The sequence below is a fragment of the Pseudomonas sp. genome (genome assembly GCF_048265905.1).
Taxonomy (GTDB): Bacteria; Pseudomonadota; Gammaproteobacteria; order Pseudomonadales; family Pseudomonadaceae; genus Aquipseudomonas.
This window is the reverse complement of sequence record NZ_JBLXAP010000020.1, coordinates 1-46792: the sequence shown is the minus strand read 5'-3', so window position 1 is coordinate 46792 and position 46792 is coordinate 1. Positions and strand designations below refer to the sequence as shown.

At 53.5% G+C, this 46792-nt stretch carries 41 protein-coding genes; 16 read left to right on the top strand and 25 right to left on the bottom strand.

What is annotated here, in order from left to right; translation table 11 throughout:
* Positions 1-97: 97 nt before the first annotated feature.
* The gene (locus ACN0UH_RS18705) at positions 98-1447 is read right to left on the bottom strand and encodes a DEAD/DEAH box helicase (RefSeq protein WP_417663474.1); all 1350 of its coding nucleotides are present in this window, start codon (positions 1445-1447) and stop codon (positions 98-100) included.
* Positions 1448-1620: 173 nt separating this feature from the next.
* Between ACN0UH_RS18705 and ACN0UH_RS18700 the strand changes: the two genes are divergently transcribed.
* On the top strand, positions 1621-2037 hold the full coding sequence (locus tag ACN0UH_RS18700; protein ID WP_417663473.1) for an anti-virulence regulator CigR family protein: 417 nt from the start codon (positions 1621-1623) through the stop codon (positions 2035-2037).
* Here the strand turns inward: ACN0UH_RS18700 and ACN0UH_RS18695 are convergent.
* The 5 genes from ACN0UH_RS18695 to ACN0UH_RS18675 all read right to left on the bottom strand — a co-directional run bounded on the left by ACN0UH_RS18695 (position 2007) and on the right by ACN0UH_RS18675 (position 5734).
* The gene (locus ACN0UH_RS18695) at positions 2007-2705 is read right to left on the bottom strand and encodes a cupin domain-containing protein (protein WP_417663472.1); all 699 of its coding nucleotides are present in this window, start codon (positions 2703-2705) and stop codon (positions 2007-2009) included. The two genes, ACN0UH_RS18700 and ACN0UH_RS18695, sit on opposite strands and share 31 nt — an antisense overlap.
* Before the next feature lie 29 nt (positions 2706-2734).
* Positions 2735-3631 (bottom strand): EamA family transporter RarD, encoded by an 897-nt coding sequence (rarD, locus tag ACN0UH_RS18690; protein ID WP_417663471.1) that lies wholly within the window; start codon positions 3629-3631, stop codon positions 2735-2737.
* Complete coding sequence (locus ACN0UH_RS18685; RefSeq protein ID WP_417663470.1) at positions 3631-4524, bottom strand: carboxylate/amino acid/amine transporter; 894 nt, start codon at positions 4522-4524, stop codon at positions 3631-3633. The genes rarD and ACN0UH_RS18685 overlap by 1 nt, the downstream gene beginning before the upstream one ends.
* A gap of 138 nt (positions 4525-4662) precedes the next feature.
* Positions 4663-5262, bottom strand: a complete 600-nt coding sequence (locus tag ACN0UH_RS18680) for an FMN-dependent NADH-azoreductase (RefSeq protein ID WP_417663469.1) — start codon at positions 5260-5262, stop codon at positions 4663-4665.
* A gap of 157 nt (positions 5263-5419) precedes the next feature.
* Positions 5420-5734, bottom strand: coding sequence for a 3-phosphoglycerate kinase (locus ACN0UH_RS18675; RefSeq protein WP_417663468.1), 315 nt, complete (start codon positions 5732-5734; stop codon positions 5420-5422).
* Between the two features lie 150 nt (positions 5735-5884).
* On the opposite strand from ACN0UH_RS18675, the gene ACN0UH_RS18670 reads away from it, so the two are divergent.
* From ACN0UH_RS18670 to ACN0UH_RS18650, 5 genes are all read left to right on the top strand, one after another.
* The gene (locus ACN0UH_RS18670) at positions 5885-6811 is read left to right on the top strand and encodes a LysR family transcriptional regulator (RefSeq protein ID WP_087517649.1); all 927 of its coding nucleotides are present in this window, start codon (positions 5885-5887) and stop codon (positions 6809-6811) included.
* 12 nt (positions 6812-6823) lie between these two features.
* Positions 6824-7627 carry an alpha/beta fold hydrolase gene (locus tag ACN0UH_RS18665; protein ID WP_417663467.1) on the top strand — a complete coding sequence of 268 codons (804 nt, stop codon included), beginning with the start codon at positions 6824-6826 and terminating at the stop codon, positions 7625-7627.
* Between the two features lie 11 nt (positions 7628-7638).
* A complete protein-coding gene (locus ACN0UH_RS18660) occupies positions 7639-8193 on the top strand; it encodes a peptidylprolyl isomerase (protein ID WP_417663466.1) in 555 nt (184 codons plus the stop codon).
* Positions 8194-8314: 121 nt separating this feature from the next.
* Positions 8315-10144, top strand: a complete 1830-nt coding sequence (locus ACN0UH_RS18655; protein WP_417663465.1) for an ABC transporter ATP-binding protein — start codon at positions 8315-8317, stop codon at positions 10142-10144.
* Between the two features lie 324 nt (positions 10145-10468).
* Positions 10469-10735: a DUF2790 domain-containing protein gene (locus ACN0UH_RS18650; RefSeq protein WP_010490294.1), complete on the top strand. Its 267-nt coding sequence runs from the start codon at positions 10469-10471 to the stop codon at positions 10733-10735.
* A gap of 42 nt (positions 10736-10777) precedes the next feature.
* On the opposite strand, the gene ACN0UH_RS18645 is transcribed toward ACN0UH_RS18650, so the two are convergent.
* From ACN0UH_RS18645 to ACN0UH_RS18625, 5 genes are all read right to left on the bottom strand, one after another.
* The gene (locus ACN0UH_RS18645) at positions 10778-11908 is read right to left on the bottom strand and encodes a GNAT family N-acetyltransferase (protein WP_417663464.1); all 1131 of its coding nucleotides are present in this window, start codon (positions 11906-11908) and stop codon (positions 10778-10780) included.
* Positions 11909-12056: 148 nt separating this feature from the next.
* Positions 12057-13370 (bottom strand): OprO/OprP family phosphate-selective porin, encoded by a 1314-nt coding sequence (locus ACN0UH_RS18640; protein ID WP_417663463.1) that lies wholly within the window; start codon positions 13368-13370, stop codon positions 12057-12059.
* A 240-nt stretch (positions 13371-13610) separates the two neighbouring features.
* A complete protein-coding gene (locus tag ACN0UH_RS18635) occupies positions 13611-13844 on the bottom strand; it encodes a zf-HC2 domain-containing protein (RefSeq protein ID WP_417663462.1) in 234 nt (77 codons plus the stop codon).
* Complete coding sequence (locus tag ACN0UH_RS18630; protein ID WP_417663461.1) at positions 13838-14449, bottom strand: RNA polymerase sigma factor; 612 nt, start codon at positions 14447-14449, stop codon at positions 13838-13840. Before ACN0UH_RS18630 ends, ACN0UH_RS18635 begins: the two co-directional genes overlap by 7 nt.
* Entirely contained in the window at positions 14449-15576 is a 1128-nt protein-coding gene (locus ACN0UH_RS18625; protein ID WP_417663460.1) for a beta-ketoacyl-ACP synthase III, read from the bottom strand. Before ACN0UH_RS18625 ends, ACN0UH_RS18630 begins: the two co-directional genes overlap by 1 nt.
* 474 nt (positions 15577-16050) lie before the next feature.
* Between ACN0UH_RS18625 and ACN0UH_RS18620 the strand changes: the two genes are divergently transcribed.
* The 4 genes from ACN0UH_RS18620 to ACN0UH_RS18605 all read left to right on the top strand — a co-directional run bounded on the left by ACN0UH_RS18620 (position 16051) and on the right by ACN0UH_RS18605 (position 20458).
* Entirely contained in the window at positions 16051-17661 is a 1611-nt protein-coding gene (locus ACN0UH_RS18620) for an FMN-binding glutamate synthase family protein (RefSeq protein ID WP_417663459.1), read from the top strand.
* A 96-nt stretch (positions 17662-17757) separates the two neighbouring features.
* Positions 17758-18369, top strand: coding sequence for a LysE family translocator (locus ACN0UH_RS18615; RefSeq protein ID WP_417663458.1), 612 nt, complete (start codon positions 17758-17760; stop codon positions 18367-18369).
* 89 nt (positions 18370-18458) lie between these two features.
* The gene (locus tag ACN0UH_RS18610) at positions 18459-19154 is read left to right on the top strand and encodes a substrate-binding periplasmic protein (protein ID WP_417663457.1); all 696 of its coding nucleotides are present in this window, start codon (positions 18459-18461) and stop codon (positions 19152-19154) included.
* A gap of 98 nt (positions 19155-19252) precedes the next feature.
* Complete coding sequence (locus ACN0UH_RS18605; protein WP_417663456.1) at positions 19253-20458, top strand: MFS transporter; 1206 nt, start codon at positions 19253-19255, stop codon at positions 20456-20458.
* Positions 20459-20541: 83 nt separating this feature from the next.
* Here ACN0UH_RS18605 and ACN0UH_RS18600 read toward each other — a convergent pair whose 3' ends face one another.
* The 7 genes from ACN0UH_RS18600 to fadD2 all read right to left on the bottom strand — a co-directional run bounded on the left by ACN0UH_RS18600 (position 20542) and on the right by fadD2 (position 32933).
* On the bottom strand, positions 20542-20844 hold the full coding sequence (locus tag ACN0UH_RS18600; RefSeq protein WP_417663455.1) for a cell division protein ZapA: 303 nt from the start codon (positions 20842-20844) through the stop codon (positions 20542-20544).
* Positions 20841-21086, bottom strand: a complete 246-nt coding sequence (locus tag ACN0UH_RS18595) for a hypothetical protein (protein ID WP_417663454.1) — start codon at positions 21084-21086, stop codon at positions 20841-20843. Before ACN0UH_RS18595 ends, ACN0UH_RS18600 begins: the two co-directional genes overlap by 4 nt.
* Positions 21087-21268: 182 nt before the next feature.
* Entirely contained in the window at positions 21269-21697 is a 429-nt protein-coding gene (locus tag ACN0UH_RS18590; protein ID WP_417663453.1) for a 3-isopropylmalate dehydratase, read from the bottom strand.
* A 150-nt stretch (positions 21698-21847) separates the two neighbouring features.
* Complete coding sequence (locus ACN0UH_RS18585) at positions 21848-24754, bottom strand: HD domain-containing phosphohydrolase (RefSeq protein ID WP_417663452.1); 2907 nt, start codon at positions 24752-24754, stop codon at positions 21848-21850.
* 276 nt (positions 24755-25030) lie between these two features.
* Complete coding sequence (hrpA, locus tag ACN0UH_RS18580) at positions 25031-29011, bottom strand: ATP-dependent RNA helicase HrpA (RefSeq protein ID WP_417663475.1); 3981 nt, start codon at positions 29009-29011, stop codon at positions 25031-25033.
* A gap of 174 nt (positions 29012-29185) precedes the next feature.
* Complete coding sequence (fadD1, locus tag ACN0UH_RS18575) at positions 29186-30874, bottom strand: long-chain-fatty-acid--CoA ligase FadD1 (protein WP_417663451.1); 1689 nt, start codon at positions 30872-30874, stop codon at positions 29186-29188.
* Between the two features lie 370 nt (positions 30875-31244).
* On the bottom strand, positions 31245-32933 hold the full coding sequence (gene fadD2 / locus ACN0UH_RS18570) for a long-chain-fatty-acid--CoA ligase FadD2 (protein ID WP_417663450.1): 1689 nt from the start codon (positions 32931-32933) through the stop codon (positions 31245-31247).
* Positions 32934-33251: 318 nt separating this feature from the next.
* Between fadD2 and ACN0UH_RS18565 the strand changes: the two genes are divergently transcribed.
* The 5 genes from ACN0UH_RS18565 to codA all read left to right on the top strand — a co-directional run bounded on the left by ACN0UH_RS18565 (position 33252) and on the right by codA (position 38723).
* Positions 33252-34211, top strand: coding sequence for a lysophospholipase (locus tag ACN0UH_RS18565; protein ID WP_417663449.1), 960 nt, complete (start codon positions 33252-33254; stop codon positions 34209-34211).
* Positions 34211-34681: a MaoC family dehydratase gene (locus ACN0UH_RS18560; RefSeq protein WP_417663448.1), complete on the top strand. Its 471-nt coding sequence runs from the start codon at positions 34211-34213 to the stop codon at positions 34679-34681. Before ACN0UH_RS18565 ends, ACN0UH_RS18560 begins: the two co-directional genes overlap by 1 nt.
* A 284-nt stretch (positions 34682-34965) precedes the next feature.
* Entirely contained in the window at positions 34966-36249 is a 1284-nt protein-coding gene (gene codB, locus ACN0UH_RS18555) for a cytosine permease (RefSeq protein WP_417663447.1), read from the top strand.
* Complete coding sequence (locus tag ACN0UH_RS18550; RefSeq protein WP_417663446.1) at positions 36250-37491, top strand: PucR family transcriptional regulator; 1242 nt, start codon at positions 36250-36252, stop codon at positions 37489-37491. It begins immediately after the preceding gene.
* Positions 37488-38723 carry a cytosine deaminase gene (gene codA / locus ACN0UH_RS18545; RefSeq protein ID WP_417663445.1) on the top strand — a complete coding sequence of 412 codons (1236 nt, stop codon included), beginning with the start codon at positions 37488-37490 and terminating at the stop codon, positions 38721-38723. The genes ACN0UH_RS18550 and codA overlap by 4 nt, the downstream gene beginning before the upstream one ends.
* A gap of 42 nt (positions 38724-38765) precedes the next feature.
* On the opposite strand, the gene ACN0UH_RS18540 is transcribed toward codA, so the two are convergent.
* The 7 genes from ACN0UH_RS18540 to ACN0UH_RS18510 all read right to left on the bottom strand — a co-directional run bounded on the left by ACN0UH_RS18540 (position 38766) and on the right by ACN0UH_RS18510 (position 43634).
* Complete coding sequence (locus ACN0UH_RS18540; RefSeq protein WP_417663444.1) at positions 38766-39626, bottom strand: efflux RND transporter periplasmic adaptor subunit; 861 nt, start codon at positions 39624-39626, stop codon at positions 38766-38768.
* 17 nt (positions 39627-39643) lie between these two features.
* Complete coding sequence (locus ACN0UH_RS18535) at positions 39644-39847, bottom strand: DUF1656 domain-containing protein (RefSeq protein WP_087517680.1); 204 nt, start codon at positions 39845-39847, stop codon at positions 39644-39646.
* Positions 39834-41822, bottom strand: a complete 1989-nt coding sequence (locus tag ACN0UH_RS18530; RefSeq protein ID WP_417663443.1) for an FUSC family protein — start codon at positions 41820-41822, stop codon at positions 39834-39836. The genes ACN0UH_RS18535 and ACN0UH_RS18530 overlap by 14 nt, the downstream gene beginning before the upstream one ends.
* A gap of 430 nt (positions 41823-42252) precedes the next feature.
* Positions 42253-42363 carry a cytochrome c oxidase subunit CcoM gene (ccoM, locus tag ACN0UH_RS18525; protein WP_417663442.1) on the bottom strand — a complete coding sequence of 37 codons (111 nt, stop codon included), beginning with the start codon at positions 42361-42363 and terminating at the stop codon, positions 42253-42255.
* A gap of 157 nt (positions 42364-42520) precedes the next feature.
* A complete protein-coding gene (locus tag ACN0UH_RS18520; RefSeq protein WP_417663441.1) occupies positions 42521-42682 on the bottom strand; it encodes a hypothetical protein in 162 nt (53 codons plus the stop codon).
* Positions 42675-43292: an alpha-ketoglutarate-dependent dioxygenase AlkB family protein gene (locus tag ACN0UH_RS18515; protein WP_417663440.1), complete on the bottom strand. Its 618-nt coding sequence runs from the start codon at positions 43290-43292 to the stop codon at positions 42675-42677. Before ACN0UH_RS18515 ends, ACN0UH_RS18520 begins: the two co-directional genes overlap by 8 nt.
* 45 nt (positions 43293-43337) lie before the next feature.
* Positions 43338-43634, bottom strand: a complete 297-nt coding sequence (locus tag ACN0UH_RS18510; protein ID WP_417663439.1) for an aspartate-semialdehyde dehydrogenase — start codon at positions 43632-43634, stop codon at positions 43338-43340.
* A 182-nt stretch (positions 43635-43816) separates the two neighbouring features.
* On the opposite strand from ACN0UH_RS18510, the gene rapA reads away from it, so the two are divergent.
* Positions 43817-46663 (top strand): RNA polymerase-associated protein RapA, encoded by a 2847-nt coding sequence (gene rapA, locus ACN0UH_RS18505; RefSeq protein WP_417663438.1) that lies wholly within the window; start codon positions 43817-43819, stop codon positions 46661-46663.
* Positions 46664-46792: the final 129 nt, after the last annotated feature.

Sequence of the window (46792 nt, the reverse complement as noted above, 5' to 3'; positions counted from 1 at the left end):
CTGAAATACAAAACGCCCGATGCGGTGCATCGGGCGTTAGGGTGAAACAGGTGTAAACCTATTTCAGGACTAGACAGCCTCAGCCCAACCGATGGACTTACTCGGCAGTCGGTGTACGACGCTTGAGCGGCGCCAAACCGTCTTGGCTAACCAATTGCGGCGCATCGCTTTTTGGCTTGTTGATAGTGTTGCGCTTGGCCTTGCCCGGCGTTTTCGCGGCGGCTTTCTTAACTACTTTTTTACCAGTCTTCGGATCAACCTTCTTCTTTTTGGTGCCAGCGGCCTTACCGGATGCCTTGAGATTTTTCGGGCCTTGGTAGATACCTTTGACATCCTTGATGTTGCGACGCTCAAAACGCTGTTTCAGGTAGCGCTCGATGCTCGACATCAGGTTCCAGTCGTTGTGACAGATCAGCGAGATGGCCAAACCTTCACCGCCAGCACGCCCGGTGCGACCGATCCGGTGAACGTACTCATCACCAGAACGCGGCATATCAAAGTTGATCACCAGATCCAGACCATCAACATCCAGGCCACGTGCAGCAACATCGGTGGCCACCATGACTTTTACTGCGCCTTGGCGCAGACGGTCAATGGCCAGCTTACGGTCCTTCTGATCCTTCTCGCCATGCAACACAAAGGCTTTGACGTCCTTGGCGACCAACTTGCCGTACAGACGATCGGCCTGGATACGGGTGTTGGTGAAGATAATCGCTTTCTGGTAGGTCTCGTTAGCCAGCAACCACTCGACCAGACGCTCTTTGTGGTAGTTGTGGTCAGCGGTGATGATCTGCTGACGCGTGCCTTCATTGAGGTCGCTGACGCTGTTGAGCTGCAAATGCACAGGCTCTTTGAGCACCTTGTTGACCATTTCACGCAAACCAGAGCCACCGCTAGTTGCGGAGAACAGCAAGGTTTGGTGCGGACCGCTGCAAGCTTCAGCCAGACGCTGGACGTCTTCAGCAAAGCCCATGTCGAGCATGCGATCGGCTTCATCAAGCACCAGCACTTCCACTTCGTCGAGCAGCAGGTTGCCGGCGTTGGCGTGTTCAATCAGCCGGCCCGGTGTACCGATCAAAATATCGACTCGGCGCAACATGGCCGCCTGGACCTTGAAATCTTCGCCGCCGGTAATCAAACCCGACTTAATGAAGGTGAACTGTGAGAAACGCTCCACCTCTTTCAGGGTTTGCTGTGCCAGTTCCCGCGTCGGCAGCAAGATCACCGCACGAATGCTCAGACGCGGCTTTGGGTCACCCATCAAGCGATTGAGCATTGGCAGCACAAATGCAGCTGTTTTACCGCTGCCGGTTTGCGCGGTTACCCGCAGGTCATGCCCTTGCAGCGCGGCTGGAATAGCCGCCACCTGCACCGGTGTAGGCTCAACAAAGTTAAGCTCAGCCACAGCTTTTAGCAGGCGTTCATGCAGGGCGAATTGGGAAAACACGGGGTAACCTCGACAAAAAATCTGGAATCAGTTGTATAGCGTAACGTTTTCCGGCGCTGGAGCCGAATGCTTTGTGCAAAAGCGCACTGAGAATTGTCATCAGCAGTTGAACATCGTGATGTTTTAGCGCTCAAATGACATGGGAAAACCACATGAAAGATATGGAGAACATCATGACTCTCGCCTCCCGCTCATTGGTCAGTTGCACTGCCTTGGCAATTATACTCGCAAGCCAAGGCAGCATAGCTGCGCCTAAACATGACAAAGGCAATCCGCACCAAAATGATTATGGTTCTGATGTTCGAATAGACCTCAACGGGCCCACGGTGGATATTGGCCGAGTACGCATTGTGCTGGGTGACAACCGTAATCTGATCGGCAATGTCAGCTCGCTGCCGCCTGGTATCCAAAAGAACCTGGCTCGCGGCAAGCCACTGCCGCCGGGTATCGCGAAAAAATTCGATAACCGTCTTATCGGCAAGTTGCCACGTTACGATGGCTACGAATGGAGACAAGCTGGCACCGACGTGGTGCTCGTGGCAATCGCAACCGGGATCGTTTACGAAGTGCTCAGAAACGTGCTGGATTGATTACCCGTGTCGGTAGCATCGAGGTGACCGACCTTTACATAGATCAGACAACCCTCGGTTGAAAACGGCTTGTGCTGCGAATTGTGCGGATTACGCAGCCAAGTACCCGCTGGATAGTCACCCAGCTCATCCTGGAAGACCCCTTCCAGCACAAGAATCTCTTCGCCACCAAAGTGACGGTGCGCCTTAAACTCTGTACCTGGAGCCCAACGCACCAATGCAGTGTGCACCGTACCAAAACTATCCAGCGGCAGTACACTCAAGCCCTCGACCTGCCCCGCCTGCCAATGACCGTCACGGGTATTGATGCGCAGCGTCGTCTGGTCATCCGGTTCTTGATAACAAAGCTTCACAAACAGCAAGCAACCCGCTGCACTCGACGGAGCATGCTGGCTACCTGGTGGATTTTTCAGCCAGTAACCTGCGGGATACTCGCCGTGCTCATCGGCAAAGACACCATCAAGCACCAGGATTTCCTCACCTTCCGGATGCAAGTGATTACGAAAGCTGGAGCCTGGCGCATACCGCACCACCGAAGTTGTGCGCCCGCTTTCGGCGGCAAAGCGCTCTAACGGCCGCCGCTCAACACCCGGTAACGGCGATGGTAGCCACTCAATCTGCCGGGTATCGACCACCACCCGCGCGGACAGGTCATCATTGACACGCATGAACTACCTCCATATAGACAAATCCTTTTTTAGCTGACGGTGCGCCATTGCTTAGTCAACAGACGCACGCTATCCCAGGCCACAAGCAGCACGGCCAGCCATATCGGCAAATAGGTAAACAGCTGGGCACTATCAAAATTTTCGCCAAGAAACACCAGCGACACAGTGAACAACAGCACCGGCTCGACGTAGCTCAAGATTCCGAATAAACCCAGTGGTAATAGTCGGCTGGAGGCAATCATCGCCGCGAATGCCAGCGCCCCGAGCATGCCCAAGCCCGGCAACAGCCACCACAATTGCGGAGCAGTGCTGAATGCAGCATCCGGGCCCCAAGCAATGATCAGGTAGATGGCGAGCGGCGACAGCACCAGCATTTCCAGAAGGAACCCAGATAAGGCATCCATTTTCATCCAGCGACGCAACATAAAATAGGGTGGATACCCCAGCACCGTGACCAAGGTTACCCAGGAAAAAGCTTGTGAACGCCATAGCTCATGCGCAACCCCGAGCATGGCGCAAAACACGGCGACCTTGAGCAAGGGCCTCAGGCGCTCGCCATAAAATATGCGCCCAGCCAAGACCATTGCTAGCGGCAAGAGGAAATAGCCCAGCGATACATCAAGCATATGTCCGGCCAGCGGCGCCCAAACAAACAGCCCCCACTGCACGCCAATCAGCACCGCTGCCAAGGGCAATGCTGCCAGCAGCAACGGCTCACGCCGCAGACGCACAAAAGCCTCACCAAGCAAACACCACTGCCGGGTAGCAACGAACAACAACACAATTGCAGGCAGCGACCACAGCACCCGCTGAGCAAAAACTTGCACCCCATCAAGCGGTGCCAACAACTGCACATAACCGGGAATGATGGAAAACAGTACCGATGCAAAGACTGAAAGCCCGACGCCTTTTCCTGACAGATTCATTACTGCGCCTTGGTTGATGCCGCGCCCGAGTCGTGTTCGCGCACAGGCAGACGTGCAAAGTGACTGATCACCAACGACAAGCCAATCACCGCCGCCCCCAAGCCCAAGCGCAACCAGTCGGCCTGATGATTCCAAAGCAGCAAGTTAACCAGCAACCCCGCAGGCACCAACAGGTTATTCATCACGGCCAATGTCGCCCCGTCGACCTTGCTGGCGCCTTTGTTCCACCAGTAAAGCCCAAGTCCGGAAGCCATAACACCCAACCACAGCAAAACACCCCACTGGGTGGCGGTGGCAGGCATATGGGCGGCGTTACCGAATATCAAGAACGCTGGTAGCGCGACAATTAAAGCTCCCAGATAGAAATAGCCAAAGCGCTGGAACGGCGCAATGGTCGAGGGATAACGCGGCAATAAGTGTTTGTAAAATACTTGCCCGGCAGCAAAGGTCGCATTGGCAACCTGCAACAACAAAAAGCCCCAGAAGAAGTCAGGGCTGATTTGATCAAAGCGAATCACCCCGGCACCGATCACCGCGACGGCCGCGGCAACCAGCGCCCAAGGGTTGAATCGACGGTTCAGCGCATCTTCAATCAGGGTTACGTGGAGCGGTGTGAGAATGGTGAACAGCAACACTTCTGGCACGCTGAGAACGCTGAAGCTCAGATACAGGCAAACGTAGGTCACGCCAAATTGCAACGCACCAATCACCAGCATCGATGCTTTGAAGCCATTGGCAACGCCGCGCCAGCGGGTAAATGGCAGAAACACCAACCCTGCGATGACAATTCGCGTCAGCACCGCAAAGTAACTATCAACCTGCCCGGCCAGGTATTCGCCAATCAAACTGAATGAAAAAGCCCACAACAGGGTTACAACAAGCAAATAGCGCATGATCACCTCAAAATCAGGCGCAGACCTTAGCCTGTCATGCCCCAATCAACAATCAGCAAAACGCACACAAGAAAAAGCCCGTGCAACTTTCGGTTGCACGGGCTCCTCAATTAGCCACAGCGCTTGACAATCAAGCCATCAAGCAACCTCGGCCAGCTTCTCTTTAGCCTGGGCCAAAGCCTTATCCTGAAAGTCGCCACCAAGGTTGAGGCCTTCGGCGTTAATAAAGCTAACATCGTGGATACCAATAAAGCCCAAGGCCTGACGCAGGTAAGGTTCCTGATGATCCATGCTACTACCGGCATAGATACCGCCCCGAGCCGTGAGCACAAAAGCCCGCTTGCCAGTGAGCAGGCCAACCGGGCCGGTATCGGTATATTTGAAGGTCACACCGGCCCGCAGTACGTGATCCAACCACGACTTCAGGGTACTTGGAATCGCGAAGTTATACATTGGCGCCGCAAGTACCAGCACATCAGCGGCCAGAACTTCATCGGTCAGTGTGTTGGATAAAGCGAGGGCTGCTTGCTCAGCTTCGCTCTGCTGTTCTGCCGGAGTCATCCAGCCGCCGAGCAGGTTCATGTCGAGGTGTGGTACCTGATCAACCGCCAAGTCACGAACACTGATCTGATCAGCCGGGTACTTCGCTTGCCAGTGGGCAATAAATTGCTCAGTCAGTTGGCGTGAGATTGAACCTTGTTTACGGGCACTGCTTTCAATTACGAGGACACGGGCCATTGAATCTGCTCCATCAATTGGTTGTTTAGCGTCGATGGATAAAGATTACGGACAGTCATACCGATTGAAAAGCGCAAAAAATAGCCTATAAACATCAATAAATTTGATTTATTAAAACTTCCACTTTAGGATCTGAGGCGGATCACAAGCCAAGTTTCTAGATCGGCTTACAGTCGACCTGCATACGCAGCTTGATAATTTTGCGTGAAAAGCGCACGGACAAATTGATGTCTTCACCCGCCTTAACAAGAGATTTACGTGTACGCGGCGCTTCCGGACCATTGCGGAATACAACCTTGCACTCGGCATCAGCCTGGCCATAGTTATACAAGCCAACGGCGCCTAAGGTGTCATCGATATCCATTGGCGTAACCGAAATTTCGGCGCCGTTAAGATGTTTTTCGGTCTCTAGCGGGTAGGCAAAGGCATAAAGTGGTAACAACGCGAACAACGCGCAACACAGCTTATTCATGCAACATATCTCCAACTGGGACTCTTAAAGGCGTCTCTATTGTGTATCAAGGTTTCCGCCCAAACAGCTTGAGGGCGCAGCTTGCACACTGCAACAAGAAAAATAACCCGGTATTCAAGCGCCGAACGGTACAGATAAACAGGACTCGACATGAAAGCCCCTCGCGTAACGCTAGACCAGTGGCGGACCTTACAAGCGGTTGTCGATAACGGCGGCTTTGCTCAGGCGGCGGAAGTGCTGCACCGCTCACAATCTTCGGTTAGCTACACCGTTGCGCGCATGCAAGAACAACTCGGTGTGCCGTTGCTGCGTATCGACGGACGCAAGGCGGTATTGACCGAGGCTGGCGACGTCTTGCTACGCCGCTCGCGGCAATTGGTTAACCAAGCCAGCCAACTCGAACACCTCGCGCATCACATGGAACAAGGCTGGGAAGCCGAAGTACGTTTGGTTGTCGATGCGGCCTACCCTAAAGCCAAGCTGGTACGCGCATTGACCGCCTTCATGCCGCAAAGCCGTGGTTGTCGAGTGCGGCTGCGCGAAGAAGTTTTGTCTGGCACTGAGGATTTACTGCGCGAAGGCACAGCCGATGTCGCCATCAGCGGGCTTAACATTTCAGGTTTTCTCGGTAGCGAACTGAGCAGTGTCGAGTTTATTGCTGTTGCCCACCCCGATCACCCATTGCACCGGCTGCAACGTGAGCTGACTTTCCTGGATTTGCAGGCGCACATGCAAGTGGTGATTCGGGACTCAGGCCGCTTGCAACCACGTGATGTAGGCTGGCTTGGAGCCGAGCACCGCTGGACAGTAGCGAGCCTGGATACTGCAGCTACCTTTGTCAGCAACGGCCTAGGTTTCGCATGGCTGCCGAGGCATATCATCGAGCGCGAATTAAAAGACGGCCAATTGCTGCCCTTACCACTTGATCAAGGCGGCACCCGCAACCCGAGTTTCTATCTGTATACCGATAAAGAAAAACCATTGGGACCAGCGACGCAGATCCTTATTGAGCTGATCAAAAACTTTGACGCAGCGCCGTTCAACCCAAGTTTTGCGGCGCCTCAGCCAATCAACTGACAGGAGTCTGGCATGGCTTATTTCGATAATGACGGCTGCCAACTGCACTACGAAGTATACGGCCACGGCAAGCCGCTGGTTTTGGTCCATGGCTTGGGTTCCAGCACCCTCGACTGGGAATATCAGATACCTGAGTTGGCTGCGCATTATCGAGTCATCGCCCTAGATGTTCGCGGTCATGGCCGCTCGGACAAACCCCATGAGCGCTATAACATGGCGACCTTTGCCGATGATGTTGCCTCGCTTATTGAACACTGTCAGCTTGGCCCGGTACATTTGGTCGGTATCTCAATGGGCGGCATGATCGGTTTTCAGCTAGCAGTAGATCGCCCAGAACTGCTCGCCAGCCTGACCATTATCAACAGTGGCCCGGAAGTCAAAGCCAAGTCAGCCAACGACTATTTGCAAATCGCCAAACGTTGGAGCTTGTCGCGCTTGCTCAGCCTTGAAACCATTGGCAAGGCATTGGGCAAGCTCCTGTTTCCGAAACCTGAACAAGCTGATCTGCGTGCCAAAATTGAACAACGCTGGCCGCAGAATGATAAACGCGCGTACCTGTCCAGCCTTGATGCAATTATTGGCTGGGGTGTACGCGAACGAATTTCACGGATCACCTGTCCTACGCTGGTGATTAGTGGCGATCGCGACTACACCACCGTCGCGCAAAAACAGGCTTACGTCGACCAGTTAAGCAATGCCCGTTTAGTGGTGATCGAAGACTCGCGCCATGCAACACCAATGGATCAACCGCAACGTTTCAACAGCTGCCTGCTTGAATTTCTCAATGAAGTCGAAACGGCCGTCACTCCCTCATAGGACCCCAAACAATGCTTAAGAAAATAATTCTCGCAGCCTGCACCCTCGTCTTTGCTTCCACGCTGTGGGCAGCCACAAATCCTAAGGTTTTGATCAGCACCACCCTGGGTGATATTGAAGTCGAGCTTAATGCAGACAAAGCACCGATCAGCGTTAAAAATTTCCTCGGCTACGTCGACAGCGGTTTTTATAAAGACACCCAATTTCACCGGGTGATTCCCGGCTTCATGGTTCAAGGCGGAGGCTTTGACGCTGACATGAAGCAAAAGCAAACTGGCGCGCCAATTCGCAATGAAGCTGACAACGGTTTGCACAACGTGCGCGGCACGCTGGCGATGGCCCGCACTCAAGTACGCGATTCAGCAACCAGCCAATTCTTCATCAACCACAAAGACAACGCATTTCTCGACAACGGCAGCCGCGACTTCGGCTATGCCGTATTTGGTAAAGTCATCAAAGGCATGAACGTGGTCGATAAGATCGCCCAAGTACCAACAGGCAACAGTGCAGGCATGCAAAATGTACCGCGTGAGCCGGTGATGATTTTGGACATTAAACGCCTATAACATCCGCTGTAAGGTTTTGGCGGACGGCAAAGCGTCGTCCGCCTTGCTCTGCTCAGAAAGCCTCGAATCAGAGCAGCATAAGCGCTAAGCTGGTCAGCCAGCTTCCGGCAGGACGCCACTTATGTTTCGCCGCTTTGAATCTCTGATCGACGTCTTCAAACCAGCTCCCAATCAAGCGCCACCCGAAGATGTACTGCGTTTCTATCTGCATTATCTAAAGCAAGCCTGGCCACTGCTCTGCGCCTTGCTGGTCGTGGGTTTCTTTGCCGCGGTGATTGAAGTCGCGCTATTCAGCTTTCTCGGCCAGTTGATCGACATGGCTCAGCAAACACCCAGCAGCGAGTTCTTTGCCAACTACAGCCAGCAACTGCTGTGGATGCTGGTCGTGGTCATGCTCATCCGCCCGCTTGTGTTCGGTCTCCACGACTTACTGGTTAACCAGGCCATATCGCCAAGCCTGACCAACCTGATCCGCTGGCAAAACCACCGTTATGTGCTCAAACAGAGTCTGAATTTCTTCAACAATGATTTCGCCGGACGCATTGCCCAGCGTGTCATGCAAACAGGTCCATCTTTAAGCCAATCAGCCATACAAGTGGTTGATGCGCTTTGGCATGTAATCGTCTATGCCGGCAGCGCCATCTACCTCTTTGCCGAGGCCGATGTGTGCCTGATCGCCCCGCTGCTGATCTGGGTTGTGACTTACAGCCTGCTGCTCAAATACTTTGTGCCACGTATCAAGCAGCGTTCTGCTGCAGTGTCCTCAGCTCGTTCCAAACTCATGGGCCGAGTCGTCGATGGCTACAGCAATATCAGCACCTTGAAGCTGTTTGCCCACACCCAGGAAGAAGAAGCCTATGCTGGCAGCGCCATGCAGCACCTGCTGGATAAAGCGCGGACCCAGACCCGAACCGTCACCGCCCTGGATGTCAGTGTTACCTGCATTAACGGCTTATTGATTGGCTCAACAGGGGCGCTGGCTCTGTGGCTCTGGAGCCAGGACCTGATCACCAGTGGCGCCATTGCCTTGTCCTTGGGCTTGGTCATCCGTATCAACAACATGGCTGAATGGATCATGTGGGTAGTCAACGGTATCTTTGAAAACATCGGCACCGTACAAGATGGCATCCGCTCGATTGTCCAGCCGGTGCAAGTGATTGATCAGCCCGATGCAGCGCCGCTGACGGTCAGTAATGGCGCAGTGAGTTTTGAGGATATCCACTTCCACTACGGCAAAGCCAGCGGCGTTATTGGCGGTCTCAGTCTGACGGTTAAAGCGGGTGAAAAAATTGGCTTGGTTGGCCCTTCCGGCGCAGGCAAGTCGACCTTGGTCAGCGTACTGCTGCGTCTGTATAACCTGCAAAGCGGGCGCATTCTAATTGATGGGCAAAACATTGCCGAAGTCAGCCAGGAAAGCCTGCGGGCGCAGATTGGCGTGGTCACTCAAGACACTGCCCTGCTGCACCGCTCAATTCGTGACAACCTGCGTTATGGCAAACCCGACGCCACTGATGCGGAATTAAATGAGGCCGTGCGCAAAGCTCGCGCAGATAGCTTTATCAACCTGCTCGACGATGGCCAGGGCGGTTTTGGTTTCGATGCTCAAGTCGGCGAGCGCGGCGTCAAGCTTTCTGGCGGTCAACGCCAACGCATTGCAATTGCCCGGGTGCTGCTCAAGGATGCGCCAATCCTGGTGCTCGACGAGGCAACCTCAGCGCTTGACTCTGAAGTAGAAGTGGCTATCCAAGAAAGCCTCGACAGCTTGATGCAAGGTAAAACCGTCATTGCCATTGCGCACCGGCTCTCAACCATTGCTCGGATGGATCGTTTGGTGGTGATTGATCAAGGCCAGATAGTCGAGACGGGCACACACGCCGAGCTGATTGCACGCGGCGGCCTGTATGCACGACTCTGGCAGCATCAGACGGGTGGTTTTGTCGGCGTTGAATAACCAGCGGCGCTCTTCGGATGGCACAGGGCAAAACGTCTTCACCAAATCTCGCCATAAAGCGCACTTCTTCGAGAAAATGGCAGACGAAAAGAGCCTCGTCCAGCCTACGACTTATAGATAGCTTGCTTCGTAATCCAATATTGAATAATCTCTGTAACAAGGTGTGACAATTGGTCACTATAGACCACACACCCTTAGCTTGAGCCTTCGGGCTTTGCTCATGCTTTTGAAACTGAGGCTTCTGGAGCAATCCATCCAGACCCACTCGATGACAATTGCGAGTTTCAGTTGATGCGTTACTTCCAGTATTGAGGAAAGACCATTATGAAAATTGCGTCAGTCGTAGCAGCGTTCATCACCAGCCTTGCACCTTCCGCGTTTGCTCAGGACATCGATCGCGAGCCGGGCTCCGGGATTCCTGCGGTGAAATACCAATACGGTATGGAAGTCGATATCAGCAAAGTGTTACACCGTACCGACAACTCCAAGAAAGTCGGTGTGGTGCCGGTCAATGTTGTCTATGAAGACAGCAAAGGCGAGATCCACAAGATCCAATTCCTTGAGTGGGGCAACGGCCCACACAACGTCTAAACAGACCGTCCAGGCCCTAAGCCCTGACTCAAGGGCTTAGGTTCAACCTTCAGTTTGCCGATAAGGCAACAAGCTCCGCGCCTCCTGCGCATAGCGACTGACGCCCTCACGCTCCTCATCAAGAAACCGCGCAACAGCATCGCGCAGGCCCGGATGGTTTAGGTAATGCCAAGACCGGGTAATAACCGGCTCAAAACCACGGATCAGCTTATGCTCTCCCTGTGCTCCCGCATCAAAATGCTGTAGACCATTGGCAATTGCGTAGTCCATACCCTGATAAAAACAGGTCTCAAAGTGCAGTCGATCATACTCGGCTAAACAGCCCCAATAACGCCCATAGAAACTATCGCCACCAATCAAGCTAAACGCCATCGCCACCGGCTGCGTGCCTTGTTTAGCGATAACAACCCGAATCGCCTGAGGCATTTTTTCAGCCAGTAAACTGAAGAAAATGCGGGTTAAATACGGTGGCCTGCCGCGAATATGATAAGTGTTGGCGTAGCAGAGGTAGACGAAATCCCACTCAGCCTCACTCAGCTGATGACCCTCGCGCCATTCAAATTCAATACCCTGCCTAGCCACTTGCTCACGTTCTTTGCGTATCTGTTTGCGCTTGCGCGAATTCAGCGCATCGAGAAAATCCTGAAAGTCGCGATACTCGCGGTTACGCCAATGATACTGACAGCCAAGACGCTCCAACCAGCCTTCGCGCCCGCGCATCTGCGCGTCGGCAGCCGCATCGGTGAAGTTGATGTGCAGGCTCGATAACCCCTGGCTGTCCAGTGCTTGAGTCAGGTTATCTAGCACCTGGCTGATTACCTGTGGCTCGCCCAATAAGCGCGGCCCGGTGACCGGTGAAAACGGAATACCCGCAAGTAGCTTCGGGTAGTAGTCAATCCCTGCTCGCTCGCAAGCATCAGCCCAACCGTGATCAAACACGTACTCGCCGAACGAGTGCGTTTTCAAGTAGGCGGGAAGAGCGGCGCTGAGCTTGCCATTGGCCTCGAACACAAGCTGATGAGCAGGCGTCCAGCCGGTGCGCGGGCCTACGCTGCCACTTAACTCAAGCGCAGAGAGAAATCCATGCTTGAGAAACGGGTTGTCCGCTGCAACCAATCGGTCCCAGTCAGTTGGATCAAGTTCAGGAAGCGAAATAGAGGTCTTTGTCTGCATCTGTGCAGTCTGGCCTTTCGCGCTGACGAAAAAAAGCCCCGCGTTAAGCGAGGCTAAACAAAGGAGTTACATTCGTACTCATTCACCAACTGGCAAACGGTTTAAGGGTTATCCCGCCCCAGCACCCAAGCCGTCAGCCCGGCTGGTTTTAGAATACGTATTGCAGGCGCATTACGAAGGCATCGCCATCATCATCGCCGTTAGCGTTGGTGATGTTGTCTGTGGTCGTCATGACGTAGTTAGCAGCAACTTTAACTGCGTCATTGGCGTACCAGTTAACGCCGATGGTGTTGATGTCGGCTTCAGTGTCGCCAACCGCACGAGTTGGAGAGGCTACAACAACGTTGTCATCCTCAACTGTGATGTGGTCGTAACGGTAAAAAACTTCCCAAGCGCCGATCTGCTTGTTCTCAGGCTTGATGATGTCGAACTTGGCGCCATCGAGCTTATAGCCACGGGATTCACCGGTCAGGGTGTAAGCCAGTTGGCCGTAGTAGCCTTCAGATTTAACGTCTTCAATGGTGCTGCGGGCAGATTTCATTGTACGGGCCAGGTACTCAGCTTGAGCTGAGAAAGGGCCTGCTGCCCAAGCGAATTCGGCACCCCATACAGAATCATCATCAAAGTCGCCAGACGCGGCATCAAAACCACCGAAGGTCGCACGGTTGCCATTATCACCCGCCGAGTTGCCACCGTTAGTGGAAACACCACGCATGGTCAAACGAGGACGAATACGGCCATCAACAGCGGCGTCTGAAAGATCGCGATAAGCGTAGTTCACGCCCATATGCAGCACGTTGCCAGCCTCAGCCATTGGCGCGAACACACCGCGCAGGTTGAACTGCTTAACGCTGTCACCGTCATCGTCGTTAACGTCCTTGGAGGAAACGCTGCCCGACATGTAAGCCATATCACCCATTACAGCGCTGGCTTGAGCACCCAGGCCGTTTTCGTGACCGTTTATCCAGTCAGCCACTTCATAAGCGGCGTTACGCTCGATAGCAGTAATCGACTTGGAACTGGTGGCTTTTTCCAGACCGAAATCCGGGTCAAAGCGACCAAAGCGCAGTTTTACCGGATCGAAACCCGTGTAGGAGATAGAGGCCTCATCAAAATAGCCATCATCAGAGCTACCGGCATTGTGTGCGAAGTCGTAGCTGATTGCGTATTTCCAATCTTTATAAGCAACACCGCTTATTTCGAGGAAAGCACGGCGGAAGTAGGCTGCGTCTGCAGTATTACCATTTTTGGTAAAGAAGCCATCGAAGCGGCTGTAGTCGGCTTGAAGACGGCCGCCCAATTTGAAACTGAATTCCTTGTCAGTTGTCGCTACTTCAAGACCGCCCTTGGTCTTAACTACAATATCAGCACCATCCGTGGTCACTGTGCCTGCGAATGCTTGAGCTGAAATGGCAAGAGCCAGCGTGCTGGCTGCGACGCCCGCGAAATGCATACGGATCATCGAAAATTCCCCTTTGGACAAATTGTCTAAAAACACCCGAGCGGTGGTGCTCGTTCGTGCTGGGGAAATCTTGGCGCTGGCAGATGTCAGCCAAATTGCTGATATATAAATATTTGATGACAGCGGAACTTTTTAAACCAATAAAGAATATGCATTTGGCGCTGATTTAACAGGCCAAGTAACCACATGATTTTAAAGGTTATTTTGAATCGAGAAAACCAGGCTCACCGTCCAAACCAATTATTGGTTTGAACGGTGAGCCTGTGCTAGTTTTTGCGCAAGGCCATCAAGCTCATCGCCCTGCTCTTGTTGCATCTTTCGATAGACCGCTTGGCTTACTTTCATCTGCTTGATGAAACGCCTGCAATTAACGCAAAGTGTCAAATGCAGGCGCACTTCGAGCCCCTTATTCAAGCTCAAGCGTTTATCGAGATAATCACTGGAATTTTCGACTAATTCCTTGCAACTCAGCATTGACCTGTTTCCTCAAAATGCTCCAGGGTGGCGAACATCTTTAGGCGTGCCCGGTGCAACAACACCCGCACATTGGAGAGCGAGATGTCTAAAAGATTACAAATTTCTTCAAGCTCCAACCCTTGACGCTCCCTCAATACCAAAACACTGCTCTGCAAGGTCGACAGGCTGCCTAGCGTTTTTTCCAGACACTCACGCAGCTCATCCTGTAAGAGCAAAGCTTCTGGGGTGTCTTGATGCCATTCATGTGGCGCAAGCAGCCAGTGACCATCATCGGCAAAGCGATCATCACCAACAGTCCCGTGGGGGCCTGGCAGATCGTCCATCAGCACTTCACGACGGTTATGTTTAAGTCGAGTCTTCGCGGTATTAGCCGTAATAGTAAGCAGCCAGGTTTTCAAGCTAGAGCGACCTTGAAACCCCTTTAAACCGTTTACTACTGCGAGCCAAGCATCCTGTACTACTTCATCAGAATTTCGGCTCCCGACAATAGCTAATGCTACTGCACGCATTGAACCTTGATAGGTCGCGACCAACTCCCTGTAAGCACTCTCATCCCCGCTTAAAAGCCGGGAGAGCAACGCACTATCTTCTGAATAATCCATTAATGTTTTCGCAAAATTACACTACCAATTGAATAACCAGCTCCAAATGAGCTAAGCACACCTAAGGAGCCACCTGCCAGGTCGTCTTGGTGTTTGTGCAACGCAATCACCGATCCAGCCGAACTGGTATTTGCATACTCATCAAGAATTACTGGTGCTTCGCTCGGCTCGGCATCCCGCCCAAGCAGTTTGCGAGCAATCAGTAGATTCATGTTGAGGTTAGCTTGATGCAACCAAAACCGCTTAACGTCAGAGACGTTAAGATTGTTTTCCTTCAGGTGAGCGGCAATCAACTCCGCTACCATCGGGCAAACATCCTTGAAGACCTTACGGCCCTCTTGCACGAACAATTTGTCGCGTGCGCCAATACCCTCTTCAGCAGCTCGATTAAGGAAGCCGAAGTTATTACGGATATTGTTGGAAAACTGAGTGAGCAGCTTGGTGCTGACAATATCGAACTGATACTTCGAGGTTGCTTGGTCAGCGCGCTCAATAACGACCGCAGTGGCTGCATCACCAAAAATGAAGTGGCTGTCGCGGTCACGAAAATTCAAGTGACCGGTGCAGATTTCCGGGTTGACCATCAGCACTGCGCGCGCTTGACCCAACTGGACACTGTTGGCGGCGGCCTGGATCCCAAAAGTAGCGGAGGAGCAGGCAACGTTCATGTCGTAGCCAAAGCCTTGAATACCGAGTGCAGCTTGAACTTCAACAGCAACCGCAGGATAGGCACGCTGCAGGTTTGAACAGGCAACAATAACCCCATCTATATCCGCAGCGGTTTTACCGGCGCGCTCTAAGGCTTCTTTAGCGGCACCAACAGCCATTTCGCAGAGTATCCCCCACTCATCATTGCTGCGTTCAGGAATGCGTGGTGCCATGCGCTGCGGATCAAGGATGCCTTCCTTGTTCATCACAAAACGGCTTTTGATGCCAGATGCTTTTTCAATGAATGCGCTGTTCGACTCGGTTAAAGCCTCAACTTCACCACGAGCAATGGCTTGTGCGTTTTCAGCATTGAATAGCTGAACGTAGCTATTGAAGGACTGGACCAATTCGTCGTTGGAAATGCTATTCACGGGGGTATAGAGGCCCGTTCCACTAATTACGACGTTATGTACGGTCATTGCTGTATGTCCTCAGCCGCATGTTGCGGTCAATTTTTGGCTGACTTGCAGCCATAGGCTACAAGTGTCAATTCGGGGCGCACTCGGAGCAATTCGCTTGGCAGTGCTGCCCAATAATAAAAGCACGGATTTTGCCACAGCTGATTGAGTTCGTCCTCAGAACCGGCAACTCTTCGACTGACGGAAAACATGAATTAACCCAGCAATTGTGCGGATATTATGCATTTATCGATGAAAATGTCATTCATTTGCCACTATCTAACGGGCGAGCGGCTTCAACCTCACCCAGTGGTATCGCAAAAGTCAGCCACTTTCGCGTATCGTTTGGCGTCTTAGACACTCATTCGTGTGTACTTACTGCAAAATTTGGAGTGGCAGAATGACCTCCGAGAGCATTTATTCTACATCCGCTAGAATCGGCTCCATCAGCATCTGCGGTCAGGCGTTGACCCATTCTCGACAAAAGGACCTTGTATGAATCTATCTCTACTCAGCCGCTACGCATTTTTTGCTTTCTGCGTCCTGTTCACACTGATCAATCTACTGTTTGTCGAGCATGAGTGGGTGTGGCCGCTAATCCTGATAGGCGCAACACTGAGCATTATCGGTGTAGTCGACTTAGTGCAAAAACCTCAGGCGGTTCGTCGCAACTACCCGATTCTCGGCAACATTCGCTACCTGGTTGAAGGGATTCGCCCCGAAATCCGTCAATATCTACTCGAGGCCGATGGCGACAAACTACCGTTCTCGCGCTCACAACGCACGTTGGTTTATGCCCGCGCCAAGAATCAAGGTGGCGATAAACCATTTGGCACCTTGATCGATGTTTATCAGGACGGTTTCGAGTTTATCGGCCACTCGATGTGCCCCGCTCCGGTCAGCGACCCTAAGAACTTCAGAGTCACGATAGGTGGTCCGCTGTGCACCCAACCTTATTCGGCCTCGGTATTTAACATCTCGGCGATGAGCTTCGGCTCGTTAAGTGGCAATGCAATTCAAGCCTTAAACAAAGGCGCCATGCTCGGCGGCTTTGCACATGATACCGGCGAAGGCAGCATCAGCCCTTATCACCGTCAACATGGCGGCGATCTGATTTGGGAACTGGGCAGTGGTTACTTTGGTTGCCGCACACCTGAGGGCAAGTTTGACCCTGAACGCTTTGCTGAACAGGCTAAATCTGAGCAGGTAAAAATGATTGAGATCAAGCTCAGTCAGGGTGCCAAGCCAGGTCACGGCGGGATTTTGCCAAAACATAAAATCTCAGAAGAAATCGCTCAAACTCGTGGTATTCCGATGGGCGTTGACTGCGTGTCACCATCAAGCCACAACGAGTTCTCAACCCCTATCGGACTGCTTCAGTTCATTGCCAGGCTTCGCGAGCTGTCGGGCGGGAAACCCGTTGGCTTCAAGTTGTGCTTGGGGCATCCATGGGAGTTTATGGGCATCGCCAAGGCCATGCACGAAACAGGCATCCTTCCGGACTTTATTGTGATTGACGGTAAAGAAGGCGGAACCGGCGCAGCGCCAGTGGAATTTACCGACCATATTGGTGCGCCGATGCGTGAAGGCTTGCTGTTTGTCCACAACACACTGGTCGGCCTTAATCTGCGCGACAAAATCAAGTTGGGTGCGAGTGGCAAAATTGTCAGCGCTTTCGATATCGCCTGCGTCCTGGCCATTGGCGCGGACTGGGCAAACTCGGCACGAGGGTTTATGTTTGCAATCGGCTGCATTCAGAGTCAGTCATGCCACACCAACAAATGCCCGACAGGGGTCGCAACCCAAGACCCGCTGCGTCAGCGCGCATTGGTGGTTGGAGACAAGGCTCAGCGCGTGCACAGTTTCCATCGCAACACGTTGCATGCACTGGCTGAAATGCTGGCTGCGGCGGGCCTCGTACACCCAAGCCAGTTAGATGCCAAGCATCTTGTGCGACGCATCTCCGCCACCGAGATCAAGCTGTTTTCTCAGCAACACGTGTTTCTAAAACCCGGCGAATTGTTGAGCGGAAAAATCGAAGGTGAGTTTTATGAACGCATGTGGGCCATGGCGCAGAGCAACAGCTTCGAAGCCAAGGTCATGTAAGGGCACAGCACGGACGCAAACTGAATCTGCGCAGGGCAATTCAAGTTCAGGCCCAAACTGAATCCAGCAAACTCAAAGAAAAAATGGACAACATTGATGGCGCTCCACACTTGGTTGCTTTATCTGATTGCCATCACCGGCTTATCACTGACGCCCGGACCTAACGGCTTGTTGGCGATGACTCATGGTGCTCTTTATGGGCATCGACGCGCACTGTGGACTGTAACGGGCGGCGTGATCGGCTTTACCCTGCTGATGGCGCTATCGATGTTCGGTATTGACAGCTTGCTAAAAGCATCAGCCAATGCTCTGACAGTGCTGAAATGGCTGGGCGGTGCTTATTTGATCTGGCTGGGTATTCAACTCTGGCGTGCACCACCGCCCAACTTGGGCAGGCTCGACGATGCTCAGTCGAAACCTGCTTCATCAATGTTCAGTCAGGGCTTGTTCGCAGCACTCTCCAACCCAAAAGTGATTTTGTTCTTTGGCGCATTCCTGCCACAGTTTCTCGATCCGAGCGGCAGTATCTGGCTGCAATTTGCAGTCATGGCGCTGACGTTTGTAGTCGTTGAAGGTGTTGTCGAATACCTCCTCGCACGCATGGCACAACGCATCCGCCCGTGGTTGCAGCGCAGTGGTAAAGGGTTTAATCGAAGTTGCGCAGTCCTGTTTATAGCCATCGGCAGCGCCTTACCCTTGTCACGATGAAACCAGCAGAGTCATCACCGGGCCCCATCAACAGCAAACAACGCTCAGTCAATGATCTTGCCACCGCGCTGGGCGTTGTAGTCAGCCTGTTGCTGTTCCCCGGCGAGGCAAGGGCCGAATCTCCAGCCCTGTCATTTTCAATATCCAGCAGTCTGAGTATGCCGCTGATTGGGTTTGACAATGGCGTGGCGAACACTGGCGTTCTGTATGAGCTGGAAACACGACTGGCTAAATACCTTAACCGCAAAATGCGACTCGTTAGCTTGCCCCGTCCGAGAATTTATAAATTGCTGGATCGCGGCAAAATTGACGTGCACTGCTACGCCAGCAAAGACTGGATAGCCAACAACACTCAATATGCCTGGAGCGTGCCGATTATGGTACAGCGTGATTTCCTTATCACACGTGCCAGCAATGCCAGGATTAAAGCACCGCCCCATGGCGCTTTGGTAGGAACGGTTAATGGCTATATCTATACAAGCCTGGCCAGTAGTTTTGCCACGGGCCAACTGGTACGTGACGACGCCCGCACCCAAGAGCAGGTCATCAATAAGCTGGAAATGCGGCGCTATGATTACGCAATTACCAATGAAATCAGTTTCAACTGGTACAAGAGAATCAACGATGCCAGAGATCAATTCCAAAAACTGCAGATGATCCAGCAATCCGAGATCCGCTGCATGGTGCGCAAAGGCCCTGAGGTTCCAACACAGGAAATACTCTCGGCAATCAAAACAATGATGACCAACGGTGAGATTGGGGAAATCATTGCCCAGTACCGTTGACTGCAAAAGTACTGATCTAGAGAGGCTTACGACTTACGCTCAGCGTTAAATCAGTCGATAATGCTCGCCCCAAGCCAAGCCGTCTGTGGAACTCCGTTGTGCCCCACTCAAACCCGCAATCCTCTGCCCCACTGACCACACGCGCCATCATATTAATTGAACTGGCGTTAGCCCTCGGCGGCTTTGCGATTGGTACCGGCGAGTTCTCGATCATGGGTTTGATGCCCAATGTGGCCCAGGATCTGGCCATTACCGAACCTCAAGTGGGCAATGTCATCAGTACTTACGCACTGGGCGTTGTGGTTGGCGCTCCGATCCTGGCTATTCTGGGCTCACGCTTGCTACGTAAACATTTGCTGCTGCTGTTGATGGGCGTATTCGCGGTTGGCAACTTTGCCAGCGCCCTCGCCCCTGACTATCACACGTTGATGATCTACCGCTTCTTTGCAGGTATGCCGCACGGCGCTTATTTTGGTGTCGCCATGCTGGTCGCGGCCTCAATGGCTCCACCGCACAAACGTGCGAAAGCTGTCAGTAGAGTACTGATGGGCTTAACCATCGCGATATTGGTCGGCAACCCGATTGCCACCTGGCTAGGCCAGTTGCTGAGTTGGCGCTATGCATTTGCTTTAGTCGGCTTGATCGCATTATTGACCGTAATAATGGTTGCGATATTCATGCCGCTGGATAAACAGCAGCCGCGTAGCAATCCATTGTCTGAAATGCGTGCATTTAACCGTCCGCAAGTGTGGCTGGCACTCGCGATCAGCTCGGTTGGCTTTGCGGGGATGTTTTGCGTATTCAGCTACATGGCGCCGACGTTGCTCGAAGTGACACAACTCAGTGCCAGTTGGATTCCTTTCGCACTGGTAGCGTTTGGCCTTGGCGGAATCCTCGGCAACCTTGCCGGAGGCTGGCTGTTCGACAAGCTGCAATTCAAGGCCGTAGCCTGGTTGCTGCTCTGGAGCGCAGCCATACTGATGATATTCCCGCTGGCTGCTCACTCGACCTGGACGGTCTTCCCGGCAATATTTGCCGTTGGCACCATGGTTGCGCTGTCACCCGCTTTGCAAACCCATTTAATGGATGTAGCGCATGGCGCCCAGACACTTGCCGCAGCGTCAAATCATGCAGCCTTCAATATCGCCAACGCGCTTGGGCCATGGCTTGGCGGCCTGGCCATCAGTGCAGGCTTTGGCTGGACATCGACCGGTTACATTGGCGCAGCCACTGCGCTGGCTGGCTTGTTGGTATTTTTCTGGGCGTGGAACGTCGGCAAACACGAAGAACAGGCCAACCCGTAATCGCCGGCATTTACTGAATGGGCAAGCGAAACGAAGCGCGGCTAGCCCTTTGTCAGGATAAGCCTAAGTGATCACCCAGGCTTTTAAGCTTCTCGAATCAAACTGTTGAGGCCAGCAACGCGTTCACTGATTTGCGTTTCCAGCTGCTCGATCTGCGCTTGGTGCTGCTGTTGCATTTCGAGTTGCTGGGCACAAAGCTTGAGCGCGGTCAGCACCAACAACTTCTCACCGACCAATGTCGGTGAGGCTTGCTTGGTTTCAGCCAAGAGCTTTTTGAGCATCAATGCAGAAGCGCTCAGTGCCTCGCTCTTGCCTTCGGGGGCTTTGATGCTGTAGTCACGACCCAGGATGCTGATGACCGAGACGTTCTCTGTGGATGCGCTCATTGATTCAATGCTGCCTCAGATGTTTGACCTGCGCTGGCCAGTTCAACCAGAGCTTGAATACGTGCCGCTGTCTGGCCCTGTAACTCTTCCTGCTCAAGTGCGCTTAATTGCAACGTTTCGTTTTCATCTTTCAACGTTTGCAGCTCTTGTGCCAGTGATTCGTTACGTTCCAGCAAGGATCTGTTGTCCTGCAAAAGAGTGCCGACAAGTTGCTCCAACTGCTTCAAATTGCTTTCTAACATAATGATTACTCAGGTCTTTTGCGCGGGGCCGCGACAATAAAGAAAATTTCATGAAGAAGCCAGACACCTGCGCCCCTTTAATACAGATGCCCTGCCCAATCTGGCATGGAGTTTTAACCAAGAGTCGCTACGACCCTCTCACCCCGGCCTGAGTTCCAAGGGTGAGAGACTGCAACGTAATATTATTCAGGGGTCTCGGCACGAATATCAAAACCACTGCTGGATTCACTGACGATACGGAAGTGCTCGTCCTGCCCTTTGGTCACAGTTACCGCCACTTCTCGATTGAGACGGCCGTTGTTGCACAGGCTCTCCCCTTCTTCATCAATCGCAATTCCGACAATATGCCGCCCTGGCGCCACTGAGAACGTTGCGGTCTCGCCAATACCAATACGGGCGGCGAGCTTGCGATCAAGCTTGAAGGCGACATAACAACCGCCGCCAATAAAGCCCATGTCTCGATTAATAATGATGTTGCCTGAGTCCTGCTCAGCCCGCTGATATTCAAACATGCGGTCTTCAGGTATCTGGGTAATTTGATCGGGATGGGTTTTGTACGATGAACAACCCGTCAACACAAGCATCGGTAGCACGGCATACATCAATCGCATTGGAGCCCTCCATGGGCGGCTGATTAGTCTTGTTGTTGAGCACCGGTTCAGTATTGGCGCTCGCGTGTAAACGCTCAAGCTGGCAAAGGCTCTCAAGCAAACTAAAGTATGCCAGCGCATTTGCACAGTCAGATACAGCGAACGCAGCAATCAACTGCTGGCTGATTTATCGCTGGCAGGTAGATACGTCAATAAATCCTGGGCATCAAGCTGATCATCATGCAGAAACCGCTGGGCATACTGCTGGCATGCCCCTGAACGAACAAAAATACTAAAGAGTTCGCAGTCCAAATGCCCACTTTCACACATCCCCCGCATAATGTGCAGTGCTTGTGAGAGTGTTTTACTTGGCTTGTAAGGGCGATCGCGAGCGGTGAGCGCTTCAAACACATCGGCAATTGCCATCATCCGCGCTTGCGGGCTTAGCTGCTCACCGATCAGCCCACAGGGATAACCTTGTCCATCCATGCGCTCGTGGTGACCACCGGCGATTTCCGGCACCTGTTGCAAGGCATTGGGAAAAGGCAATGCATTGAGCATCTTGATGGTTTGAATCACGTGCTCATTAATTTTATAGCGTTCTTCTTCGGTCAAGGTGCCGCGCCTGATGGATAGATTTTTCAGCTCGCCGCGATCATATAAGAACTCTGGAATGGCCATATTGAAACCATACTCATTGTCCTTATCAAAGGTTTCATCGGACGGACGCAAAATCTGCTGCTCTGGTCGATCGGCTATCAGGTTCTCCCACACGGGGAGCTCGACGACTGGCTGACATTCCTTACGCTGACGCTCCTCGCCCGAAATACCCAAACGGTCATCCAAGGTGCGCAACCAGCGCCGTTGAGCAATCTGCTGCAGGCGCTGCAACTGTTCATCGCCCATGTATTCCGCACCCGTATTGCAGCGCGCAACAAAGCTGAACTCATCATCAAGCAGGCGCCATTGGGCATCACGCGTGGCCAAGGCCTGAGCGCGGTCGGCACCGTCATTGATTGCTGTCAGATACTCAACCTGGGCATCGCGTTTAAGCACCTCAAAACGCAGGCGAATCTCATGAATGCGGTCGTAGATGGTTTCCAGCTTGGTGGCTTTATCAACCACATATTCCGGCGTAGTGACCTTGCCGCAGTCGTGAAGCCACGATCCTATATGCAATGCATACCAATCATCGTCACTCATGCTGAAGTCGGCGTAGGCACCTTGAGTTTCATCGCACGCGGCTTGAGCCAGTAACTTGGCGGCTTCAGGAACGCGCTCACAATGGCCCGCGGTATAAGGACTCTTGGCGTCGATGGCCGTGGCAACCAGACGTATCAGGGACTCGAATAATGCTTTCTGCTGGCCGATCAATCCGCGTGTTTCAAGGGCCAGGGCCGCAAACTTTGAAAGCACCTGAATGAAGGACACATAGTTTTCATCCAAAGACTTGTCGTTGAACAACACTAATACGCCTAGCACCTCTCCTTCTCGACTCAGCAGCGGTACACTTAAGGTCGCCGTCGCTGGCAGACCAAGCTTTGAACATTTTTTTGCATCGGCAACCTGTTTAACCGGTCGGCGTAATGCAATCGACTCAGTCACGGCAAAAAATTTCTGGGAAGGGTCAACCGCTGATATATCTATGGGTTGATGTTGCCAACGACCGCCAACAAGTTCCAAGGGCCCTTTCGGCACCAGTTGCATATACAGCAATGCACCTTCCGAGTGGCTGGCTTCACAGGTCAGGGTTAACAAGGTGGGCAAGAATTTCTCAAGATCGGGCTCGCCACTAAGGCGCGTGATGATGTCCATGAAATGCGCCATAGTCGTGCTGCTCTGGCTAAGCGCACGGCTCAGTTCGCGAACTTCACTGATAAAGCTGCTGGTGTCGATCGGCTCACTAAAGTTGAAGTTACGAATGCTGCGCGCCTTATGTGTCAGCACGCTTAGCGGTGCAGCGATAAACCCAGACGCCCATGCAGCCAGCGGCACTGCCAGCACTAATATCAACAAGGTTTGCAGCAGTATCTCGTTACGTATCAGCCTGGCAGCATTGAGGAGCTCATCACTCGGCACACTAATTCCGAGAAAAATCGACGCCGTACTCGTTGCTGGCAAACGCAATAGCTCGGTGTGCCAGAGCTGGCCGTCGACCTCAAGACTGCGCAACTCAAAACTACTACCAGCAGAGGATTTGAGCGCCTCAAGCATTGGCCCAAGCATCGCCAACGAAGGGTGCTGTAGTTCCTGCACTTCAGGTGCATCGTGTAAGATTCCGGCAAACACCTGAGGACGATCAGCGGCTAAAATTTGTCCACTTGAGTCGAGCAGGACCAGCTCACTGCTGGGTGTAAGGCGGTAGCGAACCAGCATCTCATCCAATGCATGATGACTGATATCAGCCCCGATGACCAAGCCACCATCCCTCGTATCCAACGCTACGGTTGAGCCGATCTCACCGGTTGTAAAGAACTTGTAGGGTTCTGTTCTGATCAACCCGCCTTGGTTCTTGGCTTCGCGATACCAAGGTCTGTTGCGCGGATCAAAACTTGGCGAAGCCTGCTTGATTGTCTTGCCAATTTGCTTGAGCTGACTGTCCAGATAAAAAAGACGCGCCTGGCCAGAGCCAAACCCCGAGCGCTCAACCCCGTAAACCAAATACTGGGCGATAACTGGTACGGCGGAGTCAACTTCGATAGCACGCCGGGAAACATCGGCAACCAGGAAGTAATTGCCCGCACGGTCACCGACAAAGAACGACCCCGCGCCCTTTGCCGAACGTAATTCTTCTATCATTTCCGGCACTGCTTTTTGCCATTCCTCGAAACGGCCTTTACGCAGGTGGGCGCTGAGCGCCAAACGCCTCACGCCTGCATGCACGGGCGTGAGCAAATTATCGAAATCAGTGGTTGCCTGCAGAGCAGAGTTTTGCGCAGAAACTAGCGCCTTACTGTAAATAAAGGCCGATGCACGGTTGTATGCGCCGAGGGCAATAAACGAGCCGACAATTGTCACCAGCAAAACGATAGCAACCACAATTAAAACGCGAAGCGTTACTGTCCGGCCGCCTTTCATGATTATTCCTTAATCGCTAACCGCAACACCTAACCCACTCTTCGGCGGTGCCTATGGCTGCGCTGAACATTGCCAGCGCACGGTGATTTAACCCACGGCCCACACCCACGCATCTTATTGAAATCACGCCCTATCATTTGCAGAAAGCCTATTTGAAAGGTAGCAAGCCAAGTCAGTGACAGATGCAGAAAACTATAGCTAGCTTCTCGCAAAAAGCTCACAAACCAGCCCTGTCAGCTAGCGTCTAAAACTGTTTGCCAGGTTACGCCTGCTCTCTTATGCCTCGGTTTGCGACCATTGCTTGCTCAGGCGCTTATCTGACACCGGCATTTTGGTGCCCAGTTGCTGAGCAAAAAGCGAGACGCGGTACTCTTCAAGCATCCAGCGATACAGCTGCAACTCTGCATCACGCTTGCCTTCTTTGGCATGCTTGGCGTAGCGGGCCTGATACTGTTCCCAATAACCTGCCAACTCGCCGCTCCAGACACGGTCTCGTTGCACCTGGCTGCCAATTTTATCCAGCCGTTGCTCAATCGCCTTGAGGTAGCGAGGCAGCTCTTTGATCCATTGCGCGGGAGTCTCGCGGACAAACCCTGGGTACACCAAATGGCTAAGCTGCTGCTTGATATCGTTGAGAGCGATGGCCTGGGCCAAATCGATTTTGCCTTTGAAACGCTTTTGCAAACCATGCCAGAGCTTGAGAATTTCCAAGGTCAGCCGCGCCAGGCGCTCAGCGTGGTTAAACCAATCGCCACGTTTGGCCTCGGCAAGGGCAGCCAATGCGGCGCCATCACGCGGCAAGGGGTCTTGGCCGTCGAGAATGCAGGAATCGAGACTGGCCAGAAGGATGTCTTCGACCAAACCATCGATGCGGCCCATGTCCCGATACAACAAAGCTAACTCGGTAAGCCCCGGTAGTTTGCTGCGCATGAACTTTGCCGGTTCACTCAACTGCTGCAAGAGCAGACGCTGCAGGGCTCGACGGTGCTGATATTCGGCCTCAGCCTGCGTCGCAAAGCGCCCCTCATTTACCGTGCCCGCCTCCTCAACCAGCGCGGGATAGACCGTCATCGACAGCCCCGCCACCTTATGCTGAGTTTTCTCGGCAACTTCGGCAAAGGCTTTAGCCTCGATTGGCGCTTCGGTTTTGGCCGTTTGTGGTAGCGCCAAGGCTTGCTGGCTGGCTTTGTTGAAGCGCACGGTTAACTCAGCAAGATCACGGCCTTCACCGAGAACCTTGCCGTGGCTATCGACCACTTCGATATTCATCCGCAGGTGATCCTCAACCGCAGCAGCAGATTCTGCCCAGGCTTCATCTGCGACCCGTGTCCCGGTCATGCGCTGCAACTCACGCCCAAGCGCCAGCGGTAAACTGGCCTCGGCGAACGTGATTTTGCTCAATGCCGCGCTGACAAAATCCGGCACCGGCACAAAGTTCTTACGCAAGGCTTTAGGTAAACCGCGCACCAGCGCCATGCATTTTGCTTCAAGCAGGCCCGGCACCAGCCACTCGATACGCTCCGCAGAAAGCTGTGGCAACAAGGGGGCCGGCACCCGCACCGTGACCCCGTCACGCGGGTGATTGGGTTCAAAATGGTAACTGAGCGGTAACTGCAATTCATTTAGATACAAGGTATCCGGGTATTGCGCGGCGGTGACTTCATTGGCGTCACGGGCAAGCACATCTTCTTCGCGCATGATCAGCAATTGCGCGTCCTTGACGCTTTCGCGCTTGTACCAAGACTCAAAACTCGCGGTTTGATAAATATCAGCCGGCAGGCGTGCCGCGTAATAATCAAACAGGGTTTCTTCATCGGCCAGAATGTCGCGGCGCCGAGCCTTGGCTTCCAGCTCATCGAGGCGCTCAAGTAACTGACGATTAGCACTCAGGCAACGCGCCCTGGAGTTGATCTCGCCGCGCACCAACCCTTCACGGATAAACATTTCACGCGCCACCACAGGATCAATCGGCCCGTAATGCACTGGCCGCCTACCGACCACAATCAATCCATAGAGGCTGATCTGCTCGTAGGCAACCACTTGCCCGCGCTTCTTTTCCCAGTGCGGTTCAAGATGGTTCTTCTTGATCAAATGCCCAGCCAGCGGCTCTATCCAGTCAGGTTCGATCTTGGCGACCATACGCGCAAACAGCTTGGTGGTTTCAACCAACTCAGACGCCATGATCCATTGCGGTCGTTTACGCCCGATCACCGTTGAGGGGTGAATCCAGAAGCGCCGCTGACGGGCGCCTAAATAATCGCCATCCTCGGTTTTTTGTCCGATCTGACTTAACAAGCCTGACAAAATGGCTTTGTGCAGTTTCTGGTAATCGACCGACCGGGCCTGCGCCTCATCTTTAGCTTGCTTGCTCTCAAGCTTAGCCCTACCCGTTTTTCCGGCAGCGGTTGAGCTTTCCTGAGGCTTGCCCTTGAGCTGCAAATCGCGGCAAATCAACAGTAACTGACGGTGCGCATCGCGCCACTCACGCATGCGCAGGTAGTTGAGAAAATTCTTGCGACACCAACTGCGCAAAGCGCTTGAACCCAAGGCTTGGCGCTGCTCTTCAAAGCCACGCCAAATATTGATCAGGGCAGCAAAGTCGGAGTCGACATCCTTCCATTGCGCATGGGCTTGATCGGCCGCTTGCTGACGATCCGATGGCCGCTCACGCGGGTCTTGCACCGACAAGTTGCTGGCGATAATCAGCACTTCATCAAGACTGCCCTGCTTCGCCCCTTCAAGCACCATACGCGCCAAGCGTGGATCAACCGGCAGACGCGCCAACTGGCGGCCCAACGCAGTCAGTTGTCCGTCACGACTGACTGCCGAAAGCTCTTGCAGCAAATTGAAACCGTCACTGATGGCCTTGCCATCTGGCGGCTCGATAAAGGGAAATGCACTGATCTCACCCAGGCGCAAATGCAGCATTTGCAAAATGACCGCTGCCAGGTTGGTGCGCAGGATTTCTGGATCAGTAAATTCTGGCCGTGCGATGAAATCTTCTTCGCTGTAAAGGCGAATACAAATACCGGGCTCAACCCGCCCGCAACGACCTTTGCGCTGGTTGGCGCTAGCCTGTGAAACAGCTTCGATCGGCAGGCGCTGAACCTTGGCGCGATAGCTGTAACGGCTGATGCGCGCGGTGCCACTGTCGATCACATAACGAATGCCGGGCACCGTCAGCGAGGTTTCGGCAACGTTGGTCGCCAAAACGATTTTGCGCCCCGGCATTGGTTTGAATATTTTCTGCTGCTCGGCAGGGGTCAAGCGCGCATAGAGCGGCAATATCTCAGTGTGTTTGAGCTGGGCCTTGCGCAGCACTTCCGCAGCATCACGGATCTCACGCTCTCCCGGCAAGAACACCAGCACATCGCCGGGGAGCTTGCCTTCACTGCGTTCAAAGGCGCTGAGTTCATCAATTGTTGCAATGATTGCCTGATCGACCGAAAGGTCATCTTCGACTCGGTTGCCCTCTTCGTCCTGCTCGGCAGCGAGCGGCCGGTACCAGGTTTCCACCGGAAAGGTTCGCCCGGAGACTTCAACCACTGGCGCACCATCAAAGTGCTTGGAGAAACGCTCAAGGTCGATAGTCGCCGAGGTGATAATCAGCTTGAGATCGGGGCGCCGGGACAGCAGGGTTTTCAGGTAACCGAGCAAGAAGTCGATATTAAGGCTGCGCTCGTGCGCCTCGTCGACAATGATGGTGTCGTACTTGTCGAGAAAACGATCGTGCTGGGTTTCCGCCAGCAAGATACCGTCAGTCATTAACTTGATAAGACTGCGCTCGTTGCTCTGATCCTCGAAGCGCACCTGATAACCCACCAGCTCTCCGAGCGGGGTGCCTATTTCTTCCGCAACACGCATGGCAACGCTGCGAGCAGCCAGCCGCCGAGGCTGGGTGTGACCTATCAGACCGTGAATACCACGGCCCAGCTCAAGACAAATTTTCGGTAACTGGGTGGTTTTACCCGATCCGGTTTCACCGGCGATAACCACGACTTGATGTTTAGCGATTGCCGCCTTGATTTCGTCGCGCTTGGCAGCGATTGGCAAGGCATCGTCATAACGCATGGCCGGCACGCTCAAACGCCGCGCTTCAACCTTGGCCGCTGATGCCTGAAAGCGTTGCAACCACTGCTCCAGCTTGGCTTCATCAGATTGTTTACGCAGCTCGTGCAGCTGTCTGCGCAAGCGATGTCGGTCAATAATCAGCGCTTGATCGAGATTTTTCAGCAGGCGTTCAGTGTGATCAGTCATCGGAACCGGAGCAATTCTTTGAGGGGGCATGGAATGGCTTGCAGCCGCTAATTGTCGCAGATTTCCGTAGTTGATGCGTAAACGCCAGCAAACGGCTGGCTGCGACGGAATTTTTACCAGCACCAAAACAACAAAGCCCCGCATTTGCGGGGCTTTGTCAGCAATCAACACCTATTATTTGGCGTTGATCTTCTTCAACTCTTCGTCGCGAAGTTCGCGGCGCAGAATTTTACCTACGTTAGTGGTCGGCAACGTGTCACGAAACTCAACGCACTTCGGCACTTTGTAGCCGGTCAGATTAGCGCGCATGTGCGCCATGACTTGTTCTTTAGTGACGTTTTCACCCGGCTTAGCGACGACGAAGACTTTGATCGCCTCACCCGATTTCTCGTCAGGCACGCCAATGGCCGCACATTGCAAAACGCCAGGCAAGGTTGCCAACACGTCTTCCAGCTCGTTCGGGTAAACGTTGAAGCCCGACACCAGAATCATGTCTTTCTTGCGGTCAACAATGCGCAAATAGCCATCGGGCTCAATCAAACCGATGTCGCCGGTTTTTAGCCAACCATCAGCATCAAGCACTTCATCGGTGGCTTCCTGACGCTGCCAGTAACCCTTCATGACCTGTGGGCCTTTGACGCAGATCTCGCCAGTCTCACCGAGTTCAAGCACTTTGCCTTCGTCATCGACAATCCGACACAGCGTCGATGGCACCGGAATACCAATGGTGCCCAAGCGAATAGCGCTGAACGGGTTAACCGTTGCGACCGGGCTAGTTTCGGTCATGCCAAAACCTTCGCATACCGCACAACCGGTTACTGCTTTCCAGCGTTCGGCAGTCGCCTGCTGCAAGGCCATGCCGCCAGAAACGGTGAGCTTCAGCGAGGAGAAGTCCAGCTTGCGAAAGCCATCGAAATTGCTCAGCGCAACAAACAGCGTATTGAGTCCAACGAAACCGGTGAACTTGTACTTGGACAGATCATTCACGACCGCAGGCAAGTCACGCGGGTTAGTGATCAAGATATTGTGCGCGCCGATCAGCATCATCGCCATGCAATGAAAGGTGAACGCGTAGATGTGATAAAGCGGCAACGGGGCCACCACCACTTCGCAACCTTCATCAAGGTTGGCACCCATCAATTCTCTGACTTGCAGCATATTGGCAACCAGGTTGCGGTGCGTGAGCATCGCGCCTTTCGCCACGCCGGTAGTGCCGCCGGTGTATTGCAGCACGGCAACGTCACCATTGGCCGGACTCGCTTCTTTCACCGTCTTGCCGCGGCCTTTGGCCAAAGCATCAAGAAAGCTGGTGGACTGCGGCAAATTGTATGCAGGAACCATTTTTTTAACGTGCTTGACCACTGTATTAACGATCAAGCGCTTGAACATAGGCAGCATATCGCCCACTTCGGTGACGATGATGCTCTTGACCCCGGTCTTGGGCACGACTTGCTCAGCCAAATGCGCCATATTGGCCAGGCAGACCAATGCTTTAGCGCCGGAGTCATTGAATTGGTGCTCCAATTCACGTGCGGTGTACAGCGGATTGGTATTAACCACGACCAAACCCGCACGAATAGCACCGAACACAACAATTGGATATTGCAGAATATTGGGCATCTGCACGGCAATACGATCGCCCGGCTGCAGATCTGTGTGGTTTTGCAGATAGGCTGCAAACTCACCAGACAGCTTGTAAACATCGCCGTAGGTCAGGGTTTTTCCCAAATTACTGAAAGCAGGCTTATCAGCAAAACGCTGGCAGGACTGTTGCAGGACCGCTTGGATATTAGGGTATTGGTCCGGGTTGATCTCGGCAGCAACCCCAACTGGATACTTATCCTTCCAGAAGTTTTCGATCATGGAAGCCCACTCCTCAGTTACATCTATTCATCACTGCCGTCTTGGCAGTTGTATTGTTGTTTATATGCCTGAAGCTTGACCATCGCACAGGCCAAAAGCGGGCCGAGAGTAGCAGCTTTGCCAGAGATCGACCAGCACCAAGCATGACCAACTCAGTCATAAACAATACGATTACAGTAAAATCAGTCACGAACTTACCACATCAAGCAACACTCGTCCTGCCCAGCCAAATACGCTGCGGCGCTTGTCTTGCTGTTCGTCAATCAATCAAAGGCGCCTGACACGCAATAAAAAAGCCGGACCCGGAAGCAACTTGCTCCATGGCCCAGCTTGTTTATCTACGCCCTAACTTGAGGATTACAACTATCGGTCACGCAATATCGCGAAGCTCGCGGCGCAGAATTTTGCCGACGGGTGTCATCGGCAGAGAATCCCGGAACACGATCTGCTTGGGCACCTTGTAAGCCGTGAAATTCTCTTTGCAGAATGCTTTCAGTTCAGCCTCGTTAATACCGCCTTCACGCGCAACCACGAAAAGCTTGACCGCCTCACCTGATTTCTCATCGGCAACACCTACCGCCGCGCAACTGGCGACCTGTGGATGGCTCATGACAACGTCCTCGATTTCGTTTGGATAAACGTTGAAACCAGAGACGATAATCATGTCTTTCTTGCGGTCAACAATACGGGTGAAACCATCTTCATCAATCACCGCGATATCGCCAGTCTTGAACCAGCCTTCAGCATCCAGCACTTCAGCTGTCGCTTCAGCTCGCTGCCAATAACCCTTCATGACTTGCGGGCCTTTAATGCAGAGTTCACCGCGTTCGCCAGAAGGCAGTTCAACGCCGTCGTCGTCGATCACCTTAAAAGCAGTGCCAGGTACTGGAATCCCAACAGTCCCCAAACGCGCCAACTTGCCGTATGGATTGGTACTGGCAACGGGTGAAGTTTCAGTCAGGCCGTAACCTTCAACAACCATACAACCGGTGATCTCTTGCCAACGTTCAGCGGTGGCCTTAACCAAGGCTGTACCACCGGAGTTGGTGAGCTTGAGCTTGGAGAAGTCGAGATTCTTGAATTCAGGATGATCCATCAAGGCGACAAACAGGGTGTTCAAACCCAGTAGCGCGGAAAACTGCCACTTACCCAACTCTTTGATAAAGCCAGGAATATCACGCGGGTTGGTAATCAGCACGTTATGGTTGCCGTTAACCATCATGCACATGCAGTTCGCGGTGAATGCATAGATATGATAAAGCGGTAGCGGTGCAATCATCACCTCTTGGCCTTGCTTCATCAGCGGTGCACCATCGTCATCAAGCTGCTGCATGCAAGCATCAATCTGCAGCATGTTGGCTACCAGATTAGCGTGGGTCAGCATCGCGCCCTTGGCCACTCCCGTGGTGCCGCCAGTGTATTGCAGCACGGCTATATCATCATGACCCACACTGACAGGCTGCAATGCGCCGCCATGCCCTTGCTTGAGTACGTTTTTGAAAGCTAATGCCTGCGGCAGATGGTAGTCAGGCACCATCTTTTTGACTTTCTTCACCACTGTGTTGACCAGCCAGCCTTTAAGCGTTGGCAGCAGGTCACCCATTTTGGCTTCGATCAAGTACTCGATATCGGTATCTGGCAGCACGTCCTGCACCAGCTTGCCGAACATATTCAGGTAAACCAACGCGCGCGCGCCCGAGTCTTTAAACTGGTGCCGCATTTCACGAGCGGTGTACAACGGATTGGTATTGACCACGATAAGCCCGGCGCGCATCGCGCCAAACACGGCGATGGGATACTGCAGGACATTGGGCATTTGCACAGCAATACGATCGCCCGGCTTGAGATCGGTATGCTTTTGCAGATAACTGGCAAAAGCGCCAGACAGACGATCCAGCTCAGCGTAGGTCAGGGTCACGCCCATGTTGCTGAAAGCTGGACGGTCAGCGAACTTTTTGCAGGATCGCTCAAACACTTCATTGACCGAGCGAAATGCATTCATATCGATGTTATCGGGTACACCAGTGGCGCGTTTACCGCTCCAGAACTCAGGTTGCATTATTTTTATCCCCTTCCCCTGAAAGATATCTGCCCGTTTTAAGAGCAGGCACTGAGCGGGCTCATTCGCCACAACCAAACGCCTGCCCAAGTTAAATCGTTAACCCGACTTAACCTGTATAAAAGTGCATGCAATAAGCGTAGCGGCTAATTGCCGATTTGGAGCTGCACGGGCTGAACGGAAGTTAGCAGTTACTCACCGACAGGCATATAGCCAAACAACCTTCATCAACGACATGAATCTTGGCTCAAGTCATTCGACTGTCAAACCACCCGGGCTGGCCCTACAATAGCTTTTCACGTCAGCTAAGGATTCGTCATGCAACACGAGGCTTTTTGGCATAAGAGTAGTGATAACACGCCGCTGTACGTGAACCACTGGTTTGGCCAACAGCCGCCCAAGGCGATAGTCATGCTTGCCCACGGCATGGCTGAACATAGTGGCCGCTACGCCCGCTTTGGCGAGACGCTGGTGGCAAATGGCTTTGAGCTCTACGCGCACGATCAGCGCGGTCACGGTAAAACCGCCGAAAATGGAGTGCTGGGTCACTACGCTGACAGCAACGGCTGGAATCTGGTGGTCAATGATCTGGCATGTATCAATCACCTGATCCGTCATCAGCATGCGCAAGTGCCGATATTTCTCTTCGGCCACAGCATGGGCAGCTATATCGCTCAGGCTTACCTGATGCAACACAGCAGCAGCGTGCACGGCGTGGTGCTGTCTGGCTCTAACTATCAACCGGTTGCGCTGTATAAAAGTGCACAGGCAATCGCCAGATTTGAAGCTTGGCGCCAAGGGCCAACCGGACATAGCGCACTGATCGACTTTCTCTCATTCGGCTCTTTCAACAAGACCTTCAAACCCAACCGCACAGGGTTTGACTGGCTGAGTCGTGATCCCGACGAAGTTGATAAATATATCAACGATCCGCTTTGCGGTTTTCGTTGTAGCAATCAGTTGTGGCTCGACTTGCTAGGCGGGCTGCAAGCAATCACCCCGCGCAAGAAACTGGCCCAGATTGAACCCAGCCTGCCGCTTCTGATAATTGGCGGCGCACGTGACCCGGTCAGCCAAGGCAAGCGTCTAGCAAACTTAGCGGGCGCACTTAAAGAAGCTGGCAAGCGCCATGTTGCACTGAAGGTTTACCCTGAAGCTCGCCACGAATTGCTCAACGAGAGCAATCGCGATGAAGTCTGCAGTTTTATTATTGAATGGTTGGAGCAAACACTTGGCCAGCCTCACCCGTTTCGTTCCGAGATCCAGGAGATCCACTGATGAGCCAACTCAGCAATACGCCTTACGACGAACTCGAAGTCGGCCAGAAAGCCACTTACAGCAAGACTGTCGAGGAGCGTGACGTACAGCTATTTGCCGCAGTTTCTGGCGACAACAATCCTGTGCATCTGGATGCCCAGTTTGCTGCCGAAAGCATGTTCAAGGAGCGCATTGCGCATGGCATGTTCAGTGGCGCATTGATCAGCGCAGCAGTCGCCTGTGAATTACCGGGGCCGGGCACTATTTACCTGGGCCAGACGATGCGTTTCACTCTGCCAGTAAAACTCGGTGACACCCTCACCGTGCAGTTGGAAATTCTCGAAAAACTGCCAAAATTTCGCGTACGCATCGCTACACGCGTGGTCAATCAGCGTGATGAAATAGTGGTTGACGGCGAAGCCGAAATTCTGGCTCCACGCAAAAAACAAACGGTTGCAATGCCACCAATGCCACAGGTTACAGTCGGCTAAATCGATAGGGACCGGAACGGGCACCAGCCTGTGCGCTGAGCTTGACGCATTTGCCAGCGCACATTGAGTGTGCATGTATATTTTGCATGCACCACACTTGACCGCCGCTGTTTATCCACCACAATACTTCCTGGCAATCGCCACTGATATCGCAGTTTTCTTGTGCATAATGCACAAAATACTTTGTGACTATCATTCTGCGTGAAGTGGGTATTCAAGAATTAGCGGACTGGCACGCCACCTGCTATGCCAAATACTTCACTGACCCCTGTGGAGTTCAACCTATGTCTACCACCAACAACGATAGCGACTACCCGCTCAGCGAAGTTCCGCAAGGCGCACGTAAAGGGCTGTTTTCGACTTCAATTTTATTGTTTGGCTTTACCTTCTTCACCGCCACCATGTTTGCTGGCGGCAAAATCGGCATGGCGTTTGATTTCACATCGCTGATCTGGGCGGCGGTAATTGGTAATCTGTTGCTCGGTCTTTACGCTGCGGTCTTGGGTCTGATCGCCTGTCGCAGCGGTTTGAACTCAGTACTGATGGGCCGCTTTTGCTTCGGCGAAGTCGGCAGCAAGTTATCTGATGTACTGCTCGGCTTTACCCAGATCGGTTGGTACGCGTGGGGCACTGCAACCATCGCCATCGTTCTGGTGAAAATTCTCGGTCTACCAGAAGGACTGACGACAGCGCTAATGGTGCTCTTTGGTTTTGGCTTCTGCATCACCGCATTCATCGGCTACAAAGGCTTGGATATGCTTTCACGGGTGGCGGTCCCGGCGATGATGGTGTTGCTTGGCTGTTCATTGTGGATTGCCACCCGTGATGCTGGCGGCATGAGCGCTTTGATGGCGATCGAACCCAAGGAAAGTATGAGCCTGAGCGTGGCCATCACCATGGTTTTTGGCACATTTGTCAGCGGTGCAACTCAGGCCACCAACTGGACCCGCTTTGCTAAAAGCGGCCGGGTGGCGATGCTTTCAAGTTTGTTCGGTTTCTTTATCGGCAACGGCTTGATGATTGTTGCTGGCGCTTACGGCGCCATCGTTTACCAACAGCCTGACGTGGTTGAAGTATTAGTGCTGCAAGGTCTGTCGATGGCTGCGGTGGTGATGCTGTTTCTCAACTTGTGGACTACTCAGGACAACACCATCTATAACTTCGCCGCCGCTGGCTGCAACCTGCTGCGCACTGGCCGCCGCAAACTGGTGACTGTTGCCGGCGCAGGCATCGGTACATTGCTGGCGATTGCCGGTATGTACGAAATGCTGATTCCATTCCTGATTCTACTCGGATCGATCATTCCACCCATTGGCGGGGTGATCATGGCGGACTTCTTCTATGGCCATAAAGGCCAGTATCCAAAGCTTGCCGACACTCAATTACCGGCGTTCAACTGGATTGGCCTGAGCGCTTATGTAATTGGCGCGGTGTGCGCGTACATGTCGCCATGGGTTGCACCGATTGTCGGGATTGGCGTGGCTGCATTTGCTTACATCGTGCTGTCAAAAATACTCAGCCCGGCGCCAGCCAAAAGCGCTGCAAACATCACGGGTTCAGTTAGCTAAATGAGCCTCACCGTGGCCGACGTACTGGCGCTTCCCGGCCTCGACAGCATGCGCTTGCGGGCTGGCGAAGCGATGCAAAGCAACCCCGTACGCTGGCCCTATGTAGCCGAGAACAACAGCATTTCCGAGTGGATAATGGGCGGCGAATTGGTGTTCGTCACGGGCATCAATCACCCGCGCAATGAAGAAAACCTGTTAATGCTGACGCGCCAGGCACATGAGCGCGGCGCAGCCGGCCTGGTCATTTTGACCGGCCTTGAGTACATCAAAGATATCCCGCAAAGCGTCATCGCAACGGCGCAGCAGTTGGGCGTGCCGCTGATAGAACAACCTTATTCGCTGAAAATGGTAGTGGTCACACAAGCCATCGGCACAGCATTGGTGCAAACGCAGATGCTTGGCCGCTCACGCCAACACTTGCTTGAACAATTGCTTGAAGGTGATGTGCAGTCGCTCGACTCACTGCTGCAACGGGCGCGCAGCTTAGACCTGCCATTAACGACCGCGCGGCAAGTCGCGCTGCTTAAACTCGAAGGCAGCGAACGTTTAATCGAAGCCTTTGGCGCGGATCAAGCTGAACGCATCCTGCAACGTAGCCGCGAGCGTTTGCAACATGCACTGCATCATCAGTTGGACGCTCTCGGTGAGGCGCTTTCTCCGGTATGCCAGGGCGAACACTGGATCGCCCTACTTCCGGCCGTCGCGAGGATTGACCAGCAACGTAATCGCCAAGCGCTACTGGAATTGATTGAACAGCTCACTCCAGAACTGGCGCCCCTGCGCCTTTACCTCGGCCTGAGCGCAGGCGGTCATGGCCCAGAACATTTTGCTCACGGCTTGCGTGAAGCCCGCCAAGCCTTGGTTGCCGCGCAATCATTCCCTGAGCGTCTGGGGGTTTGCAGCTTTAACGAGTTGGGCGCAATTGAGTTGCTTGGTGCCATTCGTGATCGCAGCGTACTCGACCAATTCGTCGACAAGGTGCTCGGCCCCATCATCAGCGATGACAGCCGCCACGAACCCGTACTGCTGCCAACGCTTGAGGCCTGGTTCCACGAGAACGGTAATCTCGCGCTCGCAGCACAACGCCTTGGCGTGCACCGAAACACCATGAGTTACCGGACCCAGCGCATAGAAACCCTAACCGGCAGTTCATTTACTAATCCCCACGACCGCCTGAATATCAGCCTCGCTTTGTTGATATGGCGGCTCTCCTCTTCTCGCTCAGCCAGGAGCACTGCATGAACATTATTAACGCCAGACTACGCGGTCGCGAAGGCCTATACCGAATCGTCCTGGAGCAGGGTCGGATCGCAGAAATCAACCTGCACAACCCAACGATCAGTGCGGTATCGGACGACCTTGATGCGGGTGGCAATCTGGTTATTGCACCCTTCGTTGAGCCGCATATACACCTTGACGCCACACTCACCGCTGGTGACCCGGCGTGGAACATGAGCGGAACCCTGTTTGAAGGTATCGAGTTGTGGGGCCAGCGCAAAGCTCAGGTCACCCACGAAGACACCAAAATGCGTGCTAAAAAAACTATCGACATGCTGGTTGAGCACGGTATCCAGCACGTGCGTACACACGTTGATGTCACTGACCCGACACTGGGCGCACTCAAGGCCATGGTTGAGGTGCGCGAAGAAACTCGTCACCTGATCGACCTGCAAATTGTTGCATTCCCGCAAGAAGGGATTGAGTCATTCAGCAATGGTCGTGCACTCATGGAGCAAGCGGTAGAGCTTGGCGCCGACGTCGTGGGTGGCATTCCACACTTTGAAAACACCCGTGATCAAGGCGTTAGTTCAATCAAGTTCTTGATGGACTTGGCCGAACGTACCGGCTGCCTTGTGGATGTGCATTGCGATGAAACCGATGACCCGCATTCGCGCTTTCTGGAGGTGCTGGCCGAAGAAGCTCGAGCACGCGGCATGGGCGCTCGAGTCACCGCCAGTCACACCACGGCAATGGGTTCATACGATAACGCTTACTGCTCAAAGCTGTTTCGTTTGTTAAAAATGTCGGGAATCAACTTCGTCTCATGCCCGACCGAAAGCATTCACTTGCAGGGGCGTTTTGATACTTACCCGAAACGTCGCGGGTTAACTCGTGTTGCCGAAATTGATCGCGCGGGGATGAATATCTGCTTCGCCCAAGACTCCATCGTTGACCCTTGGTATCCGCTGGGCAATGGCAATATTCTACGGATTCTCGAAGCAGGCCTGCATATCTGCCACATGCTGGGTTACGCCGACTTGCAGCGCGCCCTTGATCTGATTACCGACAATAGCGCCCGCACCCTGAACCTCGGTGAGCGTTATGGATTGGAAGTTGGCCGCCCAGCCAATCTGCTGCTGCTATCGGCGCCAAGCGACTACGAAATGATCCGCACCCAAGGTTATGCCTTGACCTCGATTCGTGCAGGTAAGGTGATCATGCAGCGCACGCCTGCCAAGGTTGCACGTTTCTAAAGCCATACGCCAAGGTGACAGCAAGTCACCTTGGCGCCGCACTTAACGCTTATCCAGCACTTTTACGCTGGCGGTCATACCGGCGCTCAACAAAACATCTGCTGGCATTTCATCAAGCTGGATACGCACCGGGATTCGCTGCGCCAGTCGCACCCAATTGAAGGTCGGTTCGACATTGGCCAACAGTTGCGTATCTGGGCTGGCGTTGCGGTCGGTAATACCGCGACTGATGCTTTGCACGTGGCCTTTGAGTGGATGTTGATAACTCATCAGCCAAATCTCGACCTCATCACCTACTGAAATCTTGGGCAGTTTGGTTTCTTCAAAATAGGCCTGCACGTAATAGGAATCTTCATCCACCAGCGCCAGCACCGGCTGGCCGGTATTCACGTAATTACCTTCAGCCAGCTGCAAATTGGTGATGTAACCGTTGCGCGTTGCCAGCAATCGGCTGCGTGAGACATTCAGCTCGGCTTGTTTCACTTCAGCCTGTGCTTGATGGTATTCAGCCAAAGCAATTTGCGCGCTGATCTGCGAGTTTTCCCGCAACTCGGCGCTGATTGCCTGCGGCCCCAAACGAGCACGTCTGGACGCTTCATGCTGTCGCAAATTCAATTGTTGCTTGCGGGTCTCCAATACCGCCTTGGCCTGTTCAAGGGCAACATCATAGCGTTCGGGGTCAATTTGCATCAGCAGATCGCCGACACTGACCCGCTGGTTATCCTTGACTGACAACCCCACCACCGCTCCGGAAACGTCAGGTGCAATGGTCACGATATCGGCTCGTACTCGTGCGTCACGCGTCCATGGCGAATACATGTAGTAATTCCATAGCCAGTGGCCCGCAAACAATGCTGCCAACACAACGGCAAGGGTGATACACACACGAATAGTTGACCGCATAAATTGATTCTCCATGACTAACGCCCAAGCACCGCAACAATGCCTGCCAACACACACACAAACAACGCCGTATCAAACAGCGCTTCATGCCAGATCCAGCGTGATGCGCCAAGCCGTGCAAGCAGCAAACGCAAGACCCCGGTAACCGCAAACGCCAACACCACATAAATAAGAAACGGGCTGAGCAGAACACCGCCTATCGACCACTCATGCAAGCCCATATTGCTCTCCTTTGTGAGCACACCAGTTTTTCCAGCCTAACTGCAATTGCAACAAAGCAGCCCGTGCCAAGCGTCGGTCGATACTCGAAGTATCGGCATCGAGCGCCCGCAATAACTCGTCAACGGCTGCGTCCAGAAGTTGTTCACGCTCTGGCCCCGGGCCGACTCGTAGCTGTTGATCAAGTTGCTGCAAGAAATGCTGCTCAGCAAGGCCAATCGACTTGTTACCCGCCTCAAGACAGGCACGCAAGTGCAGTAACTCATCCCCCAGATCGAGACTGGCAATGCCGTCATCCCAGCGCGTCCGGGTTTCGTCTGGCAGCGCAGGGTAATGCCGCGCCAGCTGTAGCAAGCGATCAGCAATACGTCCGCCAAACCAGTTTTCGGCGCCATTGAGAGGGCGTCGAGTCAAACGCCGTAGATCATTCAATGTTGCACTCAATAATCGACCGCCCAACCAGCGTGGGCTTCGGATCGAAATCAGCTTGAATGCCAACACCGCAAAGCCAACACCCACGATTAATGCCAACGCGGTATTAAGGAAATAAGTGACACTAAAATTCATTTGGTTTTGCGGCGAACAAAGCAAAATAAAATGCAGCGCAAAAGAGGTGGCAGTGGCGCCAGTTGCCGGATTGCACATACCTAACGCAGCGAAAAATAACGGGACTCCCATGGCCAAGCAGAGCATGGCAAAGCTGCTCAGTTGCGGTAAGACGATCTCGCCCACCACAAAAGCAACGGGAATCGCGTAAAAAATCCCGCGCAAGAACATCATGCCGATCTGCGCCGCATTATCGCGGCTGGCAAACAAACTGCAGACCACCGCAGTCATCAAAATACCGCCGGAGGCAAAGGTCCAACCTGTCGCCATCCAGAACGCAGAAAACGCCAGGAAGGCCAAGGCACTTCGAGTGCCATAAATCAATGCCGTCTGCCAGTCGCTGTGCCATGACAAAGGGTCTGGCGCATCTCGCGGGGCAACTCCTTGCTCGACTGCATGCAGTGATTGATCAGCAACTTGCATGCGAGTGACCAACAGCAATAAGCGCTCCAGGCATATCTGCTGAACAGGATTCAATCGCTCGCTCAATGCGGCCAAACGAACCCGCTCGGCCAGTTCGTCCAAGCCAGTCATCTGCTCCATTGCAAACTGCTCACGCGCAGCGCTAATCAAAGGCTCAATACATTCTCGCTCTTGCGCACTGAGCTGGCGTAACTGGCGCCCCACTCCACGAGCAAGGCGCAACATACTGAGCAAATCACGACTCAAGACCCGCAGCGCAGCCGCGCGTTGACGCCCGCGCGTGCCCTCGAACCAGGCATGTTCGCGCTGTGAGTCAACCGCAACAACATGCCCCAAGACTTGCAGTAGGCCTTGTCGCGCATGGCCCTCTTGAGCCAATGCCAACGAGGCTGCGTTCAAGCCTGCACGCCAGGCAACATTGGCCTGCTTGATCAGTTGCACCTCGACCCGTTGCGGCCAGATGATCGCGCTAGCCGCGGTCGCGCAGAGGATACCTAGTGAGATTTCAGTGCAGCGCGCTACCGCTTGATCAAACACCGTCAGCGGACTACTTATTGCAGGCAAGCCAATAATGGCAACGGTGTAACCTGCAAGCACAAAGGAATATGACCAGGCGCTGCGTAGCATGGTTGAAGACGCAGTACACATCGCCAACCAGATCGCCAGCGCCCCGATGAACACCCAGGGTGTCTGCGCGAAAAGCCCGATAAACGCCACAGACATGATGGTTCCGATCATGGTGCCAACCATTCGCGCCAGGCCCTTTTGCACAACCATGCCTGACAAGGGCTGGGCCACGATGAATGCGGTCATCATCGCCCACACCGGTTGTTCCAGCCCAAAACGCATCGCGCACCACAGCGCCAGCCCTGCTCCGAGCAGGGTTTTGATTGCAAATTGTATGGCTTGTCGGCTAGGCGCAATGAAGGCCAGCAAAGCGTGGGGCATAACTGCGTCCGAAGGATGGCTCACGTATGAAAATAGCGGATTGACACCAACAAGCCTCTAAAACTTTCGCGCAAGGTATTGCGAGGCTAGAAGAATGGCTCATTCACGACCGTTAAAACAGGCACGATGCCAGTCGTTTTGGCGGTCGATCATCTTGCACTTTTTACTAAGCGCTAACGTTCTAAAGGCTTACAAAAAGCGCTTCGCGTGACAATTATTAGCCAGCTAACTAAATTCGTCTAGTCCATGCTAACAATTGAGTGAAAAATCGTGCTGTGAATTTTAGACCGCCAAAATCGCGAAGAACCGACTTGGTCAAAGGTTGTGCCTACTATTCAGCCATGCCCATTGCAGGCAATGACCGACGAAAAAAAGGCGACCTAAGTCGCCTGAAGCTGCCTTGCGTGCAGTAGTGTTGAAAGACTCAGCCTTACTTGCGCTTGTGCGAGTCTTTCCAAATAAACATGCCGACCCCGCCAAAGAAGGCGAACATCAGCAGTACAGTGCCAATACCGGCAAGAACTACAGTATCGATAAACATGGTTGCCTCCGAAAACGGTGCGTGATCTGGAATGACTCCAAGGTACGCAACGTCAGGCAAACAAGATTTGACTTGGATCAATAATGATCCCTAGGCGGGAATGGATCAGTCGCGGACACTGATCCAGGTCAATAGAACGACAAAAGCCAGGGACTGTTTAGCGCTTTTTCGGTTTGCCTTTCGTCTTTTTCTTGGCTTTAGGCAATGGCAAGGCCTGCTCAAACGCCTTGCGCATTTCATCCAGTTTCTTGTCATGCAGGTCGTGAATGCGCTTGCCGCGCTCGGCGTTGAAATCAATCAAATTGTCGTCGTTACTCATGACCCAAGCCGTCCCCGTTCAGCACATAACGAAAAGTCAGATTAAGCCTCGGTGCGCAGGGTTTACGCGTTTTGGCTATCTGGTGTTGCCAATAATGCTGGGTTGTCGCGCGCATGACCAGTAGCGAGCCATGATCCAACTGTAACGAATGTTCAATGCGCTGCTGGCCTTTACGGCGCAAATCAAAGCGCCGACTGCCGCCAAGGCTCAGCGAAACCACAATCGGATTGCGCCCCAACTCGGCTTCGTCATCGCTGTGCCAGCCCATTGAGTCCTGGCCATCACGGTAGTAATTAAGCAGCAGGCCATTGAGCGGCTGCCCCACAGAAGCACTGAGTCTCGCGCGGATCTCAGCCAGCAGCGGCGTCCATGGCAGTGGTGCGTGATACAAGCCTGAATAGCGGTAGCCAATTCCCTCATCGCCATACCAGGCCAGTAAACGCGGCACCGGGTGCACTCGGCCAAACACATTTACCAGAGGTTGCTGCCAAGGTGTTTGCTGATGAATTGCCTGCAACCATTGATCTGCAAGCTCAGCAGTGAGCCATTTCGGATGAAAATCCAATTCGGCATCGGGCAATTGCAAAGGAGAATCGGCAAATAAGCTCACAGCGATATTCACTCAGCGCAAGAGGTATTGCGCACAGGTCAGCACTCAGACTTCAATATCCACCCACAAGCCTCGACGCGGGAGATCCTCGCTGTCCAGATCAAGGGCGTCTGATTCTTCGTCGGTTTCAGCCAATAATGCAGCGGCATAACGCTTTTGTTGGCGGCGCTGCTCTTCGCGCAAGATCGCCTCAGCATCTTGCGGATGGCGCTTATCGAGGTTAAGCGCGCTTTCCTTACTGGTTTCTGCAACGGGCATAACCGGCGGGGTAAGCGGTTTCGGCTTGACCACATCCTGACTAGCAGTGACTGGAACCAAACTCTGCGGGATTGGTGGCAACACAGCTTCGCCCTCCTTTGGTCAGTCTGTCGGCCAACTTTGTGTAAACATGAGGGTAGCCTCACTACACTTTTTACACATTTATTGTTTCTTATATCCAGCAAAACACTAAAAGATCAATGCGGCTTTGGCCTAAACCGGGTGTTCCGGTTAACATAGCCGGCTTTTTCACGCGGGAGACAGGCATGGCGCAGCAGTATGAACCGGGGCAACGCTGGATAAGTGACAGCGAAGCAGAGCTGGGCTTGGGGACCATCCTCATGCAGGAAGGCCGCATGCTCACGGTACTTTACCCGGCGACTGGCGAAACCCGCCAATATGCCGCGCGCAGTGCACCGCTTACGCGTGTACGTTTCTCGCCTGGCGATGAGATCACTCACTTTGAAGGTTGGAAGCTGACCGTACAGGAAGTCGACGATATCGACGGCTTGCTGGTTTATCACGGCCTTAATGCGCAGCATCAAAGCGTAACCATGCCGGAAACTCAGCTCTCAAACTTCATCCAGTTCCGTTTGGCTAGCGACCGCCTGTTCGCCGGCCAGATTGATCCGCTGGCATGGTTCGGTTTGCGTTATCGCACGCTTGAATACACCAGCAACCACCTGCAATCGTCACTCTGGGGTTTGGGCGGCGTTCGCGCCCAACCTATCCCGCACCAGTTGCACATCGCCCGCGAAGTTGCTGACCGAATTGCACCGCGCGTCCTGCTGGCTGACGAAGTAGGCTTGGGCAAAACCATCGAAGCAGGCATGGTGATCCACCGCCAACTGCTCTCTGGTCGGGCCAATCGTGTCCTGATTCTGGTCCCTGAAAACCTGCAACACCAGTGGCTGGTTGAAATGCGTCGGCGCTTTAACCTCGACGTCGCCCTGTTCGATGCTGAACGTTTTATTGAAAGCGACGCCAGCAATCCGTTTGAAGACTGCCAGTTAGCACTGGTTGCGCTGGAATGGCTGCGTGAAGATGAAAAGGCCCAAGACGCTTTATTTGCAGCAGGCTGGGACTTGCTAGTGGTCGACGAAGCGCACCACTTGGTTTGGCACCCTGAACGCTCCAGCCCTGAATACTCGCTGGTTGAACAGTTGGCTGAAGTCATTCCCGGTGTTCTGCTGCTCACGGCAACGCCTGAGCAACTTGGCCAGGACAGCCACTTTGCCCGCTTACGCTTGCTCGACCCGAACCGCTTCCACGACCTCGAAGCCTTCCGTGCTGAAAGTGCCAACTATCGGCCGATTGCCGAGGCTGTTCAGGAATTGTTGGATCAAGGTCGCTTGTCGGCAGAAGCACACAAAACCATTCATGATTTCCTCGGCGCAGAAGGCGAAGGCCTGCTGGCGGCAGTCAATGACGGCGACAGTGAAGCCTCTGCACGCTTGATCCGCGAACTGCTCGATCGTCACGGTACTGGACGCTTGCTGTTCCGTAACACCCGCGCAGCCGTACAGGGCTTCCCTGAGCGTGAGCTGCACGCTTACCCGCTACCAAGCCCGGATGAGTATATGGAGCTGCCAATCGGCGAGCATCCGGACCTGTATCCGGAAGTCAGCTATCAAGCGCAAGCTGAGGTTGACGAAGATCAGCGCTGGTGGCGCTTCGACCCACGGGTCGAGTGGTTGATTGATACCTTGAAGATGCTGAAAAAATTCAAGGTATTGGTAATCTGCGCCCATGCAGAAACGGCGCTGGACCTTGAAGATGCACTGCGTGTGCGCTCGGGCATCCTCGCAACGGTGTTTCATGAAGGCATGAGCATTCTTGAGCGTGACCGTGCAGCGGCTTACTTCGCCGATGAAGAATTCGGTGCGCAGGTATTGATCTGTTCCGAGATCGGCAGTGAAGGCCGCAACTTCCAGTTCGCCCACCATCTGGTGTTGTTCGACCTGCCAGCCCACCCGGACTTACTTGAGCAGCGTATTGGCCGTCTTGACCGTATCGGTCAAAAGCACCAAATCCAGGTGCACGTGCCGTACCTTGAGAACAGCCCGCAAGAGCGCCTGTTCCAGTGGTATCACAATGCACTCAACGCATTTTTAGCCACCTGCCCGACGGGTAACGCATTGCAGCACCAGTTTGGTAGCCGCATGTTGCCGTTGCTTGAAAGCGGTGATGACAACGAATGGCAAGCACTGGTTAACGAAGCCAAAACCGAGCGAGTGCGTCTTGAAGGCGAATTGCATGCTGGCCGCGACCGGCTGCTGGAACTCAACTCGGGCGGGGCCGGTGAAGGTCAAACCCTGGCGGCTGATATTGAAGAGCAAGATGATCAGTTCGCGTTGCCAATCTACATGGAGCAGCTGTTCAATGCCTTTGGTATTGACAGTGAAGACCACTCCGAAAATGCGCTGATACTGCGGCCAAGCGAGAAGATGCTCGACGCCAGCTTCCCACTCGGTGACGACGAAGGTGTAACCATCACCTACGACCGCAACCTGGCGCTAAGCCGTGAAGACATGCAGTTCCTGACCTGGGAACATCCAATGGTGCAAGGCGCCATGGACTTGGTGCGCTCCGGCTCAATGGGTAACACCGGCGTTGCCTTGATCAAAAACAAAGCGCTAAAACCGGGCACAGTGCTACTTGAATTGCTTTATGTCAGCGATGTCGTCGCACCACGAGCCTTGCAGCTCGGCCGCTACTTGCCACCGGCGGCACTGCGTTGTTTGCTCGACGCCAACGGTAATGACCTCGCCCACAAAGTTGCATTCGAAACCCTCAATGACCAGTTGGAAAGCGTGCCGCGTGCCAGCGCCAACAAATTCGTTCAGGCGCAGCGTGACTCACTCAACCCGCAGATCGGTGTCGGTGAAGAGAAAGTAATGCCGCGCCACCTTGAGCGTGTAGCCGAAGCTAAACGACGCCTGGCCAACGATATGGATGAAGAACTTGCACGCCTCACCGCGCTGCAAGCCGTAAATCCAAGCGTTCGCGACAGCGAGATTGAAACCCTGCGTAGCCAGCGCGAGCAAGGGTTAGCCTCGCTCGATAAAGCCGCGTTACGCCTCGAAGCTATCCGCGTATTGGTCGCTGGTTAACCCATCGACGCACAAAAAAAGCCTCGCAATCGCGAGGCTTTTTTATGTGCGGTGACCCGTCCTGAATAAGGTTTACACCTTCTAGGTTCTTTTTCAGGAGAGTCCCATGACTGAAGGTGTACGACGAAG

Coding starts and splice junctions, on each gene's coding strand:
- ACN0UH_RS18665 (WP_417663467.1), top strand. CDS start 6,824: ATGGCTTATTTCGATAATGACGGCTGCCAACTGCACTACGAAGTATAC.
- ACN0UH_RS18615 (WP_417663458.1), top strand. CDS start 17,758: ATGGCGCTCCACACTTGGTTGCTTTATCTGATTGCCATCACCGGCTTA.
- ACN0UH_RS18540 (WP_417663444.1), bottom strand. CDS start 39,626: ATGCGGTCAACTATTCGTGTGTGTATCACCCTTGCCGTTGTGTTGGCA.
- ccoM (WP_417663442.1), bottom strand. CDS start 42,363: ATGTTTATCGATACTGTAGTTCTTGCCGGTATTGGCACTGTACTGCTG.
- ACN0UH_RS18565 (WP_417663449.1), top strand. CDS start 33,252: ATGCAACACGAGGCTTTTTGGCATAAGAGTAGTGATAACACGCCGCTG.
- ACN0UH_RS18620 (WP_417663459.1), top strand. CDS start 16,051: ATGAATCTATCTCTACTCAGCCGCTACGCATTTTTTGCTTTCTGCGTC.
- codB (WP_417663447.1), top strand. CDS start 34,966: ATGTCTACCACCAACAACGATAGCGACTACCCGCTCAGCGAAGTTCCG.
- ACN0UH_RS18685 (WP_417663470.1), bottom strand. CDS start 4,524: ATGCGCTATTTGCTTGTTGTAACCCTGTTGTGGGCTTTTTCATTCAGT.
- ACN0UH_RS18595 (WP_417663454.1), bottom strand. CDS start 21,086: ATGTTAGAAAGCAATTTGAAGCAGTTGGAGCAACTTGTCGGCACTCTT.
- ACN0UH_RS18650 (WP_010490294.1), top strand. CDS start 10,469: ATGAAAATTGCGTCAGTCGTAGCAGCGTTCATCACCAGCCTTGCACCT.
- ACN0UH_RS18535 (WP_087517680.1), bottom strand. CDS start 39,847: ATGGGCTTGCATGAGTGGTCGATAGGCGGTGTTCTGCTCAGCCCGTTT.
- ACN0UH_RS18630 (WP_417663461.1), bottom strand. CDS start 14,449: ATGGATTATTCAGAAGATAGTGCGTTGCTCTCCCGGCTTTTAAGCGGG.
- codA (WP_417663445.1), top strand. CDS start 37,488: ATGAACATTATTAACGCCAGACTACGCGGTCGCGAAGGCCTATACCGA.
- ACN0UH_RS18695 (WP_417663472.1), bottom strand. CDS start 2,705: ATGCGTGTCAATGATGACCTGTCCGCGCGGGTGGTGGTCGATACCCGG.
- ACN0UH_RS18600 (WP_417663455.1), bottom strand. CDS start 20,844: ATGAGCGCATCCACAGAGAACGTCTCGGTCATCAGCATCCTGGGTCGT.
- ACN0UH_RS18530 (WP_417663443.1), bottom strand. CDS start 41,822: ATGCCCCACGCTTTGCTGGCCTTCATTGCGCCTAGCCGACAAGCCATA.
- rapA (WP_417663438.1), top strand. CDS start 43,817: ATGGCGCAGCAGTATGAACCGGGGCAACGCTGGATAAGTGACAGCGAA.
- ACN0UH_RS18590 (WP_417663453.1), bottom strand. CDS start 21,697: ATGCGATTGATGTATGCCGTGCTACCGATGCTTGTGTTGACGGGTTGT.
- ACN0UH_RS18625 (WP_417663460.1), bottom strand. CDS start 15,576: ATGACCGTACATAACGTCGTAATTAGTGGAACGGGCCTCTATACCCCC.
- fadD1 (WP_417663451.1), bottom strand. CDS start 30,874: ATGATCGAAAACTTCTGGAAGGATAAGTATCCAGTTGGGGTTGCTGCC.
- ACN0UH_RS18560 (WP_417663448.1), top strand. CDS start 34,211: ATGAGCCAACTCAGCAATACGCCTTACGACGAACTCGAAGTCGGCCAG.
- rarD (WP_417663471.1), bottom strand. CDS start 3,631: ATGAATCTGTCAGGAAAAGGCGTCGGGCTTTCAGTCTTTGCATCGGTA.
- hrpA (WP_417663475.1), bottom strand. CDS start 29,011: ATGACTGATCACACTGAACGCCTGCTGAAAAATCTCGATCAAGCGCTG.
- ACN0UH_RS18680 (WP_417663469.1), bottom strand. CDS start 5,262: ATGGCCCGTGTCCTCGTAATTGAAAGCAGTGCCCGTAAACAAGGTTCA.
- ACN0UH_RS18635 (WP_417663462.1), bottom strand. CDS start 13,844: ATGCTGAGTTGCAAGGAATTAGTCGAAAATTCCAGTGATTATCTCGAT.
- ACN0UH_RS18550 (WP_417663446.1), top strand. CDS start 36,250: ATGAGCCTCACCGTGGCCGACGTACTGGCGCTTCCCGGCCTCGACAGC.
- ACN0UH_RS18585 (WP_417663452.1), bottom strand. CDS start 24,754: ATGAAAGGCGGCCGGACAGTAACGCTTCGCGTTTTAATTGTGGTTGCT.
- ACN0UH_RS18655 (WP_417663465.1), top strand. CDS start 8,315: ATGTTTCGCCGCTTTGAATCTCTGATCGACGTCTTCAAACCAGCTCCC.
- ACN0UH_RS18520 (WP_417663441.1), bottom strand. CDS start 42,682: ATGAGTAACGACGACAATTTGATTGATTTCAACGCCGAGCGCGGCAAG.
- ACN0UH_RS18675 (WP_417663468.1), bottom strand. CDS start 5,734: ATGAATAAGCTGTGTTGCGCGTTGTTCGCGTTGTTACCACTTTATGCC.
- fadD2 (WP_417663450.1), bottom strand. CDS start 32,933: ATGCAACCTGAGTTCTGGAGCGGTAAACGCGCCACTGGTGTACCCGAT.
- ACN0UH_RS18660 (WP_417663466.1), top strand. CDS start 7,639: ATGCTTAAGAAAATAATTCTCGCAGCCTGCACCCTCGTCTTTGCTTCC.
- ACN0UH_RS18670 (WP_087517649.1), top strand. CDS start 5,885: ATGAAAGCCCCTCGCGTAACGCTAGACCAGTGGCGGACCTTACAAGCG.
- ACN0UH_RS18645 (WP_417663464.1), bottom strand. CDS start 11,908: ATGCAGACAAAGACCTCTATTTCGCTTCCTGAACTTGATCCAACTGAC.
- ACN0UH_RS18700 (WP_417663473.1), top strand. CDS start 1,621: ATGACTCTCGCCTCCCGCTCATTGGTCAGTTGCACTGCCTTGGCAATT.
- ACN0UH_RS18640 (WP_417663463.1), bottom strand. CDS start 13,370: ATGATCCGTATGCATTTCGCGGGCGTCGCAGCCAGCACGCTGGCTCTT.